46 protein-coding genes (1 of these 46 cut by a window edge) are annotated in these 49,585 nt (G+C 71.7%); 13 read left to right on the top strand and 33 right to left on the bottom strand.

Annotation, left to right across the window (positions count from 1 at the left end; all coding sequences use genetic code 11):
• Together ABT354_RS09390 and ABT354_RS09385 are read left to right on the top strand one after the other, a co-directional pair.
• A partial coding sequence (locus ABT354_RS09390) for a DUF397 domain-containing protein (protein ID WP_351491105.1) occupies positions 1-209 on the top strand: 209 nt, incomplete at its 5' end.
• 11 nt (positions 210-220) lie between these two features.
• Complete coding sequence (locus ABT354_RS09385) at positions 221-706, top strand: hypothetical protein (RefSeq protein WP_351491102.1); 486 nt, start codon at positions 221-223, stop codon at positions 704-706.
• On the opposite strand, the gene ABT354_RS09380 is transcribed toward ABT354_RS09385, so the two are convergent.
• From ABT354_RS09380 to ABT354_RS09355, 6 genes are all read right to left on the bottom strand, one after another.
• On the bottom strand, positions 703-1,050 hold the full coding sequence (locus ABT354_RS09380) for a nuclear transport factor 2 family protein (protein WP_351491100.1): 348 nt from the start codon (positions 1,048-1,050) through the stop codon (positions 703-705). The genes ABT354_RS09385 and ABT354_RS09380 overlap by 4 nt on opposite strands.
• Positions 1,051-1,124: 74 nt before the next feature.
• Positions 1,125-1,700 (bottom strand): HAAS signaling domain-containing protein, encoded by a 576-nt coding sequence (locus ABT354_RS09375; RefSeq protein ID WP_351491098.1) that lies wholly within the window; start codon positions 1,698-1,700, stop codon positions 1,125-1,127.
• Entirely contained in the window at positions 1,697-2,074 is a 378-nt protein-coding gene (locus ABT354_RS09370; protein WP_351491095.1) for a PadR family transcriptional regulator, read from the bottom strand. Before ABT354_RS09370 ends, ABT354_RS09375 begins: the two co-directional genes overlap by 4 nt.
• A gap of 99 nt (positions 2,075-2,173) precedes the next feature.
• A complete protein-coding gene (locus ABT354_RS09365; RefSeq protein WP_351491092.1) occupies positions 2,174-2,359 on the bottom strand; it encodes a DUF397 domain-containing protein in 186 nt (61 codons plus the stop codon).
• A 5-nt stretch (positions 2,360-2,364) separates the two neighbouring features.
• A complete protein-coding gene (locus ABT354_RS09360; RefSeq protein ID WP_351491090.1) occupies positions 2,365-2,583 on the bottom strand; it encodes a DUF397 domain-containing protein in 219 nt (72 codons plus the stop codon).
• Positions 2,580-3,404: a Scr1 family TA system antitoxin-like transcriptional regulator gene (locus ABT354_RS09355; protein WP_351491088.1), complete on the bottom strand. Its 825-nt coding sequence runs from the start codon at positions 3,402-3,404 to the stop codon at positions 2,580-2,582. Before ABT354_RS09355 ends, ABT354_RS09360 begins: the two co-directional genes overlap by 4 nt.
• Before the next feature lie 269 nt (positions 3,405-3,673).
• Between ABT354_RS09355 and ABT354_RS09350 the strand changes: the two genes are divergently transcribed.
• On the top strand, positions 3,674-4,132 hold the full coding sequence (locus ABT354_RS09350) for an SRPBCC family protein (protein WP_351491086.1): 459 nt from the start codon (positions 3,674-3,676) through the stop codon (positions 4,130-4,132).
• The gene (locus ABT354_RS09345) at positions 4,129-4,491 is read left to right on the top strand and encodes an ArsR/SmtB family transcription factor (protein WP_351491084.1); all 363 of its coding nucleotides are present in this window, start codon (positions 4,129-4,131) and stop codon (positions 4,489-4,491) included. Before ABT354_RS09350 ends, ABT354_RS09345 begins: the two co-directional genes overlap by 4 nt.
• Positions 4,492-4,603: 112 nt before the next feature.
• Here ABT354_RS09345 and pruA read toward each other — a convergent pair whose 3' ends face one another.
• Complete coding sequence (pruA, locus tag ABT354_RS09340; RefSeq protein ID WP_351491082.1) at positions 4,604-6,235, bottom strand: L-glutamate gamma-semialdehyde dehydrogenase; 1,632 nt, start codon at positions 6,233-6,235, stop codon at positions 4,604-4,606.
• A 21-nt stretch (positions 6,236-6,256) separates the two neighbouring features.
• Entirely contained in the window at positions 6,257-7,183 is a 927-nt protein-coding gene (locus ABT354_RS09335; RefSeq protein WP_351491079.1) for a proline dehydrogenase family protein, read from the bottom strand.
• Between the two features lie 181 nt (positions 7,184-7,364).
• On the opposite strand from ABT354_RS09335, the gene ABT354_RS09330 reads away from it, so the two are divergent.
• The 3 genes from ABT354_RS09330 to ABT354_RS09320 all read left to right on the top strand — a co-directional run bounded on the left by ABT354_RS09330 (position 7,365) and on the right by ABT354_RS09320 (position 9,786).
• Entirely contained in the window at positions 7,365-8,621 is a 1,257-nt protein-coding gene (locus ABT354_RS09330; RefSeq protein WP_351491077.1) for a PucR family transcriptional regulator, read from the top strand.
• Between the two features lie 272 nt (positions 8,622-8,893).
• On the top strand, positions 8,894-9,289 hold the full coding sequence (locus ABT354_RS09325) for a hypothetical protein (protein WP_351491075.1): 396 nt from the start codon (positions 8,894-8,896) through the stop codon (positions 9,287-9,289).
• 95 nt (positions 9,290-9,384) lie between these two features.
• Positions 9,385-9,786 carry a peptidase inhibitor family I36 protein gene (locus ABT354_RS09320; protein ID WP_351491073.1) on the top strand — a complete coding sequence of 134 codons (402 nt, stop codon included), beginning with the start codon at positions 9,385-9,387 and terminating at the stop codon, positions 9,784-9,786.
• Between the two features lie 98 nt (positions 9,787-9,884).
• Here the strand turns inward: ABT354_RS09320 and ABT354_RS09315 are convergent, their stop codons facing one another.
• A complete protein-coding gene (locus tag ABT354_RS09315; RefSeq protein WP_351491071.1) occupies positions 9,885-10,292 on the bottom strand; it encodes an SHOCT domain-containing protein in 408 nt (135 codons plus the stop codon).
• A 108-nt stretch (positions 10,293-10,400) separates the two neighbouring features.
• A complete protein-coding gene (locus ABT354_RS09310) occupies positions 10,401-10,928 on the bottom strand; it encodes a hypothetical protein (RefSeq protein WP_351491069.1) in 528 nt (175 codons plus the stop codon).
• A 106-nt stretch (positions 10,929-11,034) separates the two neighbouring features.
• Between ABT354_RS09310 and ABT354_RS09305 the strand changes: the two genes are divergently transcribed.
• Entirely contained in the window at positions 11,035-11,931 is an 897-nt protein-coding gene (locus ABT354_RS09305; RefSeq protein ID WP_351491066.1) for a hypothetical protein, read from the top strand.
• Between the two features lie 102 nt (positions 11,932-12,033).
• Here ABT354_RS09305 and serA read toward each other — a convergent pair whose 3' ends face one another.
• The 6 genes from serA to ABT354_RS09275 all read right to left on the bottom strand — a co-directional run bounded on the left by serA (position 12,034) and on the right by ABT354_RS09275 (position 22,515).
• Positions 12,034-13,629, bottom strand: coding sequence for a phosphoglycerate dehydrogenase (gene serA / locus ABT354_RS09300; protein WP_502983373.1), 1,596 nt, complete (start codon positions 13,627-13,629; stop codon positions 12,034-12,036).
• A gap of 383 nt (positions 13,630-14,012) precedes the next feature.
• Positions 14,013-15,014: a ketol-acid reductoisomerase gene (ilvC, locus tag ABT354_RS09295; RefSeq protein WP_351491061.1), complete on the bottom strand. Its 1,002-nt coding sequence runs from the start codon at positions 15,012-15,014 to the stop codon at positions 14,013-14,015.
• A gap of 126 nt (positions 15,015-15,140) precedes the next feature.
• Positions 15,141-15,668 (bottom strand): acetolactate synthase small subunit, encoded by a 528-nt coding sequence (gene ilvN, locus ABT354_RS09290; RefSeq protein ID WP_351491058.1) that lies wholly within the window; start codon positions 15,666-15,668, stop codon positions 15,141-15,143.
• 35 nt (positions 15,669-15,703) lie between these two features.
• Positions 15,704-17,566: an acetolactate synthase large subunit gene (locus ABT354_RS09285; RefSeq protein ID WP_351491056.1), complete on the bottom strand. Its 1,863-nt coding sequence runs from the start codon at positions 17,564-17,566 to the stop codon at positions 15,704-15,706.
• A 512-nt stretch (positions 17,567-18,078) separates the two neighbouring features.
• Positions 18,079-20,871 (bottom strand): putative bifunctional diguanylate cyclase/phosphodiesterase, encoded by a 2,793-nt coding sequence (locus ABT354_RS09280; RefSeq protein ID WP_351491167.1) that lies wholly within the window; start codon positions 20,869-20,871, stop codon positions 18,079-18,081.
• 693 nt (positions 20,872-21,564) lie between these two features.
• Positions 21,565-22,515 (bottom strand): 2-hydroxyacid dehydrogenase, encoded by a 951-nt coding sequence (locus ABT354_RS09275; protein WP_351491054.1) that lies wholly within the window; start codon positions 22,513-22,515, stop codon positions 21,565-21,567.
• A gap of 281 nt (positions 22,516-22,796) precedes the next feature.
• Between ABT354_RS09275 and ABT354_RS09270 the strand changes: the two genes are divergently transcribed.
• The 3 genes from ABT354_RS09270 (at position 22,797) to ABT354_RS09260 (ending at position 25,488) form a co-directional block, all read left to right on the top strand.
• Positions 22,797-23,840, top strand: coding sequence for an aldo/keto reductase (locus ABT354_RS09270; protein WP_351491052.1), 1,044 nt, complete (start codon positions 22,797-22,799; stop codon positions 23,838-23,840).
• 168 nt (positions 23,841-24,008) lie between these two features.
• Positions 24,009-25,208, top strand: a complete 1,200-nt coding sequence (locus tag ABT354_RS09265) for a PQQ-dependent sugar dehydrogenase (protein WP_351491050.1) — start codon at positions 24,009-24,011, stop codon at positions 25,206-25,208.
• A 16-nt stretch (positions 25,209-25,224) separates the two neighbouring features.
• Entirely contained in the window at positions 25,225-25,488 is a 264-nt protein-coding gene (locus ABT354_RS09260) for a DUF6191 domain-containing protein (protein ID WP_351491048.1), read from the top strand.
• Between the two features lie 50 nt (positions 25,489-25,538).
• Here the strand turns inward: ABT354_RS09260 and ABT354_RS09255 are convergent, their stop codons facing one another.
• The 14 genes from ABT354_RS09255 to ABT354_RS09190 form a co-directional block, all read right to left on the bottom strand.
• Positions 25,539-28,637, bottom strand: a complete 3,099-nt coding sequence (locus ABT354_RS09255) for a helix-turn-helix transcriptional regulator (protein ID WP_351491046.1) — start codon at positions 28,635-28,637, stop codon at positions 25,539-25,541.
• 59 nt (positions 28,638-28,696) lie between these two features.
• A complete protein-coding gene (locus ABT354_RS09250) occupies positions 28,697-28,870 on the bottom strand; it encodes a hypothetical protein (RefSeq protein ID WP_351491044.1) in 174 nt (57 codons plus the stop codon).
• Between the two features lie 367 nt (positions 28,871-29,237).
• Positions 29,238-29,897 carry a phage holin family protein gene (locus tag ABT354_RS09245; RefSeq protein WP_351491042.1) on the bottom strand — a complete coding sequence of 220 codons (660 nt, stop codon included), beginning with the start codon at positions 29,895-29,897 and terminating at the stop codon, positions 29,238-29,240.
• Positions 29,898-29,972: 75 nt separating this feature from the next.
• The gene (locus ABT354_RS09240) at positions 29,973-30,545 is read right to left on the bottom strand and encodes a GNAT family N-acetyltransferase (protein ID WP_351491040.1); all 573 of its coding nucleotides are present in this window, start codon (positions 30,543-30,545) and stop codon (positions 29,973-29,975) included.
• Between the two features lie 107 nt (positions 30,546-30,652).
• Positions 30,653-32,929 carry an MMPL family transporter gene (locus tag ABT354_RS09235; protein ID WP_351491038.1) on the bottom strand — a complete coding sequence of 759 codons (2,277 nt, stop codon included), beginning with the start codon at positions 32,927-32,929 and terminating at the stop codon, positions 30,653-30,655.
• A 251-nt stretch (positions 32,930-33,180) separates the two neighbouring features.
• On the bottom strand, positions 33,181-34,692 hold the full coding sequence (gatB, locus tag ABT354_RS09230) for an Asp-tRNA(Asn)/Glu-tRNA(Gln) amidotransferase subunit GatB (RefSeq protein ID WP_351491035.1): 1,512 nt from the start codon (positions 34,690-34,692) through the stop codon (positions 33,181-33,183).
• Between the two features lie 16 nt (positions 34,693-34,708).
• On the bottom strand, positions 34,709-34,948 hold the full coding sequence (locus ABT354_RS09225) for a hypothetical protein (protein WP_351491033.1): 240 nt from the start codon (positions 34,946-34,948) through the stop codon (positions 34,709-34,711).
• Positions 34,945-36,438, bottom strand: coding sequence for an Asp-tRNA(Asn)/Glu-tRNA(Gln) amidotransferase subunit GatA (gene gatA / locus ABT354_RS09220; RefSeq protein ID WP_351491031.1), 1,494 nt, complete (start codon positions 36,436-36,438; stop codon positions 34,945-34,947). The genes ABT354_RS09225 and gatA overlap by 4 nt, the downstream gene beginning before the upstream one ends.
• Before the next feature lie 5 nt (positions 36,439-36,443).
• The gene (gene gatC, locus ABT354_RS09215; RefSeq protein WP_003955854.1) at positions 36,444-36,740 is read right to left on the bottom strand and encodes an Asp-tRNA(Asn)/Glu-tRNA(Gln) amidotransferase subunit GatC; all 297 of its coding nucleotides are present in this window, start codon (positions 36,738-36,740) and stop codon (positions 36,444-36,446) included.
• 167 nt (positions 36,741-36,907) lie between these two features.
• Complete coding sequence (locus ABT354_RS09210) at positions 36,908-39,250, bottom strand: putative bifunctional diguanylate cyclase/phosphodiesterase (protein ID WP_351491028.1); 2,343 nt, start codon at positions 39,248-39,250, stop codon at positions 36,908-36,910.
• 360 nt (positions 39,251-39,610) lie between these two features.
• The gene (gene ligA, locus ABT354_RS09205; protein WP_351491165.1) at positions 39,611-41,794 is read right to left on the bottom strand and encodes an NAD-dependent DNA ligase LigA; all 2,184 of its coding nucleotides are present in this window, start codon (positions 41,792-41,794) and stop codon (positions 39,611-39,613) included.
• Positions 41,795-41,875: 81 nt separating this feature from the next.
• Complete coding sequence (locus ABT354_RS09200; protein ID WP_351491026.1) at positions 41,876-42,874, bottom strand: methionine synthase; 999 nt, start codon at positions 42,872-42,874, stop codon at positions 41,876-41,878.
• A 144-nt stretch (positions 42,875-43,018) separates the two neighbouring features.
• On the bottom strand, positions 43,019-43,717 hold the full coding sequence (locus ABT354_RS09195; protein WP_351491024.1) for an SDR family oxidoreductase: 699 nt from the start codon (positions 43,715-43,717) through the stop codon (positions 43,019-43,021).
• A 97-nt stretch (positions 43,718-43,814) separates the two neighbouring features.
• Entirely contained in the window at positions 43,815-44,354 is a 540-nt protein-coding gene (locus ABT354_RS09190) for an LOG family protein (RefSeq protein WP_351491021.1), read from the bottom strand.
• Between the two features lie 118 nt (positions 44,355-44,472).
• Between ABT354_RS09190 and ABT354_RS09185 the strand changes: the two genes are divergently transcribed.
• On the top strand, positions 44,473-45,273 hold the full coding sequence (locus ABT354_RS09185) for an alpha/beta fold hydrolase (RefSeq protein WP_351491019.1): 801 nt from the start codon (positions 44,473-44,475) through the stop codon (positions 45,271-45,273).
• A gap of 65 nt (positions 45,274-45,338) precedes the next feature.
• On the opposite strand, the gene mnmA is transcribed toward ABT354_RS09185, so the two are convergent.
• Complete coding sequence (gene mnmA / locus ABT354_RS09180) at positions 45,339-46,484, bottom strand: tRNA 2-thiouridine(34) synthase MnmA (protein ID WP_351491016.1); 1,146 nt, start codon at positions 46,482-46,484, stop codon at positions 45,339-45,341.
• A 59-nt stretch (positions 46,485-46,543) separates the two neighbouring features.
• On the opposite strand from mnmA, the gene ABT354_RS09175 reads away from it, so the two are divergent.
• Entirely contained in the window at positions 46,544-47,293 is a 750-nt protein-coding gene (locus tag ABT354_RS09175; protein ID WP_351491013.1) for an N-acetylmuramoyl-L-alanine amidase, read from the top strand.
• Between the two features lie 37 nt (positions 47,294-47,330).
• Here the strand turns inward: ABT354_RS09175 and ABT354_RS09170 are convergent, their stop codons facing one another.
• Together ABT354_RS09170 and ABT354_RS09165 are read right to left on the bottom strand one after the other, a co-directional pair.
• Entirely contained in the window at positions 47,331-48,494 is a 1,164-nt protein-coding gene (locus tag ABT354_RS09170) for a cysteine desulfurase family protein (RefSeq protein ID WP_351491010.1), read from the bottom strand.
• A gap of 99 nt (positions 48,495-48,593) precedes the next feature.
• Positions 48,594-49,585, bottom strand: the 3' portion of a protein-coding gene (locus ABT354_RS09165; RefSeq protein ID WP_351491007.1) for a helix-turn-helix transcriptional regulator. 40 nt of this gene lie beyond the right edge of the window; 992 of the gene's 1,032 nt are visible here — the last part of the coding sequence; its start codon lies off the right edge, out of view — the gene reads right to left on this strand; it ends in the stop codon at positions 48,594-48,596.

Genomic DNA, 49,585 nt, shown 5'->3' with positions numbered 1-49,585 from the left:
CACTCCCGCTCAAGGGAACGGCCTTCTCCCGGGCCTGCGGCGGCAACACCCACCCCGACGGGGAGGCATGCGTGACCCTCGCGAGGATCGGGCCGGATGCCTGGGCCCTGGGGGACAGCAAGCGCCCGGTCGCGGAGCCTTTGCGCTTCACCACGGCGGAGCTGGACGCGGCGGGTATCGACCCGGCCCGCTTCGGCCTCTCCGCCTGACCTGAGGCACCGTGCACCACCACGGCTACGCCTGGGTCGGCGAGAAGAAGACCTTCGACCGGGAGAGCATCCGCAGACCTCCCGGCCGGGAGCCGACCGCGAGCAGCGAGCGGGATGTCCTCGACCGCTACCGGGAAGCCGTGGCCGAGTTCCCCGTGTCCGGTGTGCCGCCGATCCAGACGGCGCACTGGCTCATGAAGCCACCGTCGGCCATCTGCGGGACCTGGGCGGAGCCCAAGGAGGCCGGCGTGTGGCTGGGCCTCCGGCTGGCGGAGGTCGCACCCCGCTTCGCCTCGGTCGAGGAACGGGACGCGGCCAGGCTCGGTCTGCTGTCGGAGGCGGCGGTGGAGCGGCTGATGTGGGGCGGCGATGTCTCGCTCGGTCACTATCTGCGCGGCACGCTCTTCCACTCGATCGCCCTGGTGACCTGCTCCCCGAACCGGGCGGAGCCCGGTCTTCCCTGCCCCGCCGCCAACGGGGTCACCCGGGGCCGTTAGGCCCAGATGTACTCCTCGGAGATCGCGCCGTCGTGCCACTTCGCGACGGTGACCATCCGGCCGCCGCCCTCGAACTCGCCGATGACGCAGGTCCAGTCGCCCGAGCCGAAGGCGATGGGGTGCGAGGTGATCTGCGGGGGTGTGCCGCCGGCCGAGGCGACGAAGTCCTTCATGGCGTCGATGTGCGCCTGGACTCCCTGGGTCGGCGGCTGGCCCTTCCAGTCCACCAGGACGTCGTCCGTGTGGTGGTGGGCGAACACCCCGTCCCAGTCGGCCCTGTTCCAGCCGTCGAAATCGAGATCGTCCATGCCCTTGAGATTGCGCCTGACCTGGTCCTCCGCCATCGGTCCCGCTCCGTTCTCCGCCCCACTCGTGCGAGCCTACGGGCGGCTCATGCCTCACGCACCCGGAGCGGTGGTCAGGCGCGGCGGGTGCGCCAGAGCCAGGCGGTCGTGGCGGCCAGCACGGCGAGGGTCACCAGGTTGGCCACATGGGCCAGGCCGCCCCCGGGGGCCTCGATCGCGACCCAGACGCTGATCGCGACGGTCGGCAGAACGGCCGCGACCAGTACACCGGTGAGCTTCTGAACGCCGGCCCAGTGCACCGAGGTGCAGAGCAGTACCGCGCCGATCACCCGGAACACCGTGCTGAAGAACTGCGCCACGGCGACCTGCGGAAGGATCGTCGCGACGAGAAACGGAACGGTGAGCATCAGCAGCGGGACAAGGGGGTGCACCTTGCCGCGCCGTACGGGAGCCTCGGCCTCGGGAGCCCCGGTCCCCGCCTCGGCCAGCGCCGTCGCCGCGATCGTCCGGGGGTCCCCCAGCTCCGCCAGCACCGTCCCGATCGGGGCCTCGGGGCGCTCCGCCCGCGTCACCTCGATGTGCTCGGCGAGGTCGGCGAGGAGTTCCTGGCGGCGGTCGGCGGGGAGTGCGGAGGCCTCGCGCTCGACGGCGGCGAGGTAGTCGCGTACGGGGTCGGCAGAGGTTTTCATGCGGGGTCTCCGGTGGCGAGGTGGTGCGGGGTGGTCAGGAAGGTGTCGACCGCGTCGCGGAAGCCGGGCCAGACGCGGCTGAACTCATCGAGCGCGGCACGGCCGCTGTCGGTGAGCGCGTAGTAGCGGCGGGGCGGCCCGGATGCGGACTCCTGCCAGGTGGTGGTGACCAGGTCGTCCCGGCGCAGCCGGGAGAGCAGCGGGTAGACCGTGCCCTGGCTGGTGGCCAGGGCGCCGGACTCCTCCAGGGCGTGGAGCAGTTCCACGCCGTAGCGGGGGCGGTCGCGCATCAGGGCGAGTACGCAGTACTCCAGCACCCCTTTGCGCAGCTGGGCGGCTGCCCGCGCCTGCTTGGTCGAATCACCTGGTTCCATGCGATGCAAGATACCTGGTCGGACAAGTGGAACGGAAGGGGGGGGCCGGACATGCGACGGCCCCCCTCCGGTACGGGAGGGGGGCCGTCGGGTGGGCGATCAGACGCGCTGGCCCTTCGCGTACGAGACGAAGTCGACCCACTGGGAGGTCGGGAAGGACAGCGCGGGGCCGTGGGGCGTCTTGCTGTCCCGCACTGGCACCCGGCCGGACGCCATGGCGGTCGAAGGCGCCCACTCCAGGCAGTCCGCACCACCGTTGCCGCTGTACGAAGACTTGACCCACACGCCCGTCAGACCTCGTGACCCTCGGCGAAGGATACGAAGTGAGACCACTGTTGAACCGGGAAGGACAACACAGGGCCCTGGGGGATCTTGCTGTCCCGCACCGGCACCCGGCTGGAGGCGGTAGCGACCGAAGGCGCCCACTCCAGGCATTGGGCGCCGCCGTTGGCGCTGTACGAGGACTTGACCCACTCCCAACCGGCAGCCGAAGCCAGGGGGTTGCTCATGTCGGTAGCTCCTCCATCAAGGACCGGATATGAGCCGCCGTCTTCGTCGGCGACCACGCGCGGGCAGTAAGCCGATGGTATGCCCGCGCGCGATGGAGTACTAGCCGCGATTCCTCGATCAGCGTCCCCGTGGTAATTGACTCCTCGTAGGCGACCTCCGTTCCACACTCCATGGTCAGCAGCATCAGGGAGCCGCCAAGGAGCGCATGGCCACCACTTTCGGACGGCAGAATCTGCACGATCCCCCTGGGGTTGTCAGCCGCGTCGGCGAGCCGGGCCAGCTGCTCCCGCCATTGCGCCGGGGTGCCGAACCTGTATTTCAGCGCCGCCTCGTCCAGGATGAAGGCGTACTCGGGAGCATCCTTGGCGCGTAAACGGGCCTGCCGTGCCATGCGAGCCGCCACGAGTTCACCCACGGCCTCGGGAGTGACGTTCGGGTCGCACTCGGCGATGTGCGCCCGGGTGTACGCCTCGGTCTGAAGCAACCCCGGCACCAGCGGGCCGGTGTAGCCCCGAATCACCGTGGCCCGCGCCTCGAACTCCATCAGCCGACGGAACCGATCCGGATGGATCTCCAACGCGCACAGCTCGTACAGGTCCAGGAAGTAGTCGTCCACCTGAAACAGTCGGTCCAGCACTTCCGGCAGCTCCGGCGGAGGCATCGCCTCCCCCAGCTCGACCCGGGCCAGCTGGCTCCGGCTCATCCGGACCTCTTTGCCCAGCGCCTCCAGGGACAGCCCCTCCCCCTCGCGGTAGCGCCTCAGCCTCGTACCGAACTTATGTCGCGCGCTCCTGCCCGTAACGATCTTCTTCCGCGCCATCCTCGACCTCTCTTCCCGAAACGCAACCCGGGACAACAATCCCTGGTGCCCCGTCGAGCGGATGCCGACTCTATGAGTGAAGACCCGCCCCGCACACCGGAATTGAGAAAATTCCCCCCACCGAAGGAATGGCCGAACGAAAAGAGCACCTCAATCGAACATCGACCGTACCGCAACCACACGGTTGCGGATTCAGTCATGGGGTGCAACCCTGAAGTTGCACGTCACAGCCGTCTACATACACACGCACACACCGGAAGGTGACCGTCATGACCACCAAGGACCGCATCGAAAAGGAAATCCTCATCGCCGCCCCGCCCGAGCGGGTATGGGCGGTGATCACGGAGCCCGAGCATGTCGGGAACTGGTTCGGGCAGGGCGAGCCCGCGCCCGTGGATCTGCGGCCCGGGGGGACGATGTTCCTGGACCATGGGGAATACGGGCAGTTTCCGACGACCATCGTGGAAGTGGACCCGCCGCGCAGATTCTCGTACCGCTGGGCCTCCGCGTACCCGGGTGAGCAGGCGACGGCGGAGAACGCGACGCTCGTGGAGTTCACGCTGACCCCGGAGGGCGAGGGGACCCGGCTGCGGGTCACGGAGTCCGGGTTCGCGGCGATCAGGATTCCCGAGGAGCGGCGGGAGACCGCCTCGTACGAGAGTCATGACGGCGGATGGGCCGGGCAGGTCGAGAACATCCGGGACTACACGGAGAAGCTGCCGGGATGACGAGCGGCGAGGAAGAGATCTCCCGGGTGCTCTCCGCACTGGCCGACCCCACCCGGCGGCGCATACTCGACGCGCTGGTGGGCAGGGGCGCCGCCACGCCCACCGCGCTCGCGGAGGTGGTGCCGGTGACCCGGCAGGCGATCGTCAAGCATCTCGGGGTGCTGACCCGGGCCGGTCTGGTGACCGTACGGCGGGAGGGGCGGGAGGCCAGGTACACCGTGGTGCCGGGGCCGATGGACGCCACCGCCGCGTGGATGGAGCGTACGGCGGCGGTCTGGGGGTCCCGGCTCGCGGCGATCAGGCGAATCGCGGAAGCCGCCGAGGGGCAGGCAACCGATCTTGGCCGGACGTCATCATGAGAAGTGGAACCGCCCCCGTCCCCGGCGTGGGGGCCGGAAACGGGGGCGGGTTCTGTGAGGGCTGCGATCGGCCCCGGTCAGGGCTGATCGCAGCCCAAGCGCACGGCTGTGATCAGCCCTGGTGCGGGTAGGTGTAGTCGGTCGGCGGGACCAGCGTCTCCTTGATCGCGCGGGTCAGCGTCCAGCGCATCAGGTTCTGCGGGGCACCGGCCTTGTCGTTGGTGCCGGAGGCACGGCCGCCGCCGAAGGGCTGCTGGCCGACGACCGCACCGGTCGACTTGTCGTTGATGTAGAAGTTGCCCGCGGCGTACCGCAGCTTCTCCATCGTGTACGCGGCGGCGGCACGGTCGTTGGAGATGACCGCACCCGTCAGCGCGTAGTCGGAGACCGACTCCATCTGGTCGAGCATGGCGTCGTACTGGTCGTCCTCGTACACGTGGACCGCGAGGATCGGACCGAAGTACTCGGCCTTGAAGACCTCGTTCTCCGGGTCGGTGCACTCGATGACGGTCGGGCGGACGAAGTAGCCCACCGAGTCGTCGTAGGTGCCACCGGCGATGATCGTGCAGCTCGGGTCAGCGGCGGCACGGTCGATCGCGGCCTTGTTCTTCGCGAAGGAACGGTCGTCGATCACGGCGCCGATGAAGTTCGACAGGTCCGTGACGTCACCCATGGTGATGCCGTCGACCTCGGCAGCGAACTCCTCCTTGAAGCCGGAGTTCCAGATCGAGGCCGGGACGTACGCGCGGGAGGACGCCGAGCACTTCTGGCCCTGGAACTCGAAGGAGCCACGGGTCAGCGCGGTCTTCAGGACGGCGCGGTCGGCGCTGGGGTGCGCGACCACGAAGTCCTTGCCGCCGGTCTCGCCGACGATGCGCGGGTACGAGCGGTACTTCTCGATGTTGTTGCCGACCGTCTTCCACAGGTGCTGGAAGGTGCGGGTCGAGCCGGTGAAGTGGATACCGGCCAGGTCGCGGTGGTTCAGGGCCACCTCGGAGACGGCGATGCCGTCACCGGTCACCAGGTTGATGACACCCTTCGGCAGGCCGGCCTCCTCCAGGAGCTGCATCAGCAGCACGGCGGAGTGGGTCTGCGTCGGGGACGGCTTCCACACGACCACATTGCCCATGAGGGCCGGGGCGGTCGGCAGGTTGCCGGCGATGGCGGTGAAGTTGAAGGGCGTGATCGCGTAGACGAAGCCCTCCAGCGGGCGGTGGTCCATGCGGTTCCACACGCCGGGGGCGTTGGCCGGGGGCTGCTCGGCGATGATGTCGCGGGCGTAGGCGACATTGAAGCGCCAGAAGTCGATCAGCTCACAGGGAGTGTCGATCTCGGCCTGCTGCGCGGTCTTCGACTGGCCCAGCATGGTGGAGGCGGCCAGCGTCTCGCGCCAGGGGCCGGAGAGCAGCTCGGCGGCGCGCAGGATGATCGCGGCGCGGTCGTCGAAGGACATCGCGCGCCACGCCGGGGCGGCGGCCAGGGCGGCGTCGATGGCGTCCTGGGCGTCCTGCTCGGTGGCGCCCGCGAAGGTGCCGATGACGGCCTTGTGGTTGTGCGGCTGGACGACGTCGAAACGCTCGCCACCGCCCATCCGCTTCTCGCCGCCGATGGTCATGGGCAGGTCGATGGGGTTCTCGGCCAGCTCCTTGAGCTTCGCCTCCAGACGGGCGCGCTCGGGGCTGCCGGGGGCGTATCCGTGAACCGGCTCGTTGACCGGCGCGGGGACCTGGGTCACAGCGTCCATGGGTCTGGTAACTCCTTAGACCTAGTTCTTGGTGATCATCGAGCGGACGAAGAAGAGCAGGTTGGCCGGCTTCTCCGCGAGACGGCGCATGAAGTAGCCGTACCAATCGGTGCCGTACGCCGTGTAGACCCGCATGCGGTGTCCCTCGGCGGCCAGCCGTACGTGCTCCTCGCTGCGGATGCCGTACAGCATCTGGAACTCGTACTCGTCCAGCTTGCGCCCGGCACGGCGGGCCAGCTCCTGCGTGATGGCGATCAGGCGCGGGTCGTGGGACCCGATCATCGGGTAGCCCGAGCCCTCCATCAGGATCTTCAGGATACGAACGTACGCGCGGTCGATCTCCGCCTTGTTCTGGTACGCGACCTCGGCGGGCTCCTTGTAGGCGCCCTTGACGATCCGGACCCGGCTGCCGTTGGCGGCGAGCCGGCGGGCGTCGTCCTCGGTGCGGAAGAGGTACGACTGGATGACGCATCCGGTCTGCGGGTAGTCCTTCCGCAGCTCCTCGTGGATGGCGAACATCGAGTCGAGGGTGGTGTGGTCCTCGGCGTCCAGGGTAACCGTGGTGCCGATGCCGGCGGCGGCCTCGACGACCGGGCGGACATTGGCGAGGGCCAGCTCGTGGCCGTTCTCCAGCGCCTGGCCGAACATCGACAGCTTCACGGACATCTCGGCGCGCTCGCCGAGACCCAGCTCCTTCAGGCGGCCGATCAGCTCAAGGTAGGCGTCACGGGCCGCGTAGGACTGCTCGACGGTGGTGATGTCCTCGCCCACCACGTCCAGCGTGATCTCCAGGCCCTTGGCCGCGAGGTCCTGGACGATCGGGACGACCTGGTCGACGGTCTCACCGGGGATGAACCGGTCCACCACGGGCTTGGTCACCGGCGCTGCCGAGACGATTGTGCGCATCTTGTCGCTGCGCGACGCGGCGAGGATCACGGGACCCAGCACTGGGCACCTCCACGGAAAGAAACGAGACGGGTGCCATGACGCGGGGCGGAATGCCCGGTCACGGCACGGAGAACCACCGTGAAACTTAGGGAACGCCTACGATCCTCAGCCATCGACAGCTGTCACGCATTCGTGGCCCGGATCTCAGACACTTGTCTGAAGGGCATGCCAGAATGTCCGGATGAAGGGCGATTACCAGGACCTGGTCGACGAGATCTCGGCGCTGCTGGCGGCCCCGGCGACGCTGGAGAACCGCGATTTCGGGCTGATCGCCTTCGGGGCCCACGACAGTGACGACGACAGTGCGATGGACCCCGTACGGACCCGGTCGATCCTGACCAGGACCTCGTCACCGGCGGTACGGGCATGGTTCGAGGGCTTCGGGATCACCCGGGCGACCGGGCCGGTGCGGATCCCGGCGGCGCCGGACGCGGGGGTGGTCCGGGCCCGGATCTGTCTGCCCGTACGACACCGGGGGATCGTCCTCGGCTATGTCTGGCTGCTGGACTCCACGCCGGGGCCGACCGAGGCGCAGCTCACGGCGGCGATGGAGGTGGCGGCGCGGATCGGGTCGCTGCTGGCCGACGAGGAGCGGGCCGGGGCGGATCTCTCCCGGGAGCTGCGGGCGGCGCTGCTGGCGGAGCGCGGCTGGCAGTACGACATGGCGGTGGCGGCGCTGGGGACGGCGCTCAGCGGGGATGAGCGGGGGCCGACGGGCCCGCACACCGTGGTGTGTCTGTGGCCCTGGCCGGGCATGGAGGCGCCGTCGGCCCGGTCGCTGCCGGGGGTGGCGGCGCTGTGCACCCTGACGGCGCCCTGGTCGGCGGGGTCGCCGGTGGAGGAGTCACCCGTTCGGCGCAGCGCGGAGGGGGGCCCGGAGACGGGGGCGCGGCTGGTGGCCCACCCCGGGGACGCGGGGGGTGCGCTGGCGGTGCTGGTGCGGCTGCGGGCCGCCGACAGCCAGGCGCCCGCCGTGACGGTGGCGGAGCGGCTCCTTCCGGGGGCCGGGGCGGGTGCCACGGCGGGGATCGCGGACGCGCGGGCGGGGCTGGCGGGGCTGAACGCGGCCTGGCGCGAGGCGTCGGCGGCGGCCCGCGCGGCACGCGCCAGGGCCCGTGCGGGGGGCGGCGCCGGGGTGACGGTGGCGCGGTGGGCGGAGATCGGACCGTACCGGATGCTGACCGCGCTCTCACCGGAGTGTGTACGGGACCCTGCGGTACGGGCGCTGCTGGACCCGGCCCACCGGGAGCTGGCCCGGACGGCGGAGGTCTATCTGGACTGCGCGGGGCAGGCGGGGCGGACGGCGTCGGCGCTGGGGATCCACCGGCAGACGCTGTACTACCGGCTGTCGCGGGTGGAGCAGCTGACGGGGCTTGACCTGGGCGAGGGCGAGGACCGGCTGCTGCTGCACATGGCACTGAAGGGCGCGGGGCTCTGACCCCTTCTCCCTCTGCCGCACCGGGCCGGGCAGCGTCGGGCTGAGCCGGGCTGGGCCGGGTGCCCGTCACATCGCCAAGTCCCGTACAGGACGCACCCCTTGTCTCCGGCGGCCCAGCGGGAGAAACTCGTTGCAGCTCCTTTCAGCAAAACCTTGCAGCATCGCGTCATCACGCATGCCCGCCCCTGGCTCGATGTGGTCCAGGTGGTCCAGGGCCGGGCCCATTCCCCGTCAGGGGCCCGCAAGGAACCCCGCCAGGAAAGGAAGACTTCATGTCGATACCGTCGATACCGTCGTTACCGAGGAAGGCCGTGCAGCGGTTCGCGGCGGCCGGTGTCGTGGGGGCACTGGCCGCGACGGTGGGTCTCGTGGCGACCGCCACGCCTGCGACCGCCACCCCGGGTGCCCGGATGGCCGGCGTCTTCATCTACGCCAACCCCAACTACTCGATCCCGGTCTACCCCAGCGGTGCGCCGACCTGGGTCTCCGCGCTGGGCGGACCGGCGCACGACACCACGTCCTCGATCAGCAACAGCACGGATCTCAGGATGTGCTTCTACGAGCACACCAACTTCAGGGGGCTGGAGTTCAGGATCGGCCCCGGCGAGTGGTGGGCCACGATCCCCTCCTGGATCGACAACAAGATCTCGTCCTACCGGCCCTGCTGACGATGAGCCGCCCACCCGGGAGCGCGGCACCACTGCCCGCTCATTCCAGTGCCGAAACGCCAAGAACCGGACAGCAAGCGGAAAGAAAGGCACCCATGCGTTCCAGCGTCGACGGCAGGTCCTCCGTCCTTTCGCACGCCAAGCGGCGGCTGGCGCTTCTCGGCGCTGCGGCCACCCTCATAGCCTCGGCCGGCGTGGTCGCGAACGCGACCCCCGCAGAGGCCGCCGGCTGTATGGAGAACGGGCGCAGCCTGTGTCTGAGGAAGGACGCGAACTACGGGGGATACTCCCTCCCCTTCCATATGCCCAACGTCTTCTCGAACCTGGGCCAGTACCAGGACCAGGTCTCCTCGATCATCAACGACTCGCACTACTCCATCTGTTTCTACGAGCACCCGAACTACGGCGGTCTTGAGTTCCGGATCGGCCCCTGGGAGTGGTGGGCCAGCCTGCCCGGGTGGATCAACGACAGGATCAGCTCCTTCCGGCCGTGCTGAGCGGCTGAGGAACCGAGCCGGTCCCCATGACCTCGCCGTGGCCATGGGGACCGGTGGCGTACCACCGCGCGTACTCCTCGCCGGGGGAGGATCCCCCGCTAGTGGAGGATCTTCTCCTTGGCCCGCTGGAACTCGGCCTCGGTGATGTCGCCCTTCGCCTTCAGCTCGGAGAGTTTGGCCAGCTCGGTGGCGCTGCCGCCCTTGCCCGCCGTCTCACGGATGTAGTTGTCCATCGCGGTCTGCCGCTCCTGTGCGTGGCGGATCTCGCGGGTGCCCATCTTCCTGCCGCGGACGATCACGTACACCAGGACGCCGAGGAAGGGGACGACCAGGACGAAGATCAGCCAGGCCGCCTTCGCCCAGCCGGTCAGATCGTCGTCCCGGAAGACATCGGTGATGACGCGGAACAGCAACAGGAACCACATCACCCACAGGAAGATCCACATCACGGTCCAGAAGGCACCGAGCAGCGGATAGTCGTACGCCAGGATCTGCTGGCCCTCCATCGCAGTCCTCCCTGCATGTGCGGGCCGCGGGCGCGGCCGCGTCCTCTCCAGCATGGCCCCGGGGAGGGTTCCGCGCTCGTCCTGCGCGAGGAGGGCCGCAGCGGCCCCCTACTTGAGGGCGATCTTGAGGAGCACGACGAGCAGGCCGAGCAGCAGATTGGCCGCCCCGGCCACCAGTACCAGCCGCCTTGAGGCACCCACCCGGAGTGCGGCGAGCGACGCCCAGCCGACCTGGCCGGCGATGGCGACGGAGAGCGCCAGCCACAGGGTTCCCTCCGGGCCGAGCCCGAGCAGTGGGCTGACGGCCACGGCGACGGCCGGCGGAACGGCCGCCTTGACGATCGGCCACTCCGCGCGGAGGTCCTGCCAGATCTTCGCGCCGCTGAGCGCGGGGTCCGCGATCCGCTCCCCGAAGAGGCGGGCGAAGACATGCGCGGCCCAGAACACCACTCCGGTGCCGAGCAGCAGCAGGACCAGGTCCATTCGGGTGTACGAGTCCACCGTCCCGACACCGGCGACCACCGACGCGGCGAGCAGCGACCCGTACACGGCGCCCGTGTAGTCGACCCTTTTCACCGCTGTCACCGCGGCCGGTCGCGGTCCCGGCGGGCCCTCTGCGGAAGCACGGCCTGTCATGCTCTCCAGTCTCGTCCCGCCCCTCCCGCCCCGCGCGGCCAAGGAGTGTCCGGCCGAGGCCCGCCGTCCATGGCTGGATCCCGCTCACGTGATCTATCGTGCGGCGATGGACGCAACTTCCCGCTCGCCGCTGGTACTTCATGGCCGTCATGGCACCACCGCCCGGCTGGAGGAGGATGCCCTGGTGATCCGCACCCGGCGGGAGGCCCGGCGGATCCCGGTGGAGGCGATCGAGCGCGCGGAGGCGCGCGGGCGGGGCGGGCGCACCTTCGCCGTGGTGCTGACCGGCGCGGACACCGTCGCGGAGGGCGGGACGGTCCGCTGTACGAGCGCTCCGGCGGTCGCGGCCTTCGTGGCGCGGGTACGGGAGGAGATACCCGTACGGGACGCCGCTGAGGCCCATCGGGACGGGGCGGCGCTGGTGAGCGTGGAGCCGGTGGGGAAGCGGCGGCCCCGGCCCCGGGCGACGGGTCGGCAGCTGGCCTGGACGGCGACGGTCATCGTCTATCTGCTGGTCCTGGCCTGGCTGATCGCGGCCGTGAGGGGCGGGGAAGCGGGCCAGAATGTACTCAGGCCGATCTCCGCTCTCATCTACTGGGCGGTCTGGCCCCTGCTGACCTGGATCGGCTGGCTCGTGGCCAAGGGCCTGCTCGTGGAGACGGTCGGCCCGACGTGGGGCCTGCGCACCCATGGGATCACGGTCACGGGGCGGCTGGTGCAGGACGCCCAATCCCTGGGCTGGTTCTACGAGTTCACCGATCAGACGGGGAAGCGGCGCACCTGCCCCGCTCCGGAGCAGAAGCCCAGCGAGGTGGAGATCGTCTACGACGCGCGCAACCCGTCCCGGGCCATGACACGACCGGCCATGAAGGAGGACAGGGTCTTCGGGCTGGTCCTCGGCCTGATCCTGCTGCCGCCCTCGCTGGGCGCCGGGGTCGTGCTCCTGGTCCTCGGGGTGATCGAGATCGTGGAGCTGTACGGCTGGGTCGGGCTGATCCCCTGACCCCCTCCCCTGCCGGGAAACACCGCCGGGGAACGCCGAGGGGCCCGGCGCCTGCCCTGTGCGCCGGGCCCCTCGTACGAGAGAAAAGAAAGAGGACGGAACTCAGACCAGATTGACCGAGCGGGCCGAGGTCGCGCCGATCTCCTCGGAGATCTCCACGAGCACCGGCGCCGGGACGGTGTCGTCCACGGTGAGGACGACCAGCGCCTCGCCGCCCTCCTCATGGCGGGAGACCTGCATACCGGCGATGTTCAGACCCGCCTGGCCCAGGATGCGGCCGACCGTGCCGACGACGCCGGGGCGGTCGTCGTACCGGAGGACGATCATGTGGTCGGCGAGGGCGAGATCGACATCGTGGTCGCCGATCGCGACCAGCTTCTGGAGGTTCTTGGGGCCGGCCAGGGTGCCGGAGACCGCGACCTCCTCGCCGCTGGAGAGGGTGCCGCGCACGGTGACCACATTGCGGTAGTCGGGCGACTCGGAGCTGGTGGTGAGGCGGACCTCGACACCGCGCTCCTGGGCGAAGAGCGGGGCGTTGACATAGGAGACCGTCTCGTCCACCACGTCCTCGAACACGCCCTTGAGCGCGGAGAGTTCCAGCACCTTCACATCGTGCTGGGTGATCTCGCCGTACACCTCGACATCGAGACGGACGGCGACCTCGCCCGCGAGCGCGGTGAAGATCCGGCCGAGGCGCTCGGCCAGCGGCAGTCCGGGCTTGACGTCCTCGGCGATGACACCGCCCTGGACATTGACCGCGTCCGGGACCAGCTCACCGGCGAGGGCGAGACGGACCGAGCGGGCGACCGAGATACCGGCCTTCTCCTGGGCCTCGTCGGTGGAGGCGCCCAGGTGCGGGGTGCAGACGACCTGGTCGAACTGGAAGAGCGGGGAGTCGGTACAGGGCTCGGTGGCGTACACATCGAGACCGGCGCCGGCCACCCGGCCCTCCTTGAGGGCGGAGTAGAGGGCGTCCTCGTCCACGATGCCACCACGGGCGGCGTTGACGATCCGGACCGTGGGCTTGACCTTGTGCAGCGCCTCGTCCCCGATGAGCCCCAGGGTCTCGGGGGTCTTGGGGAGGTGCACGGTGATGAAGTCGGAGGCGGCCAGCAGCTCGTCCAGGGTGACCAGCTTGACGCCCATCTGGGCGGCCCGCGCGGACTGCACATAGGGGTCGTACGCGACGACCTTCATCCCGAAGGCGGACATGCGCTGGGCGACCAGGACGCCGATCCGGCCGAGGCCGACGACGCCGAGGGTCTTCTCGCTCAGCTCCACACCGGTGTACTTGGAGCGCTTCCACTCGCCGTTCTTCAGGGCGGTGTTGGCCTGGGGGATGTTGCGCGCGGTGGCGACCAGCAGACCGCAGGCCAGCTCGGCGGCGGTGACGATGTTGGAGGTCGGGGCGTTCACGACCATCACGCCGGCCTTGGTGGCGGCGGAGACATCGACATTGTCGAGGCCGACCCCGGCGCGGGCGACGACCCGCAGCTTGCGGGCGGCGGCGATGGCCTCGGCGTCCACCTTGGTGGCGGAGCGCACCAGGATGGCGTCCACATCGGCGATGGCCGGGAGCAGCTCGGCGCGGTCGGCTCCATTGCAGTGCCGGATCTCGAAGTCCGGCCCGAGCGCGTCCACCGTGGCGGGTGACAGCTCTTCCGCGATGAGTACCACTGGCTTCTGGCTGGGGTTCAAGCTCACGTGAGTCCTCACATGTCCATGGGGGCCCCACCCTGGCTCCCGAAGCCTCGGTGGGGAGGACGGCCGTCCCGACGGCCGCAGGCGGTGGAGGGGCAAGCCGCGTGGAAGACGCACGACACTGTGGGCCTGACGCGTTGTGTTGTTGAGCAGTGTAGTGGTGGTCCGGTCCTTCTCCCGCGCCGTTACGGAAGGATCACCCTTCCGGGGCTGGACGAAGTGGCGAAGGCCCCCGGACCTGCGCGCGGAGCGGTTTCCCGTACCGACGCCGGACAGTTTCCCGTACCGACGCGGGGGCGGTTTCCCGTACCCCCGTCGGCGCGGTTTCCCGTACCAACGGCGAAGGGCCGGGACAGCGGCGTCCCGGCCCTTGTTCCGACTTACTGGTCGTCGTTGTCGACCCAGCTCATCAGCTTGCGCAGCTCCTTGCCGGTGGTCTCCAGCAGGTGGTTCTCGTCCTGCGTCTTGTACTCGTTGTACTTCTTCAGACCACCGTGGTACTCGTCCATCCAGGTCCGGGCGAAGGTGCCGTCCTGGATCTCGGTGAGGACCTTCTTCATCTCGGCCTTGGTCTGGTCGTTGATGATCCGCGGGCCGGTGACGTAGTCGCCCCACTCGGCGGTCTCGGAGACCGACCAGCGCATCTTCTCCAGGCCGCCCTCGTACATCAGGTCCACGATCAGCTTCAGCTCGTGGAGGCACTCGAAGTACGCGATCTCCGGCTGGTAGCCCGCCTCGACCAGGGTCTCGAAGCCGGCCTTGACCAGGGCGGCGGTGCCGCCGCAGAGCACGGCCTGCTCGCCGAAGAGGTCGGTCTCGGTCTCCTCGGTGAAGGTGGTCTTGATGACGCCGGCGCGGGTGCCGCCGATGCCCTTGGCGTACGAGAGCGCCAGCTCGAAGGCCTTGCCGGTGGCGTCCTGCTCGACGGCGGCGATGCAGGGAACGCCGCGGCCCTCCTCGTACTGACGGCGGACCAGGTGGCCCGGGCCCTTGGGGGCGACCATGGCGACGTCGACGCCTGCGGGCGGCTTGATGAAGCCGAAGCGGATGTTCAGGCCGTGGCCGAAGAAGAGGGCGTCGCCGTCCTTGAGGTGGGGGGCGATGGACTCCTCGTAGACCTGGGCCTGGATCGGGTCCGGGACCAGGATCATGATGACGTCGGCCTCGGCCGAGGCCTCGGCGGGGGTGACGACGCGCAGGCCCTGCTCCTCGGCCTTGGCCTTGGACTTGGAGCCCTCGTGCAGACCGACGCGGACATCGACGCCCGAGTCGCGCAGCGAGAGCGCGTGGGCGTGGCCCTGACTGCCGTACCCGATCACCGCGACCTTGCGGTTCTGGATGATGGACAGATCGGCGTCGGCGTCGTAGAACAGCTCGGCCACTGGGTTGTCTCCTTGATTCACAGGTGTGCGTCCCACCGTACGGCGGGGCTGGATGGGGAAGTACTGGGGGTCGGGCGCTTCGGATCGGGCGCCGGGGGTCAGGCGCCAGGGGTCAGGCGCTTCGGATCAGGCGCTTCGGTCGAGGGCGCGCAGCGACCGGTCGGTGATGGAGCGGGCGCCCCGTCCTATGGCGATCGTGCCGGACTGGACCAGCTCCTTGATGCCGAACTGCTCCAGCATCTTCAGCATGGCCTCCAGCTTGTCGCTGGATCCGGTGGCCTCGATGGTGACGGCGTCGGGTGAGACGTCGACCGTCTTGGCGCGGAAGAGCTGGACGATCTCCACGATCTGGGAGCGGGTCTCGTTGTCGGCGCGGACCTTCACCAGGACGAGTTCGCGCTGGATCGCGGCGCTGGGTTCCAGTTCGACGATCTTGAGCACGTTGACGAGCTTGTTGAGCTGCTTGGTCACCTGCTCCAGCGGCAGATCCGCGACATTCACCACGATGGTGATGCGGGAGATGTCGGGGTGTTCGGTGACGCCGACCGCGAGCGAGTCGATGTTGAAGCCCCGGCGGGAGAAGAGCGCGGCGATCCTGGCCAGGATACCGGGCGTGTTCTCGACCAGAACGGAGAGCGTGTGCTTGGTGGGCATGGTGGTGGTACCTCTTTCTGCGGCTCTCGCGGTTCTCAGTCGTCTTCGCCGTCGCCGAAGTCGGGGCGGACCCCGCGGGCGGCCATGACCTCGTCGTTGGAGGTCCCGGCGGCGACCATCGGCCAGACCATGGCGTCCTCGTGGACGATGAAGTCGACCACGACGGGGCGGTCGTTGATGGCGTTGGCCTCGGCGATGACCTTGTCGAGGTCGTCCGGGGACTCACAGCGCAGGGCGACGCAGCCCATGGCCTCCGCCAGCTTGACGAAGTCGGGGACGCGGGTGCCGGCGCTGGGCTCCTTGCCGGTGGCCCCGGGACCGGAGTGCAGGACGGTGTTGGAGTAGCGCTGGTTGTAGAAGAGGGTCTGCCACTGCCGGACCATGCCCAGGGCGCCGTTGTTGATGACGGCGACCTTGATGGGGATGTTGTTCAGGGAGCAGGTGGTCAGTTCCTGATTGGTCATCTGGAAACAGCCGTCGCCGTCGATCGCCCAGACGGTGCGGTCGGGGGCGCCCGCCTTGGCTCCCATGGCGGCGGGGACCGCGTACCCCATGGTCCCGGCGCCGCCGGAGTTCAGCCAGGTGGCGGGCTGCTCGTACTCGATGAAGTGGGCGGCCCACATCTGGTGCTGGCCGACGCCCGCCGCGTAGATGGTGTCCTCGGGGGCGAGCTGTCCGATGCGCTGGATGACCTGCTGCGGCGAGAGGGAGCCGTTCTCGGGCTGGTCGTAGCCGAGGGGGTAGGTCTCGCGCCAGCGGTTGAGGTCGGTCCACCAGAGGCCGTAGTCGCCGATGTGGCCCTCGGTGTGCTCGGCCTGGACCGCCTGGACCAGGTCGGCGATGACCTCGCGGGCGTCCCCGACGATCGGGACGTCGGCGGCGCGGTTCTTGCCGATCTCGGCGGGGTCGATGTCCGCGTGGACGATCTTGGCGTACGGGGCGAAGCTGTCCAGCTTGCCGGTGACCCGGTCGTCGAAGCGGGCACCGAGGGCGACGATCAGGTCGGCCTTCTGGAGCGCGGTGACGGCGGTGACCGAGCCGTGCATACCGGGCATGCCGACATGGAGCGGGTGGCTGTCGGGGAAGGAGCCCAGGGCCATCAGGGTGGTGGTGACGGGGGCGCCGGTCAGCTCGGCGAGCACCTTCAGCTCGGCGGTGGCATGGGCTTTCATGACGCCGCCGCCGACATAGAGGACCGGGCGCTTGGCCTGGACGATCAGCTTGGCGGCCTCGCGGATCTGCTTGGCGTGCGGCTTGGTGACCGGGCGGTAGCCGGGCAGGTCCAGGGTGGGCGGCCAGCTGAAGGTGGTCCGGGCCTGGAGGGCGTCCTTGGCGATGTCGACCAGGACCGGTCCGGGGCGGCCGGTGGAGGCGATGTGGAACGCCTCGGCGATGGTCCGCGGGATGTCCTCCGCCTTGGTGACCAGGAAGTTGTGCTTGGTGATCGGCATGGTGATGCCGACGATGTCCGCCTCCTGGAAGGCGTCCGTGCCGATCGCCTTGGAGGCGACCTGGCCGGTGATGGCGACGATCGGGACCGAGTCCATATGGGCGTCGGCGATCGGGGTGACCAGATTGGTGGCGCCCGGCCCTGAGGTGGCCATGCAGACCCCGACCTTGCCGGTGGCCTGGGCGTAGCCGGTGGCCGCGTGGCCCGCGCCCTGCTCGTGCCGGACCAGGATGTGGCGCACCCGGGTGGAGTCCATCATCGGGTCGTACGCGGGGAGGATCGCGCCGCCGGGGATACCGAAGACGGTGTCGGCCCCCACTTCCTCAAGAGAACGGATGAGGGACTGCGCGCCCGTGACGTGCTCGACTGCGGGAACGGTCGGGTGTCCGCCGGTACGGGCCCGCGGCTGCGGATGGTGGGCCCCGGTGGCCTGCTCGGTCATCGGCATTCTCTTCTCGAAACTGAGGGCTGAAGCTGAGGGTGACACTGTGACGCTTGGTTCCAGCGGGTCGGCGGTCCGGCTCGCTGCGGGCTCTGCTGGTTCTCTGCTGTTTCTCTGCTCGGTCTCTGCTCGATCCTGGGGGCTACCGGGGTTTCCGGGGAGTCCCTGGGACCTTTCTTACGGGGTATCACTCGGTGCTGTGGTGAGTTCTACCGGTTCCGATGGTGGTGCGGCGGTGGTCAGGCGGGGGTGGTGCCTGGTGCCCACCCGATGACGATGCCGGGGGTTATCCGGTGGTTTCGCCGTTTTTCTCCTGCTTGGGCGGGGGTGTCGGTGCAACAAAAAACCCCTCGTGCCGTGAGGCAAGCGAGGGGAGCGCGTCGGAGGTGGACAGCGGGGGCCTGGGTCAGGTCCCCGCTCAGCCGACGCGCTTGCCAAGTACGAGAATTCGGGTGCGCATGGCTCCGACCCTCCCCCTGACGTGCTGTATGTGTCAAGTGGATGGGACGGCGATCTCACTATTTGGTCCACTGGGGGTGCTCGACCCGCCAGCGGTGCGGTACGGGAAGGGCCAGGCCACCGGGGACGGTGAAGTCGTCCCGGACCAGGGCGCGGCGCAGCCGGTACTCGTCCAGCAGCCCCGCGAAGGCCATGCCCTGGCCATGGGTACAGCCCATCGCGCGCAGGGCGATGATCTGCTCGGGTACGTCCACCCCGTCGGCCACCGACTGGAGACCGAGATCACAGGCGATCCTCAGCAGCCCGCTGGTGATCTTGTGCAGCCGGGCGGACTCGACGATCCCCTCCACCAGCTCCCGGTCGAGTTTGAGTATGTCGACGGGGAGCCGGCGCAGCGCGGTGAAGGCGGCATGACCGCTGCCGAGACCGTCGAGGGCGATCCGCACCCCGAGTCTCCGCAGCCCCGCCAGCCGCTGTTCCAGCTCCTCGAAGGGGATCAGCGGGTCATAGTCGGACAGCTCCACGATCAACGCGCCGGAGGGCAGCCCGTACCGCGTGAGCAGGGCCTCCACCGTGGCGAGCGGCATGGACCGGTCCAGCAGTCGACGCGCGGAGACCCGTACCGTCACCGGGACCCGGTGGCCGAGACGGTCCCGCTCGGCGGCCTGCTCCACCGCCTCCTCCAGCAGCCAGTGACCCAGCTCGGCGGTGCGCTCGGTGTCCCCCGAGACCCGCAGGAACTCGGCCGGGGTGAAGAGGATGCCCTGGGCGGAGCGCCAGCGGGCCTGGGCGGTGATGGCCTCGATCCGCCCGGTGGTCAGGCTCACCACCGGCTGGTGCAGCAGCGCGAACTCCCCCTCGTGGAGGGCGCTGCGCAGCCGGGCGGCCAGCTCCGTGCGGCGCACCACCTCGGCCTGCATCTGGGGCGCGTACAGCTCGACCCGGTCCTTGCCGCCGGCCTTGGCCCGGTACATGGCGAGGTCGGCGTTGCGCATGAGGTCGGCGGGGTTGATGCCCTTCTCGGCGAAGGCGACCCCGATGGAGGCGGCGACCCGGACGTCGTTGCCGTCGATGCGGTACGGCTGCGAGAGGGTCAGCCGCAGCCGCTCGGCGATCTCCACCACCTGGCTCTCCCGGGCGGCCTTGTCGTGGACGCCGTCGCCGAGGATCAGGGCGGCGAACTCGTCCCCGCCGAGCCGGGCGGCGGTGTCCCCGGCGCGTACCGAGTCGCCCAGCCGGTGTGCGGCCTGGATCAGCAGCTCGTCACCGGCCTGGTGGCCGAGGCGGTCGTTGACGCCCTTGAAGCCGTCGAGGTCGATGAAGAGCACGGCGGTGCCCGGGTCACCGGCCCGGCGCCCGGCGAGCGCCTGGCGGACCCGCTCGGTGAAGAGGGCCCGGTTGGGCAGATCGGTGAGCGGGTCGTGCTCGGCGCTGTGCTGGAGCTGGGCCTGGAGTCTGACCCGCTCGGTGACATCGCGGCTGTTGAAGATCAGTCCGCCCTGGTGGCGGTTGACGGTGGACTCGACATTGAGCCAGTCCCCCCGGCCGGAGCGGAAGCGGCACTCGATCCGGGTGGTCGACTCGTCGCCGGGGTCGGCGGCGAGGAATCGGCGCACCTCGTGCAGGACCCGGCCGAGGTCGTCGGGGTGGATCAGGGCGGAGAGCGGGGTGCCGACCATGTCCTCGGCGTCCCGGCCGTAGACCCCGCTGGCGGCGGGGCTCACATAGCGCAGGGTGCCGCCCGGGGCGGCGATCATGATCACATCGCTGGACCCCTGGACCAGGGAGCGGAAGTGGTTCTCCTTCTGGGCCAGCTCCTGGGTGAGGGCGATGTTGTCGAGGAGCATGATCCCCTGGCGGACGACGAGGGCGAGCACCACGCCGCAGCCGGTGAGGACGACGACCCGGTCGACGGTGCGCCCCTGGACGACGTTGTAGAGGATCCCGAGGGTGCAGACGGCGGCGGCGAGGTACGGGGTGAGGGCGGCCAGGGAGCCCGCGACGGGGCGGCTGGGCAGCCGGGGGGCGCGGGGGCCGCGCGGGGGCCTGGGAGGCTCCAGCGGGCGGCGGGCGCCCCAGGGCGCGTAGGCCAGCAGCAGCGAGCCGGCGAACCAGCCGGCGTCGAGCAGCTGGCCCGAGCGGTAGCTCTCGCGCAGCAGCGGCGAGGTGAACAGCGCGTCGCAGAGGACGGTGAGCGCGAGGGCGCCGATGGCGGTGTTCACGGCGGAACGATTCGCGGCGGAACGGCGGAAGTGGAGCGCCAGGACCATGCTGACCAGCACGATGTCCAGGAGCGGATAGGCCAGCGAGAGGGCGGCGGGGGCGACGCTCTCGCCCTGGACCCGGGTGGTGTGGGCGAGGGCGAGGCTCCAGGAGAGCGTCAGCAGGGAGCCGCCGATCAGCCAGGCGTCGAGGGCCAGACAGACCCAGCCGGCCCGGGTGACCGGGCGTTTGGCGAGGACGAGCAGGCCGATGATGGCGGGCGGGGCGAAGCAGAGGAAGAAGAGATCGGCGAGGGAGGGGCCGGGGACCTTGCGGTCGAGGACCACCTCGTACCAGCCCCAGACGAAGTTCCCGGCGCTGGCCATCATGGACGAGAGGGCGAAGAGCAGCCAGGCGGGGCGGTGCCGGGGCGGGCTGCTGCGGGCGTAGAGGAGGCAGGAGACGGAGGCGACGAGGGCGCCTGCGCTGAGGCCGAAGTCGCCCATGATCACGGCGAGTTCGCGGGAGCCCCAGCCGACGGCGGCGCCGACGGCGTAGCCCGCGCAGATCAGGGCGAGGGCGAGCTGGGCGAGGAGCCCCGTGGGGCCGGGGACGGATCCACGGGCCAGCAGGGCCCCGGGCGCGCTCACCGCCCCGCTCCCCACGGGCGCGGGGGCTCGGCGGTGGCGCGGGGCAGCTCCCGGGTGATCCGGTCGCCGGGGATCGGGCCGGGCGGGCCGGCGGTGGCGGGCCGGGCCGGTGCCGCCGTCCGGGCCGGTGTCGAGCACCGGGCCGTCGTGGTCCGCGCTGTCGTGGTCCGGGCCGGTGCCGTCGTCGGTGTCGGTGCCGGTGCCGGTGTGGGTACCGGTACCGGTGTCGGCGTGGGTGCCGTCGTCGGTGTCGGCGTGGTTTCTGTGGTGGCCCCCGTGGTCGTGGTCCATGGCCGCGTCGTGGTCGGGATGGTCGCGATCCGTGTCCGTGCCGCGGTCCGGGCGGCGGCCGGGCCGGGGTCCGACGGTCGCCGCCTCCATCCCCACCAGGTCGGATCTTTGGTCCATTGGCCGTGCATCGCCCGTCGCCCCCCTCGAAGTCTGATTGGCAGTCAGGTCGCGCTCCGCACCGCACCCGTGCTCCGGCGCGGCCCCCAGGTCCGGACGATACACCAGGACCGTCACTCAGGGACATAGCCGCTCTACGCTGCGTGACTGTCAGATACCACGCCGAAACGCCCAGCGATCGGATGACTTCGCAGAGTTTCCGGATGTGACGACATGACGGCGGAGTGGCGCCGTCATGTCGGCGGTACGTCCGGGGTGCGTCCAGGGGTCGGGGAAGGGCCGGTGCTAGGCGGTGGTGAGGACGACATGGGCGAGCGGCCCGCCGTCCGCGAAGCGCCGGAGCTGATCCCTCAGCAGTCGGTGGGCACGCGGCATGAACGCCGAAGTGGAGCCGCCGACATGGGGACTGATCAGCACTCCAGGGGCGTGCCACAGCGGGTGACCGGAAGGCAGCGGCTCGGGATCGGTCACATCGAGCGCGGCGGTGATCCGGCCGGTCTCCAGCTCGGCGAGGAGTGCGTCGGTGTCCACCACGGCCCCCCGGGCGACATTCACCAGCAGCGCCCCGTCCTTCATCCGGGCCAGGAAATCGGAGCTGACCAGGGAGCGCGTCGAGTCGGTCAACGGGGTCGAAAGGATCACCACATCGGCTTCCGGGAGCAGAGAGGGCATTTCGCTCAGTGCGTGCACCTCCCCGTGCGCCGTGGCACGGGCGGAGCGCGCGACGCGCACAACCCGCGCACACTCGAACGGAATCAGGCGTTCCTCGATGGCCGCGCCGATCGCCCCGTACCCCACGATGAGCACCGACTTGTCGGCGAGGGCGGGGTAGAAGCCGGCCCGCCACTCCTCGGCGTCCTGGCCGCGGACGAACCCGGGGATCCCGCGCAGGGCGGCGAGGGTCAGCGTGAGGGCCAGCTCGGCGGTGGACGCCTCGTGGACCCCCCGGGCGTTGCAGAGGCGTACGCCGGAGTGGAGCGTTCCGAGCGCCGGTACGACATGGTCGGTGCCTGCGGAGAGTGTCTGAATCACCCGGAGGGAGGTCATCCCGGGCAAGGGGCGTACCGCGACCGCCGGCCCTCTGAGGTACGGGACACCGTAGAAGGCACAGTCCGCCGGGTCCGCCGGGAACTCCTGGGCGCCGTCCCAGAAGAGATAGCGGAAGCCGGACTCCTCGGGGGTGGGCAGCCCCTCGATGCTGTCGGGCGGGAGCGGAAGCCATATGTCGGTCGTCATGACCACGAGGCTAGTGCTGTGACCGGAAACGTTCACCGGCCCGCGACGCCCACAGCACTAGGGCCTCTCGTTTGGATCTTCCCGACCACCTTGTCGGGCGCCTTGACGGGCGCCTTGACGGGCGCCTTGACGTGACCGGGCGGGATGGGGCGGATCGGGCGGAAGTGCCGTCGCGGCGGGGCCGGGGCCGGGGCGCCTGTCGTGACGGGGGGCGGGGCGTGCGGAAAGGGGTGCTCCGCATTGGTTAGTTTGGTGGACGGCCAACGGAGGGGTACGGGCAGGTGGAGCGCAGGACACTCGGTGCGTCGGCTCTGGAAGTGGGCGCGATCGGGCTCGGCTGTATGCCGATGAGCTGGGCGTACACCTCCTCCCAGCAACGCGGGGAACAATCGGTGCGCACCGTGCACGCGGCGCTGGACGCCGGGGTCACCCTGCTGGACACCGCGGATATGTACGGTCCCTTCACCAATGAGCTGTTGATCGGCCGGGTGTTGCGGGAACGGCGGCGGGACGCCTTTGTGTCGACCAAGGTCGGGCTGCTCGTGGGGGACGGGCATGTGGTGGCCAATGGGCGCCCCGGCTATGTGCGCCGGGCGTGCGACGCCTCGCTCAGACGGTTGCAGACCGATGTGATCGACCTCTATCAGCTGCATCGCGCCGATCCCGAGGTGCCGGTGGAGGAGACCTGGGGCGCCATGGCGGAGCTGGTCGGCGCGGGGAAGGTGCGGGCGCTCGGGGTGTGTGCGATGGGCGCGCGTGCGGTGGGAGCGCGCGGGGCGGGCGCCCGGGGGTCCCGGCGCGAGCGGGAGCGGGGCCGTCCGGGTGATCTGTACGACGGAACGATCCGCCAACTGGACCGGCTCCAGCAGGTGTTCCCGGTGGGCGCGGTCCAGGCGGAGCTGTCGGTCTGGTCGGCCCAGGCGCTGGAACGGCTGCTGCCGTGGTGCGAGGCGCGCGGTGTGGGTTTTCTGGCGGGGATGCCGCTGGGGAGCGGCTTTCTGAGCGGGACGCTGAAGCCGGGGCAGGGGTTCGAGCCGGATGACATCCGGGCGCGGCACCCCCGTTTCACGGCGGAGATGATGGCGGCGAACCAGCCGCTGGTGGCGGGGTTGCGGCGGATCGCGGCCCGGCACGGGGCGGGGTGGACCCCGGCACAGGTGGCGCTGGCGTGGGTGCTGGGGCGCGGCCGGAATGTGGTCGCGGTGCCGGGGGCCAAACGGGTGGAGTGGGCGGTGGAGAACGCGGCGGCGGCACGGCTGGGGCTGTCGCCGCGTGATGTGTGGGAGATCGAGGGGCTGCCGGCGGCACGGGGCTCCTGGGACTGAGGCCACGGGCTTCCGGGGTTGCGTCCCGGGTACGGCCGATCGGGGGCGGCGGTGGATCCCGGGGAACGGGAACCTCACGGGATCGGGAACCTCAGGGAGGCGGGGGGCGTAACAAGGTCGGGGCCCCCGCCGGGGCCTGCGGACCTGGCACGGAAGGGGATCGGCGCGATGCAGCGACCTGGTGCGGTGGCGGTGGTGACGGCCGTGGTGGCCCTGGTGGCCACCGGATGCTCCTCGGACGGCGGCGGGGAGGCACCGCCCTGGCCCGGGATGGAGTCCTCGTCCCCGGCGCGCGGAGCCTCACCCTCCGGATCCGGTTCCGGTACGGGGTCGGCGGCGGCGAAGGATCCGGCGACGCCCGCCCCGCCGCCCGCGAAGGGGTCGGTGACGGTGGAGTCGACCCTCACCGAGGATCTGGAGTCGCCCTGGGGCGTGACCGCGCTGCCGGAGGGGGATCTGCTGGTCGCCTCGCGCGACCGGGGCACGATCGTCCGGGTCTCCGCCAAGGACGGGAAGAAGACCGAGGTCGGCGAGGTGCCCGGGGTGTCGCCGGGGGGCGAGGGCGGACTGCTGGGGCTGGCGCTCTCCCCCCGCTTCGCCTCGGACCGGCAGGTGTACGCGTATCTCACCACCCAGTCGGACAACCGGGTCGTGCGGATGCGGTACGACGAGCGCAAGTCCGCCGGGCGGCGGCTGAGCGCCCCCGACACGGTGCTGCGGGGCATCCCCAAGGGAGTGATCCACAACGGCGGGCGGATCGCCTTCGGCCCGGACAAGATGCTCTACATCGGCACCGGCGAGATCGGGGAGACCGGGCTCGCCCAGGACCCGAAGTCGCTGGGCGGCAAGATCCTCCGGATGACCCCGGAGGGGGAGCCGGCCCCGGACAACCCGGAGCCGGGGTCGCTGGTCTACTCGCTGGGCCACCGCAATGTGCAGGGGCTGGCCTGGGACGCCCAAGGGCGGCTCTGGGCGGCGGAGTTCGGACAGAACACCTGGGACGAGCTGAATCTCGTCCGGCCGGGGAAGAACTACGGCTGGCCGGAGGTGGAGGGCAAGGGCGACGACCCCCGCTATGTGAACCCGGTGGCCCAGTGGCGGACGAGCGAGGCGTCGCCCAGCGGGATCGCCTGGGCCGAGGGCTCGATCTGGATGGCCGGGCTGCGGGGCGAGCGGCTCTGGCGAATTCCCCTCGACGGGGCGGAACTCTCGGCGGAGCCCCAGCCGTTCCTCCAGAAGAAGCACGGACGGCTGCGGACGGTGGTGGCGGCGGGCGACTCCTCGCTCTGGCTGGTGACGAGCGAGACGGACACCCGGGGCACCCCGAAGGCGGGCGACGACAGGATCCTGCGGCTGCGGGTGACCTAGCGAGTTCGGGGGACCCATGTTCGGCGGAATCGAGGAGATCTTCACCCCGGGGAGCCGCCATCTGGCGGACGAGCGCAATCGACTGGAGCTGACCAGGGAGGACGCGGGGAGCGCCGACCCCTGCCGAGGCCCCATCGACCTGACCTCGGGGGTGGTGCTGCTGCGGCGGGACACCCTGCCCCTGCCGCCGGGCGACGGCCCCGAGGGCGAGCCCGGCAACGACACCGCCGACACCCCCGACAGCACTGCCGACAGCACCGAGGCGATACCGGCGCCCTGAACAGGGGCCGGTGGGTCAGTGGTCGGCGGCGGCGGGCGGCCGACGGAGGGTCAGGCGGCTGGGACGGGGTCGTTCCCCGGAGCGAGAGGCGGGAAGAGACGGAGCCGGTGGGCCAGGGCGGCGGCCTCGCCCCGGCCGGAGACTCCGAGTTTGGCGAGGATATTGGAGACATGGACGCTCGCCGTCTTCGGGGAGATGTAGAGCGCCTCGGCTATCTGGCGGTTGCTGCGGCCCGCCGCGACCAGGCGCAGCACATCCTCCTCGCGCGGGGTCAGCCCGAGTGCCGCGCCGGGCTGTGCGGAGACCGAGGGGGTACGGTCGGCCGCGCCCTGGCCACGGGCGGTACGGGCCGGGCGGTCGGTGAGGGCGAGCCGGGCGCTCTGGGCGATCAGCGCGATGTCCTCGGTGAGCGGCCGGTCGCCCACCGCGCGGGCGGTGGTGTCGGCGTGGCGCAGCAGCTCGGTGGCGTGCTCCCGGTCCGAGGGGAGCAGGCTGTGGGCCCAGCGGGTGCGGACCATGGCGCGCTCGCGGGGGAAGGAGTCCTCCGGGAAGAGGGCGTCGGTCTCCGCCCAGTCGGTGGGGGTGTCCGCACCGGTGGCGCGGCGCAGCTCGGCGGAGACCCAGTGCTGATGGGCGCGCCACACCGGCACGGTCGCGGCGAGCGGGCGGACGGTGGTGCGGATGAACTCCAGGGCGTCCTCGCGGCCGGGGGCGGCGGCGGGCAGGCCCCGGGTGTCGGCCTCCAGGGTCGCGGCGGCGCGGACCAGCGGCCAGGCATGGCGATGGGCCGAGGGCGGCAGTCCGCTGCCCACGGCACGGGCGAACTCGGCGCGGGCGTCGGCCACCCGGCCCTCGGCAGCGGCGAGTCCATGGGCGACACAGGCGATGGGGAGAAAGGACTGGGGCATGGGGTCATAGGTGCCGAAGTGGGTGCGGGCGGTCTCCAGATGGCGGGCGGCGGCGGCCGTGTCGCCCCGGGCGAGGAAGACCAGGGCGAGCTGGACGGCGGCGAACCCCCGGGGCTTGGGGCTGAGGGCCTTGCGCAGGGCGCTCCCGGCGGCGGTGACGGCCTCGTCCCAGCGGCCGAGGGAGTAGAGGGACTCGGCGAGGTTGCCGAGGATCCAGGCCTCGGAGTCCACCAGGCCGTAGTGGTGCATCTGTCCGATGCCCTCGGTCATCAGGGTGACGGCCTCCTCGGAGCGGCCGAGGCCTTCGAGTACGGCGGGGAGGTTCACATGAACACGGCCGATGAGGGTCGGCAGGCCGAGGTGGACGACGCGTTCCCGGACGGCGTGCATCTCGGCGAGCCCGGTGGCGACATCGCCGGCATCGGTGGTGAGGACCCCGCGGATGAAGCGGGCCTTCAGCTCGATCTCCTCCTGGCCCACCATGCGGGCGTAGGAGACGGCGCGTTCGGCGGTCTCCAGGCTGTCGGGGCCGGGGGTGTGCAGCCGCTGCCAGCCGACCACCTCGGCCAGGACCTCGGCGTGCACGGCGGACGGCGGGAGGCCGCGTACCAGATTCTGGGCCTCGGCGAGTTCGGCCCAGCCGTCGCCCCGGCCGAGGGCGGAGACCAGCCGGGAGCGCTCGACCGCGAACCATGCCTCGCGGAGCTGGTCGCCTTCTTCCGCGGCCATCCGCTGGCCCCGCTTGGTGATCTTCAGGGCCCGCTCCCGGGCGCTGCTGAGCCGGCCCGCGACGGTGGCCTCGGCCATCAGGTCGAGGAAGCGCAGCGGGGTGTCGGGGTCACAGCCGCAGGCGGGGTAGATCTCGGCGTAGTCCAGGGGGCGCAGCCCGTCCCGGACGGTGTCGGGGGCGGTGTCCCACAGCTCCATCGCCCGCTCCAGGAGCCGGAGCTGTTCGGCGTAGGCATGGCGGAGCCGGGCCTCCACGGAGGCGCGCAGGACGGCGGGGAGGGCCTTGGCGGGGTCCTGGGCGTGGTACCAGTAGCTGGCGAGCCGGGTGGCCCGTTCGTCGGCGCGGACCAGCCGGGGTTCGGCCTCCAGGGCCTCGGCGCAGCGGCGGTTGATCCGGGCGCGTTCGCCGGGGAGGAGGTCGTCGGCGACGGCCTCGCGGGCGAGGGAGTGGCGGAAGCGATAGCCGTCGCCGTCGGCGGTGGCGAGGAGGATGTTGGCGCCGACGGCGGCGCGCAGGGCCTCGATGAGGTCGTCCTCGGGGAGCCGGGCGACGGTGAGCAGCAGGGGGTACTCGACGGTGGAGCCGCCCTCGGCGACGATCCGCGCCACCCGCTGGGCGTTCTCGGGGAGGGCCTCCACCCGGACGAGGAGGATGTCGCGGAGGGAGTCGGGGACGGAGCAGGGGCTGCCCTCGGCGATGCTGCGGGCCAGTTCCTCGACGAAGAAGGCGTTGCCGTCGGAGCGTTCGAAGACCCTGCGGACCAGGGCGGGTTCGGGTTCGCCCGCGAGGATTCCGGCGAGCTGGTGGTGGACCTCGTCCTGGGTGAAGCGGGTCAGTTCGATGCGCTGGACGGTGCGCATCCGGTCGAGTTCGGCGAGGAAGGGGCGGAGCGGGTGGCGGCGGTGGACGTCGTCGGAGCGGTAGGTGGCGACGAGGACGATCCGGCCGCGGTGCAGGGTGCGGTAGAGATAGGCGAGGAGATGGCGGGTGGAGGCGTCCGCCCAGTGGAGGTCCTCCAGGACGAGGACGACGGTGCGGTCGGTGGCGATCCGCTCCAGCAGCCGGGCGGTGAGTTCGAAGAGCCGGGCGATGTCCTCCTCGCCACGTCCGCCGGTGTCCCGGTGGGGGGCGCGTTCGCCGAGTTCGGGCAGGAGCCGGGCGAGTTCGTCCTCCTGGCCCGCTGCGGCGGCGGTCAGTTCGCCGGGGAGCAGGCGGTCGAGGGCGCGCAGCGCGCCCGAGAAGGGGGCGAAGGGGAGTCCGTCCGCGCCGATCTCGACACAGCCGCCGACGGCGACGACGGCGCCCCGGCGGGTGGCCTCGGCGAGCATCTCCTCGATCAGCCGGGTCTTGCCGACCCCGGCCTCGCCCCCGACGAGGAGTGCCTGGGGCTCGCCCCGGCCCTCGGGGCGGGGGGTGTCCACACGGTCGAGCGCGCCGGTGAGCAGGGACAGCTCACCGGCGCGGCCGACGAATACAGGGCTGACGGACCGGGTCTCCACGGTGCCGAGCATCGCACAGCGGTCCGGCGGGGAGCTTTGGGGGCTCCTAGGCTCCATGGCCATCGGGGGGCTCAGGCCGCCGGGGCGTAGCGGTCATGGGGCCGGACCACCGGCCCCTCCGCGTCCTGGGTGCTCCTCCGGCGGGTACCGCGGGCGGCGCGGACCAGGCGGGCCAGCCGGTGGGTGTCGGCCCGCTGGATCAGTTCGGCCTGGCGGACGGGGACGAGGAGGCGGTGCTCGAACACGGGGTGCTCCTGGGTGTCGGAGGGGGCGGCTGGTTGCCGTGGTTCCACTCTCGTGTCCCAGGGGGGTGGCGCACATGGGGAGGGTTACGGATCTTCCCTGCCCGGGGGGCCTTAGATCCGCCGGGCGGGGGTGCGGCGGGGCGGGGCGCCCGTCTGAGGCCCTGCCGCCGGTCTCTGAGGCCCCCTCCCCGGAGGGCCCGGGGCGTAAGGGCCGATGCCCGGGGGCCCGGGGGGGTGCGGGGCCGACGCCCGGGGGCCCGGGGGGTGCGGGGCCGGCGTCCGGGGGTCCGCGGGCCCTAAGGCCCCTCCCCGGGGCCGGGTGGCCGGGGTCCTACGCCCTGGCGTGCGGCCCCGTGTCGGGAGCGGGTCAGGAGCCCGCCTCGGGGATGGCGAGGAAGAGGTCGAAGTACATCCCGGCGGCGAGGAAGAGGCCGATGGCGCCGAGGACGGCGCCGCCGACGGCCAGGGCGCGTACCCAGGCGGGGCGTTCGGGCCGGGTGAGCACCGCGATGCCGACGATCAGGGCGATCAGGGCGAAGATGCCGTTGACGAGGGCGGTGGTGTGCCAGGCGTCGCCGTAGATCGCGGAGATCTGGGCGGCGGGGGTGCTGCCCTGGGCGGTCTCGATCTGGCCGATGAGGGTCTGGCGCTCGGCGGTGATCCGGCCGACCCAGCTGCCGCTGAGGCCGACGACGGCGAGTCCGGCGGAGACGACACCGGCGGCGGCGGAGAGCAGCCCGGAGGAGCCGCTCTCCGCCGACTCCAGGACGTCGTCGTTCTCTTCGTCGCCCTCGGCGTCGTGCTCGTCGTCGCTCGCGTCGGTGCCGTCGGCGTCGGTGCCGGCCGTGGCGTCGGCCTTGTCGGTACCTGCGGTGGCGTCGGTGCCGGTGTTCTCGGTGCTCTCCGTGCTCTTGCTGTTCTCGGTGCTCTTGCTGTTCTCGGTGTTCTCCGAGGCGGTGGCGGTCGGCTCCCCGTCGCGGGGGCCGTCCGCCGGGCCGTCGGTCCTGTCGGTCTTCGTGAGGTCCATGGCGCGCACGCTAGGCGGCCCGTCTGAGAGGGACCTGAGAGCGGGCCGGGCCGGGGTGGCCCCTGGCCTCCCCGGTCAGGAGGAGGCGGCCCGCAGCTCCCGCCACTCGGGGGCGAGGATCGACCAGACCTCCAGGTCATGGCGTTCCCCCCGGTAGAGGTTGGCCTGCCGCAGCACCCCGTCGCGCCGCATCCCCAGCCGCTGGGCCGTACGGATGCTCGGCTCGTTGCGCGCGCCCGCGACCCACTCCACGCGCTGGATACCGCGCTCCTCGACCGCCCAGTCGATGATGACCCCGGCCGCACGGGTGACCAGGCCCCGGCCGATGGCGTCCCGCTCCAGCCAGCAGCCGACCTCGCAGGTGCCCTGGGCGGCGTCGAAGAGCCGGAAGAGCACTCCGCCGACCAGGGTCCCGTCCGCCCAGATGCCGAAGATCCGGCCGCTGTCGGCGGCCTGCTTCTCGGCGTACGCGGTCAGATAGGCGCGGGCCTCCTCGACGGTGCGGTTGACGTCGGGCAGCCCGATGTGGCGGCCGATGAACTCCCGGCCCCGTTCCATATGGGCGAAGAACTCCTCCGCCTGCCAGGGCTCCAGCGGGCGCAGCTCGGCCCGCTCGCCGTCGCCGGTGCCCAGGGGTATCGCGAACATGGTGCTTCTCTCCGTCTGCGTGCCGGCGCGGCCCGCGTATCGCCGTCGTGTGCGTACCGCCGTCGTGTGCGTACCGCCGCCGCTGGGTGCGTACCGCGCCGTGGGTCCTACGGCGCGGCGCTGATCCGGTCGCCGCTGTCATGGACCGGAACGTGCTGTTCCACGATCCTCGCATGCCCCTGGGCGGAGGGCGGCTCCACGGTGATCCTGGGCAGGATCCGGTCCAGGCGCCGGGGCAGCCACCAGTTGGCGCCGCCGAGGAGATGCATCAGGGCGGGGACCAGCAGGGTCCGCAGGACAAAGGCGTCCAGGGCGACGGCGGCGGCCAGCGCGATGCCGAACATGGCGATGATCCGGTCACCGGTGAGGACAAAGGCGAGGAAGACCGAGATCATGATGACGGCGGCGGAGTTGATCACCCGGCCGGTCTCGGCGAGTCCCACCCGTACCGCCCGTCGGTTGTCGCCGGTGGCCAGCCACTCCTCGTACATCCGGCCGACCAGGAAGACCTGGTAGTCCATGGAGAGTCCGAAGAGGACCGAGACCATGATCACGGGCAGGAAGGGTTCGATGGGGCCGGCGGCGCCCAGGCCGAGGAGTTCGCTGCCCCAGCCCCACTGGAAGATCGCGACGACGACCCCGAAGGAGGCGGCGACCGCGGCGATGTTCATCGCGGCGGCCTTCAGGGGTATCGCGAAGGAGCGGAAGGCCAGCAGGAGCAGCAGGGAGCCGAGGCCGATCACCACCCCGACGAACGGCGGCAGCTTGCCGACGATGAGGGCGGCGAAGTCGTCGTAGCCCGCGGTCACCCCGCCGACGTACACCCGCAGTCCCGTGCCGTCACCGGCGGCGGGCAGGACTTCGGCGCGCAGCCGGTCCACCAGGGCGCTGGTCTCCTTCGACTGGGGCGAGGTGGTGGGGACGACGGTGAGCAGGGCGGTGTCGCCCGCGCGGTTGTGGAGGACGGGGCCCGCGGCGGCCACACCGGGGGTGTCGGCGAGCCGGTCGGGCAGCCGTTCCATGGCGCGGCGTTCGGCGGGGCCGTCGATCCGGGCGACCAGGGTGAGGGGGCCGTTGATCCCCGGCCCGAAGCCGCCCCCGGCGCCCCCGGCACCTTCGCCGCCCCCGCCGCCCTTGCCGTCGCCGTCGCCGTACGCGAGCAGGTCATAGGCGGCCCGGGTGGTGGAGCCCGCCGGGTGGTTGCCCTGGTCGGAGGTGCCCAGATGGAGGGAGAGGGCGGGCAGCGCCAGGACGGCCATCAGCACGGCGGCGACCGCGCCCAGGAGCCGGGGGCGGCGCTCCACCACGGCGGACCAGCGGGCGGCGAGGCTGCCGGTGGGCTCCGCCCGGGGCCCGTGGTCGCGCAGCTCACGGCGTTCCCGCCCGCTGAGCGCGCGGAGGCCGATGAAGGAGAGCAGCGCGGGCAGCAGGGTGACCGAGGCGGCCACGGTGAGCACCACGGTGGCGGAGGCGGCGATGGCGACCCCGTCGAGGAAGTCCAGCCGCAGGACCAGCATGCCGAGGAGGGCGATACAGACGGTGGCCCCGGCGAAGACGACCGCGCGGCCGGTGGTGGCGACGGCCTCCCGGGCGGCCTCGGCGACCGGCAGCCCGGCCCGTAGCCCCCGGCGGTGGCGGGTGACGATGAAGAGGGCGTAGTCGATGCCCACACCGAGGCCGATGAGGAGGCCGAGCATCGGGGCGAAGTCGGCGACGGTCATCACCTGCCCGAGGAGCACGGTGGCCGCGTAGGCGGTGCCGACCGAGATCAGGGCGGTGACGATCGGCAGCAGGCTGGCGGCGAGCGAGCCGAAGGCGAGGAAGAGCACCACGGCGGCGACGGCGACGCCGACCATCTCGGCGAGGTGTCCGCCGGGGGTCTGCATCCGGCCGGCGGCGGGGCCGCCGACCTCGACCCGGACCGCCTCGGTGGCGGCGGCGCGGGCGGTGTCGACCACGGCGTCGATCCGCTCGGCGGCGAGGTCGTCGGCGCGCCGGTCATAGGTGACGGTGGCGTAGGCGGTCCGGCCGTCGGGGCTGATCCTGTCCCCGCCACCGGGGCCGTACGGGCCGCTGACGGCGGCCACGGAGGGCAGTTCGGCGACGCGGTCCAGCATCCGTTCCATGCCGGCCCGGACCTCGGGGGCGCGGACGCCGCCGCGTTCGGTGTGCCAGACGACGGTGTCGCTGTCGCCGCCCCGGCCGGGGAAGCCCTTCTCCAGAAGGGCGGCGGCACGGCCGGACTCGGTACCGGGGACGTCGTAGTCGTTGGAGTAGGCGGTGCCCGCGACGGTCGCGGCGAGGGCGGTGCCCGCGCAGACCGTCAGCCACAACAGGACGGTGGCGAGTCGGTGGGTGATGCACCATCGGGCGAGGGCTGCCAACGGACCTGCTCCCTGGGTACTTTGTCGATCTTTACTCGGGAACGGCCCGGTACGAGCAGAACGGCCCGGTAAGAACTGAATGTACGAGCTGCTGAAGAGCACTCTGTCAGTGAATGGAGATCGTTGGCTCGCCGGGCGGTATTTCGTGGGACGGATCACAGCGACCCGGCGCGCCGGAACGGCACCTGGCCCCCGCCCCGGTGGGGGTGGGGGCCAGGTGTCCCATGAGAGGAAGAAGGTGCGGGAAGGCGTCAGCCCTCCGACACTCCCAGCCGCTCCAGGATCAGTTCCTTGACGCGTGCGGCGTCGGCCTGGCCCCGGGTGGCCTTCATGACCGCGCCGACCAGCGCGCCCACGGCCGCCACCTTGCCGCCGCGGATCTTGTCCGCGATGGCCGCGTTCTGGGCGATGGCCTCGTCCACGGCGGTGCCGAGGGCACCCTCGTCCGAGACGACCTTCAGTCCGCGCTTCTCGACCACCGCGTCCGGGTCGCCCTCACCCGCGAGCACGCCCTCGATGACCTGGCGGGCCAGCTTGTCGTTGAGGTCGCCGGAGGAGACCAGCGCGGCGACCCGGGCGACCTGCCCGGGGGTGATGGGCAGCTCGTCCAGCGCACGGCCGGACTCATTGGCGTTACGGGCCAGCTCGCCCATCCACCACTTGCGGGCCTGGTCGGCGGGGGCGCCCTCGGCGGTCGTGGCGACGATCAGGTCGACCGCGCCCGCGTTGAGGATGGACTGCATGTCCAGGGCGGTGATGCCCCACTCCTCCAGCAGCCGGTTGCGGCGCACCCGGGGCAGCTCGGGCAGACCCGACCGCAGCTCCTCGACCCACGCCCGGGCGGGGGCCACCGGCACCAGGTCCGGCTCGGGGAAGTAGCGGTAGTCCTCCGCGTTGTCCTTGATCCGGCCGGAGGTGGTGGAGCCGTCGTCCTCGTGGAAGTGACGGGTCTCCTGGACGATCGTCCCGCCGGACTCCAGGACGGCGGCGTGCCGCTGGACCTCGAACCGGGCGGCCCGCTCGACCGAACGCAGCGAGTTCACGTTCTTGGTCTCGCTGCGGGTGCCGAACGTCGTGGTGCCCTTGGGCATCAGCGAGAGGTTCACATCGCAGCGCATCTGGCCCTTGTCCATCCGCGCCTCGGAGACCCCGAGGGCACGGATCAGCTCGCGCAGCTCGGCGACGTACGCCTTGGCGACCTCGGGGGCCCGCTCGCCCGCACCGGTGATCGGCTTGGTGACGATCTCGATCAGCGGGATACCGGCGCGGTTGTAGTCGAGCAGGGAGTGGGACGCGCCGTGGATACGGCCGGTGGCGCCGCCGACATGGGTCGACTTGCCGGTGTCCTCCTCCATATGGGCGCGCTCGATCTCCACACGGAAGATCTCGCCGTCCTCCAGCTGGACGTCCAGATAGCCGTTGAAGGCGATCGGCTCGTCGTACTGCGAGGTCTGGAAGTTCTTCGGCATGTCCGGATAGAAGTAGTTCTTCCGGGCGAAGCGGCACCACTCGGCGATCTCGCAGTTCAGCGCGAGACCGATCTTGATGGCCGACTCGATCCCGATCGCGTTGACGACGGGAAGGGAGCCGGGCAGACCCAGACAGGTGGGACAGGTCTGCGTATTGGGCTCGGCGCCCAGCTCGGTGGAGCAGCCGCAGAACATCTTGGTCCGGGTACCGAGTTCGACATGGACCTCCAGGCCCATGACGGGGTCGTAGCCGGCGAGAGCCGCCTCGTACGACACCAGTTCAGTGACGGTCACGGTGAAACTTTCCCTCTCAGCCCAGCAGGACGTCGTCGTCGCCGAGGCGCTTCAGCTCGCGCACCAGCAGGGCGATGCCCGTGACGATGGCGGCACCGGTGATGGCGGCGTCGATCAGCCGGAGCGTGTCGTGCTCGCTGCGGGCCGCCTTGATCTGCTTGGCGACGCCGAAGACGCCGAACGCGGAGGTGCCGATCGACAGATAGGTACCGGCCCTGGACTTCTTGAAGCTCTTGGCCTTGGTCAGCGCGCTCATAGCGAAGGTGCCTCCTCAAGCAACGGGTGCCCCCACCTTTCCACGAAGGCGGCCTCGACGGCGGCGCCGACCTTGTAGAGCCGGTCGTCCTTCATCGCGGGGGCGATGATCTGAAGCCCGACCGGGAGGTTGTCCTCCGGGGCCAGACCGCACGGCAGGGACATCGCCGCGTTCCCGGCCAGGTTGGTCGGGATCGTGCACAGATCGGCGAGGTACATCGCCATCGGGTCGTCGGCGCGCTCCCCGATCGGGAAGGCGGTCGTCGGGGTCGTCGGCGAGACGATCACGTCGACCTGCTCGAAGGCGGCGTCGAATTCCCGCTTGATCAGGGTGCGGACCTTCTGGGCGCTGCCGTAGTACGCGTCGTAGTAGCCGGAGCTGAGGGCATAGGTGCCGAGGATGATCCGGCGCTTGACCTCGTCGCCGAAGCCCGCCTCACGGGTGAGGGCGGTGACCTCCTCGGCGGAGTGGCTGCCGTCGTCCCCGACCCGCAGGCCGTAGCGCATGGCGTCGAACCGGGCGAGGTTCGAGGAGCACTCGGAGGGCGCGATCAGGTAGTACGCGGAGAGCCCCAGGTCGAAGGAGGGGCAGTCCAGCTCCACGATCTCCGCGCCCAGCTCCTTGAGGAGGGCGACGGCCTCGTCGAACCGCTGCATGACCCCGGCCTGGTAGTGCTCGCCGCGGAACTGCTGGACCACACCGACCCGCATGCCCGCGACGCTGCCGTTGCGGGCGGCCTCGACCACCGGCGGGACCGGGGCGTCGATGGAGGTGGAGTCCAGCGGGTCATGGCCGGCGATGACCTCGTGCAGCAGGGCCGCGTCCAGGACCGTACGGGCACAGGGGCCGCCCTGGTCCAGCGAGGAGGAGAAGGCGACCATGCCGTAGCGGGAGACCCCGCCGTAGGTGGGCTTGACGCCGACGGTGCCGGTGACGGCGGCGGGCTGGCGGATGGAGCCGCCGGTGTCCGTGCCGATGGCGAGCGGGGCCTGGTACGCGGCGAGGGCCGCGCTGGAGCCGCCGCCGGAGCCGCCGGGGATCCGGGTCAGGTCCCAGGGGTTGCCGGTCGGGCCGTAGGCGCTGTTCTCGGTGGAGGACCCCATGGCGAACTCGTCCATGTTGGTCTTGCCGAGGATGACGACATCGGCCTCCTTCAGCTTGCGCGTCAGGGTGGCGTCGTACGGCGGGATCCAGCCTTCGAGGATCTTCGACCCCACGGTGGTGGGGACGCCCTCGGTGGTGAAGATGTCCTTCAGGGCGAGCGGGACACCCGCGAGGGGGCCCAGCTTCTCGCCCGCGGCGCGCTTGGCGTCGACGGCGCGGGCCTGCGCGAGGGCGCCCTCGCGGTCGACGTGGAGGAAGGCATGGACCTTCTCGTCCACGGCGTCGATCCGGGCGAGATGGGCCTCGGTGACCTCAACGGCGGTCAGCTCGCCGGAAGCGATCTTCGCGGCGATCTCCGCCGCGGTGAGCTTGATGATGTCCGTCATGGTGATCAGTCCTCCCCCAGGATCTGCGGCACCTTGAAACGCTGCTGCTCCTGGGCCGGGGCGCCGGAGAGCGCCTGCTCGGGGGTGAGCGACGGACGGACCTCGTCCGCGCGCATGACATTGGTCAGCGGCAGCGGGTGGGAGGTCGGGGGCACGTCTTGGTCGGCGACCTCGGCGACGCGGGCGACCGCGCCGATGATGTCGTCGAGCTGACCGGCGAAATGGTCGAGTTCATCGCCGGAGAGTTCCAGGCGTGCCAGCCGGGCGAGGTGGGCGACCTCCTCGCGCGTGATGCCAGGCATGCAGCGATCCTCAGGGTGAGTGTGTGTGTTTTGGCCCCAATCCTATGGGGCACGGCCCGCCGATCACGACAGGGTTGAGTCCGGGCACCCGCCGGGGCCCCTCCGGGCACCGCGCCACCCGGGCCCGGAGGGGCCCCGGCGGGCCCGCCCAGGGGGCCTACGGACGGTTACGGGAGCACATGGCTGGAGTGCTCGCCGGCCTCGGCCGGCGCGGGGGCCGCCGGTGGCGCCGGGGCGGCCGCCGGCTGCGGGGCGAGCGCCGGGGCCGCGGGCGGCAGCTGCTGAGCCCTCCCCGGGGCCGTGGGCGGCAGCTGCTGGGCCCGCGCCGGAGCGGCGGGCGGCAGCTGCCCACGGGTGGGCGCCCCGGGCGGCAGCTGCGCCCGGGTGGGGGCCGCGGGCGGCAGCGGGGCGGGCGTGGGGGCCGTGGTCTGCCCGGGGCGCGGGGGCCGGTGCCAGCCGTGCTCGCCCCGGGCCCGCAGCCAGGCGGTGGTCTCCTGCGGCGGCATCGCGGCGGCGACCAGCCACCCCTGGACGGCGTCGCACCCCAGATCGCGCAGGCGCTCCCAGGTCTCGTCGTCCTCCACCCCCTCGGCGACGACCAGCAGCCCCAGCGAGTGGGCGAGGTCGACGGTGCAGCGGACGATCTCCGCGTCCTCGGTGTCGACCGCCAGCCGGGCCACGAAGGAGCGGTCGATCTTCAGCTCGCTCACCGGCAGCCGGCGCAGATGGACCAGGGACGAGTACCCCGTACCGAAGTCGTCCAGGGACATCCGGACCCCGTGGTCGGTGAGCCCGGCCAGGGTGTCGGCGGCGCGCTGCGGGTCCTCCAGCAGGACATGCTCCGTTATCTCCAGCTGGAGCGCGCCCGCCGGGACACCATGACGGGCCAGCCGGGCGGCGACGGATCCGGCGAACCCGGGGGTGTGGACATCGCGCGGGGAGACATTGACGGCGACCGGCACCTTGAGCCCCTGCGCCCGCCAGATGGCGACCTGGGCGAGGGCGGTGTCGAGGACGTACTCGGTGAGATGCGGCATCAGCCCGGAGGACTCGGCGATGGCGATGAACTCGTCCGGCGGGACCCGGCCGCGATCCGGGTGCACCCAGCGCACCAGCGCCTCCAGACCGGCCACATGGCCGTCGAAGCGCACCTTGGGCTGGTAGTGCAGCTCCACCTCGCGCGCGTCCAGCGCCCGGCGCAGATCGCCGAGGAGCCCCAGCCGGTCGGGGGTGTTGCTGTCCCGCTTGGATTCGTACACCTCGACGCCGGTACGGTCCCGCTTCGCCTGGTACATCGCCACATCGGCGCGGCGCAGCAGCCCCTCCGCGTCGAGCGCGTGCTCGGGGAAGACGGCGACCCCGGCGCTGGCCTCCAGGACCAGGGTGAGCCCGTCGAGGTCGAGCGGGGACGACAGCTCCCCGGCGAGCTGGCGGGCGATCCGCTGGGCGCTGGTGATGGAGTCGGCGGCGGGCAGCAGCACGGCGAACTCGTCGCCGCCGAGCCGGGCCGCCTCCGCGCCCCGGGGCAGGGCGTGCCGCAGCCGGTGGGCTATCTGCAACAGCAGCCGGTCACCCGCGAGATGGCCGAGGGTGTCATTGACGGAACGGAAGCGGTCGAGGTCGATGAGGACCAGCGCGGCGCGGGTGCCATGGCTCTCGGCCTCCTCCAGCGCGGTCCAGGTCCGCTCCAGCAGCCACTGCCGGTTGGGCAGCCCGGTCAGCGGGTCGCGCAGCTGCTCCTCGGCGCGGGCGCGGGCGATCCACAGGGTGGAGTCGAGGGCGATCAGGGGGATGGCGAAGAGCGGCAGCAGCAGCGGCAGGGCCACGGCCACCACACAGACCAGGGGGGCGATGCCCAGGAGCGCGACCGCGACAAGGCCCTGCCGCAGCAGGGCCGTACGGGCGATGGTGGGCAGTCCGCCGCCCTGCGGGGCGAGCGCATACCACAGCAGCAGCCGGGTGACCCCGAGATAGGCACCGGCGGCGAGCAGCACTTCGGGCGCGGCCCCGATGCCCCAGTCGAGTGGCTCCCAGGGCCGCTCCACGGTCGGCTCCACCCCGAAGGCGGTGAGGACGAGGGCGGCGGTGCCGAGGCCGAGGATGTCGGCGGCGCCGTGGAGGAGGCCATGGCGCCGCCGCTCCTTGCGGACCGTGCCGACCAGGGTGACGACGGCCAGCGAGACCAGGAGGGCGGGCACCCAGCCGTAGAGGAGCAGGACGGCCAGGGTGAGGGCGGCCCCGGAGCCGGTCCCGCCCCACCAGCGGTCGCGGCCGAGCGCGACCAGATGGCCCACGATGATCCCGGTGAGGACGGCGAAGGCCCAGCCCTCGGCGGAGCCGGGGAAGAGGGCGCGCTCGTCGCGAAGGGCTCCGGTGATCCCGGTGACGGCGACGAGCACGGCCCCGGCGACCACGGCGAGGGGCAGCCCCGGTGTCATGCCCGCCAGACCGGCCAGGGCCGCGAACCCACGCGGCCGTACGACCGGGGCGGCGCTCTCGGTCGGTTCCATTCCCGTCCCTCTCACAGCCGGCGGTGCCGATGCCTGGCGATGGTTCATTTTCGTCATGCCACCACGACTGAATTCCCACCAAGCAGCCGTGCACGACAGGCGCACATCTCAACAGTAGGCCGCGTTGGGCTCCGACGGGCAGCGCTCTACAGCTCTTGCCCGAATGCGACCCGACCACCCTTATCCATCTGCTATGCGCTGAACGGGTGACCTGTACCGGTCGTTCCGGATCCTCCAAAAGCGTCTTGTTCTTGCCGTCCGTCCCGCCGGACAGCTCCCCCGGCACGCCCTCTCCGACCCTCTCCGACCCTGGTGTACGCCCCCTGTGTGCCTCTCTGTCCGGCCTCCGCCCCCGGTGCGCTACTCCACTTGCGGCACAGCAGCCTCACGCGCCGCATCAGGACCTTGTTCAAGGAGAATTCCGAACCCGTTCTCATCCAGAACGGGCACCTTCACCTGCATGGCTTTGTCGTACTTGGAACCGGGGTTGTCACCGACGACCACGAAGCCGGTTTTCTTGGAAACAGAACCGGTCACTTTCGCGCCGAGGCTCTGAAGGGCCTCTTTTGCGCCATCCCTGGTGTAGTTCTCCAGCGTTCCGGTCACGACGACGGTGATGCCCTCCAGCGGACGGGGGCCCTGCTCCTCGTCGGCGCCCTCCTCCGCCATGCGCACCCCGGCCGCCTCCCACTTGCGCAGGATCTCCTGGTGCCACTCCTCCGCGAACCACTGCTTGAGGGAGGCCGCGATGATCGCGCCGACGCCGTCGGTGGCCGCCAGCTCCTCCTCACTGGCCTCCTGGATCCGCTGGACGGAACGGAACTCCCGGGCCAGCGCCTCGGCGGCGACCGGACCCACATGCCGGATGGAGAGCCCGGTGAGGATCCGGGAGAGCGGCCGGTCCTTGGCCGCCTCGATGTTCCTCAGCATCGCCACCGCGTTCTTGCGGGGCTCGCCCTCCTGGTTGGCGAAGACGGTGGCGATCTTCTCCTCGCCGGTCTTCGGATCGCGCTTGGGCAGCTTGCTGTCCGGGTCCAGGACATAGGCGGTGATCGGCAGCAGCTGCTCGATGGTGAGCGAGAAGAGATCCCCCTCGTCGCTGAGCGGCGGCTCGGCCGGGGCCAGCGGCCGGGTGAGCGCGGCGGCGGCGACATAGCCGAAGTGCTCGATGTCCAGCGACTTGCGGCCCGCCAGATAGAACAGCCGCTCCCTCAGCTGGGCCGGGCAGGAACGGGCGTTGGGACAGCGCAGATCGACATCGCCCTCCTTCATCGGCCGCAGCTCGGTCCCGCACTCCGGGCACTCGGCGGGCATCACGAACTCCCGCTCCGTGCCGTCCCGCAGCTCGGCCACCGGGCCCAGGATCTCCGGGATGACATCACCGGCCTTGCGCAGCACCACGGTGTCGCCGATGAGCACCCCCTTCGCCTTCACCACGTCCTGGTTGTGCAGGGTGGCGAACTCGACCTCGGAGCCCGCCACCTGGACCGGCTCCACCTGGGCGTACGGGGTGACCCTGCCCGTGCGGCCGACCCCGACGAGGATGTCGAGGAGCTTGGTGTTGACCTCCTCGGGGGGGTATTTCCAGGCGATGGCCCAGCGCGGGGCGCGCGCGGTGGAGCCGAGCCTGCCCTGGAGCGGGATCTCGTCCACCTTGACGACCACACCGTCGATCTCGTGCTCCATGGAGTGGCGGTTCTCGCCGTAGTGGGCGATGAAACGGCGCACCCCCTCCAGCGAGTCGACCACCTCGTAGTGGCGGGAGGTCGGCAGCCCCCACGCGCGCAGCAGCTCATAGGCGTGCGACTGGCAGTCGATGTCGAAGCCCTCACGGGCGCCGATGCCATGGACCACCATGTGCAGCGGCAGGGTCGCGGTGACCTTGGGGTCCTTCTGCCGCACCGAACCGGAGGCCGAGTTGCGCGGATTGGCGTAGGGCTGCTCCCCCGCCGCCACCCGTCTCTCGTTGAGCTGCTGGAACTGGTCCATCGGGAAGTAGACCTCGCCCCGGATCTCCACCAGCTCCGGGATCCGGTCGCCGCCGAGCCGCTCGGGCACCTCGGCGATGGTGCGGATATTGGGGGTGACGTCCTCGCCCTCCCGGCCGTCGCCCCGGGTCGCTGCGCGGGTCAGCCGCCCCTTCTCATAGGTGAGGTTCACCGCGAGGCCGTCGACCTTCAGCTCGCAGAGGAAGTGGAACTCCCCGCCGCCGACATCCCGCTCGACCCGCTCCGCCCAGGCGGTCAGCTCCTCCTCGTCGAAGGCGTTGTCCAGGGAGAGCATCCGCTGCCGGTGCACCACCTTCGCCAGGTCCGTCTCGTACTGCCCGGCGACCTTCTGGGTCGGTGAGTCGGGTGTACGCAGCCCGGGGTGCAGCTCCTCCAGCTCCTCCAGGGAGCGCAGCAGCCGGTCGAACTCGCTGTCGCTGATGACCGGCTGGTCCTTGACGTAGTACCGGAAGCGGTGCTCCTCGATCTGCTCGGCCAGCTCCGCGTGGCGCTCCCTGGCCCATGCGGGCAGGGCCCCGGCGTCCTGTCCGGACAGCTCCGTCAGCTCCGTCAGATCCGTCAGATCCGTCAGCTCTTCGCCAGCCACCGTCTTCGTCCTCCCGATTCCCGGCACCCCTTACTCAGGGTTGTCTGCGAGCGATCTCGCCGCACGGGCGCAGTGGGCGAGGGCTTCCCGGGCGTACGCCGGTGAAGCGCCCGCCAGACCACAGGTCGGGGTGACCACCACGGACTCCGCCAGAGTCCCCGGATTCAGCCCCAGCCTGCGCCACAGCGTCCGTACACCCATGACGCTACCTGCCGGGTCTGACAATGCCGTGTCCGTGGACGGCACCACTCCGGCGAAGAGCGCCGTACCGCCCTCGACGGCCTCGCCGATCGCATCGTCGTCACGCTCGGTGAGGAGGCTGTAGTCGAAGGAGATGGCGGCGGCGCCGGCCCGGCGGAGCAGCGCGAAGGGGACATCCGGGGCGCAGGAGTGGACGATCGCGGTCTCGGTGCCGATCACCTCCCGCAGGGTCGCCTCCACCACCTGGCGGTCGACGGCCCGGTGGGTGCGGTAGCCGCTGGCGGTACGGATCTGCCCGCGCAGCACGGCGGTGAGGGAGGGCTCGTCCAGCTGGAGGACGATCCGGGCGAGGGGGGCCCGGCGGCGCACCTCGGCGAGATGGGCGCGCAGGCCCTCGGCGAGGGAGCCGGCGAGATCGCGGCGGGCCCCGGGGTCGCCGAGGACGGACTCGCCGCTCCGCAGCTCCAGGGCGGCGGCGAGCGTCCAGGGGCCCACCGCCTGGACCTTGAGCGGGCCCGGGTATCCCTGGGTGAATTCCTCCAGGGCGTCCAGGTCCTCGCCCAGCCAGGAGCGGGCGCGGCGGGTGTCCCGGCCGGGCCGGTCGCTGATCCGCCAGCCGCTGGGCTCGACATGGGCGTACATCTCGACCAGCAGGCCGAGACTCCGTCCGATCATGTCGGCGCCGGGGCCCCGGCCGGGCAGTTCGGGCAGATGGGGGAAGCCCTCGAAGGACCCGGTGACGGTCCTCGCGCTCTCGCGCGCGTCACCGCCGGGCATGGAGCCGACGCCGGTGGCCGGGCCCCAGACAAACGCTCTCTTCTCGCTCACCCGGGAAGGGTACGCGCCATGCCCGGGGCGGGCCCGCGAAGGGCCGACGGCGGTACGGGGCGGTATGCGGCGGTACGGGGGGCTCCGCCGGGACCGTACCGCCGTCCGCGCCCGGGTGGGTCAGCGGGGGCCGGGGCCGACCGGTCAGCGGGGGCCGGGGCCCGGACGGACCGTGATGTTCTCCAGGACGGCGTCGCGCGGCAGATCCACGGCGGTGATGACCGCCGTCGCCACCGAGTCGGGGTCGATCCAGCGGGACGGGTCGTACTCCCGGCCCTCCTGGGAGTGCACCTTGACCTGCATGGGGCTGGCCGTGCGCCCCGGGTACACCGTGGTCACCCGGACGCCCTGGTCGCGCTCCTCGTCGCGCAGCGCGTCCGCGAGCGCCTTCAGTCCGTGCTTGGAGGCGGCGTACGCGCCCCACTCGGCGTGGGCCTGGAGTCCGGCGCCCGAGTTGACGAAGACCACATCGCCTCGGGCGACGCGCAGCTGGGGCAGGAGCAGCCGGGTCAGCTCGGCGGGGGCGACCAGATTGGTGTCGAGCTGCTGGCGCCAGGTCTTCGGGCGGAGTTCACTGACCGGGCCGAGGTCCACGATGCCCGCGATGTGCAGCAGTGAGTCGACCCGTTCCGGCAGCTCCTGGTGGGAGAGGGCCCAGGAGATGCGGTCGGGTTCGGCCAGATCGGCGACGAGGGTCCGGGCGCCGGGGTGGGCCGCCGCCAGCTCCTTGGCGCGGGCGGCGTTCCGGGCGACGAGGACGAGGTCGTCGCCCCGGGCGTGCAGCCTGCGGGCGACGGCCGCGCCGATGCCGGAGCCCGCTCCGGTGATCACATGTGTTGCCATGGCCCCATGATCCCACCCGGCGGGACCGCTCCCGGGGCCGGAAGCGGAACCGGCGGCGGAACCGGCGGCCGGACCGGGCCCGGGCGGCGGGAGCGGCTCAGGCGATACCGGCCGACTCCTCCAGATACGCCAGCGCCCCCACCCCGTCCTCCGCGAAGAAGACCAGGTCGGCGAGGGGCAGCGGCAGAAAGCCCTCCGCCTCCATCCGCCGGAACTGCTCCTTCAGACCGTCGTAGAACCCGTCGGTGTTCAGCAGCACCACCGGCTTGGTGTGCCGGCCGTGCTTCTTCAGCTCCAGGATCTCGGTGGCCTCGTCCAGCGTCCCCGTACCCCCGACCATGATCACGACCGCGTCGGCGCGCTCCAGGAGCAGCGCCTTGCGCTCCGCGAGGTCCCGGGCGATCAGCATCTCGTCGGCGTTCTCCCGGGCGGAGGCGGCGAGGAACTCGACGGAGACCCCGACCAGCCGTCCGCCGTGCTCCTGGACCCCATCGGCGACCACTTTCATCAGTCCGCTCTCCGAGCCGCCCCAGACGAGCGTATGACCGCCCTTTCCGAGGAGTTCGGCGAATTCCCGGGCGGGGCGGGTGTAACGCTCGTCGAGGTCCCGGGCGGAGAGAAAGACACAGATGTTCATGGGACCACCGTACGGTTTCCGGGATTCATCAGTGAACTGTCCTTTTTTCAACCGAAGTTGTGGAAGAAATATCCGTCCGGTGCGATGAGTCCCGCGCCCGGCGACGGTCGGCACCGGTATGGAGAACATGAGCCGCACGCTCGCCAAGGCACGTTCCGGGGACGGCACCCCCATCGCGTACGAACAGTGGGGGGACGGGCCCCCGCTCGTCCTGGTGGGCGGGCCGCTGAGCACCTCGGCGACGGACGCGCCGCTCGCCGGGCTGCTCTCGGCCCGCTTCCATGTGATCACCTACGACCGCCGGGGCCGTGCGGCCAGTGGCGACCGCGGTGGCCCTTCCGTGGAACGGGAGATCGAGGACCTGGCCGCCGTGATCGGGGAGGTCGGCGGCAGCGCCTGTGTGCACGGCATGTCCTCCGGCGGCGCGCTGGCGCTGCGGGCGGTGGCGGCGGGGGTGCCCATCACCCAGCTGTCGCTGTACGAGCCCCCGTTCGACCCGTCCGTACGGTCCCTGATCCGGCGCCCGCCGGAACGGGTGGCACGGATCCTCGAACTCCTCACGGAGGGACGGCGGGGCGACGCCCTCGCCCTCTTCCTCGACGACGCCGGGACCCCCGTCGAGACGGTGGCGCGGATGCGCGGAACGGCCCTCTGGGAGGTGCTGGAGTCGGTCGCGCACACCCTCCCGTACGACCACGCGGTCATGGGGAGCGGTGCCGTGCCCACGGGGCTGCTGCGGCGGATCGGCATCCGGGTGATGGTGGTCGACGGCGGCGCCAGCCCGCCCTGGATCCGGGAGGCGGCCCGGCTGGTGGCCCATGCCCTGCCCCGGGGCCGGCACCGGACCCTGACGGGCCAGACCCACGAGGTCGCCCCGCATCTCCTGGCGCCGCTGCTGGAGGACTTCCTGGGCGACTGACCCGGCCCGCCGGAGCCCGGTGCCCCTCGCTGGGGGCGCCGGGCTCCGGCGGGCCGTCGGTGGTGTCAGGCCAGCGAACCGGCCGGGGATGCCGCGTCCGCCGTGGGGCGGCGGGTGGCGGCGATGGTCGCCGAACCCACCACCCGGGTGCCGTCGTAGAGCACGATCGCCTGGCCGGGCGCGACCCCGCGCACCGGCTCGGTGAACTCGACCCGCAGCTCGTCGCCGACCGGCTCGGCGGTGACCTCGGTCTCCCCGCCGTGGGCCCGCAGCTGCGCGGTGTACGTACCCGCCCCGGAGGGGGCCGTCCCGCACCAGCGCGGCCTGATCGCGGTCAGCGCGACGACATCCAGCGCCTCGACGGGACCCACGGTGACGGTGTTGTCGACCGGGGAGATGTCCAGGACATAGCGCGGCTTGCCGTCGGGGGCCGGGTGGCCGATCCGCAGCCCCTTGCGCTGGCCGATGGTGAAGCCGAAGGCGCCGTCATGGGTGCCGAGCCGCCGGCCCGACTCATCCAGGATGTCGCCCTCCGCGGTGCCCAGCCGGGAGGCGAGGAAGCCCTGGGTGTCACCGTCCGCGATGAAGCAGATGTCATGGCTGTCGGGCTTCTTCGCCACGGCGAGACCGCGCCGCTCGGCCTCCGCGCGGATCTCCTCCTTGGTGGTGAGGGTGTCACCCAGCGGGAAGAGGGCATGGGCGAGCTGGCGCTCGTCCAGCACACCGAGGACATAGGACTGGTCCTTGGCCATGTCGCTGGCGCGGTGCAGCTCGCGCCCGCCGTCCTCGCGGAGCACCACGGTGGCGTAGTGCCCGGTGCAGACCGCGTCGAAGCCGAGGGCGAGGGCCTTGTCCAGCAGGGCCGCGAATTTGATCTTCTCGTTGCAGCGCAGACAGGGGTTGGGGGTGCGGCCCGCCTCGTACTCGGCGATGAAGTCCTCGACCACGTCCTCACGGAAGCGTTCGGCGAGGTCCCACACATAGAAGGGGATGCCGATCACATCGGCGGCACGGCGGGCGTCACGCGAGTCCTCGATGGTGCAGCAGCCGCGCGCTCCCGTACGGAACGACTGGGGATTCGCGGAGAGCGCCAGGTGGACTCCGGTCACATCGTGTCCCGCCTCGACGGCGCGGGCGGCGGCGACGGCGGAGTCCACACCGCCGGACATGGCGGCGAGCACGCGCAGGGGGCGAGGGGAAGTCTGAGTCATAGCCCTACCAGGGTACGGGCCGGGGAACCGTGGGGTCGCGCGTCCACGTTGTAGAGCTCATGGGAAGCGATACGGGCCGCGGTGGCGGTACGAGCGGCGGCGCGGGCGCCGGTGGCGGCAGGCGCCGGGCCGGCGGGGCGCGGCGCGGGGGTGCGGGCGGGCCCCGGGTGAGCCGGCGGGGGCTGCTCTTCGGCGGTGCGGCGGCCGTGGTGGGCGGGGGCGCGCTCCTCGCCCAGGACCAGCTGCGCAGCCTGTGGTGGCAGGTGCCGGGGGTGACCAAGCCGCGCAAGGAGGGTGAGCTGGACCACAGGGGCGCCGAGTGGACGGCGGCCTCCCGGGCGAACTGGCGGCTGGCCGACCGGCCCGACGACTTCCGGATCGACCGCGTGATCATCCATGTGGTGCAGGGCAGCTATCCGACGGCGCTGCGGGTCTTCAAGAACCCGGGGCACGGGGCGGCCACCCACTATGTGGTCCGCAAGGACGGCCATGTGGCGCAGATGATCCGGGAGCTGGATGTGGCCTTCCACGCGGGCGACCGGGGGTTCAACGAACGCAGCATCGGGATAGAGCACGAGGGCTTCGTGGACCGGCCGCAGGACTTCACGGAGGCGATGTACCGGGGCTCGGCCCGGCTCACCGCCGGTATCTGTGTGCGGTACGGGCTGCCGGTGGACCGTGAGCACATCATCGGGCATGTGGAGGTGCCGGGGACGGACCACACGGACCCGGGGCCGCACTGGGACTGGGACCGCTATCTGCGGCTGGTGAAGGAGGCGATGCCCGGGGCCCGCCGCGCCCAGGGCTGAGGGCCGGGGCCGGGGTCAGCCGCGCCCCGGGCCCGGGTCAGGTGAGCCCGGCGGCGCGGGCGCGGGCCACGGCGGGCCCGATCGCCCCGGCGACCGCGGCCACATCGGCCGCAGTGGAGGTGTGCCCCAGGCTGAAGCGGAGCGTGCCCCGGGCGAGGTCCGGATCGGTGCCGGTGGCCAGCAGTACATGGCTGGGCTGGGCGACCCCGGCGGTGCAGGCGGAGCCGGTGGAGCACTCGATGCCCTGGGCGTCCAGCAGCAGGAGGAGCGAGTCGCCCTCGCAGCCGGGGAAGGTGAAGTGGGCGTTGGCGGGGAGCCGGTCCACGGGATCGCCGCCGAGCAGCGCGTCGGGGACGGCGGCCAGCACCGCCCGGACCAGCTCGTCACGGAGGGCGCCCACCGTACGGGCGAACTCCTCGCGGCGCCCGGCGGCCAGCTCGGCGGCGACGGCGAAGGCGGCCACGGCGGGCGCGTCGAGGGTGCCGGAGCGGACATGGCGCTCCTGCCCGCCGCCATGGAGGACGGGGACGGGGGTGTGCTCGCGCCCCAGCAGCAGCGCCCCGATGCCGTACGGGCCGCCGATCTTGTGCGCGGAGACGGTCATCGCGGCGAGCCCGGAGTCCAGGAAGGACACCTCGGTCTGGCCGACGGCCTGGACCGCGTCGGAGTGGAACGGCACCCCGTACTCGGCGGCCACCTCGGCGAGGGCCCGGACCGGCATGATGGTGCCGATCTCGTTGTTGGCCCACATCACGGTGGCGAGGGCGATGTCGTCGGGGTCGCGCTCGATGGCCTCGCGCAGGGCCTCGGGGTGCACCCTGCCGTACCGGTCCACCGGCAGATACTCGACGGTGGCGCCCTCGTGCTCGCCGAGCCAGTCCACGGCGTCGAGGACGGCGTGGTGCTCGACGGGGCTGGCGAGGATCCGGGTACGGGCGGGGTCGGCGTCGCGCCGCTGCCAGTAGAGGCCCTTGACGGCGAGGTTGTCGGCCTCGGTGCCGCCGGAGGTGAGGACGACCTCGCTGGGGCGGGCGCCGAGTGCTTCGGCCAGGGTCTCGCGGGCCTCCTCGACGGTGCGGCGGGCCCGGCGCCCGGCTGCGTGCAGTGCCGATGCGTTGCCGGTGACGGTGAGCTGCGCGGTCATCGCCGCGATGGCCTCCGGCAGCATCGGAGTGGTCGCGGCGTGGTCGAGGTAAGCCATGGTGGCCCCGATTCTACGAGGCGGCCCCGGGACGCGGACGCGGCGCGGGGTCGTACAGGGGCGCACCCCTGCCCGGCCGGGAGGGAAGCCCCGGGCGGGTCAGGGTGCGGCGGGGGTGTAGAGGGCGACGACGGAGGTGGCCGCGTCGGTGAGCAGAGCGCGGGCGCTCTCCGGCGCGACGATCTCCACCGCGTCGCCGAGGGCCAGCAGGGCATGGACGTCACGGGGTTCGCAGAAGCCCAGCTCCACCCGGGCCCACCGGCCGGCCGGAGCAGCGGCAGGCTCCGGGGCCGGCTCCGGGGCCAGGGCAGGGGCCAGGGTCGGGTCCAGGATCGGTTCCGGGGTCGGGTCCCCGATGACATGACCCCCGTACAGCGCCAGGAACAGCTCCAGACGCTCCTCCCGCACCCGCGCGGTGACCCGGCACCGGGGCCGATGTTCGATCCGGCAGCGCAGCGAGTCCCAGACCTCGGCCAGCTCCAGACCGGGCCGCCGCCGTACCGGCTCGTCCAGCACGGTGGCGGAGCGCACCCGGTCGGCGCGGAAGAGCCGGGGCTCGCCCGCCTTGTCCGCGACGAGGTACCAGACGCCCGCCTTGACCACCAGGCCGTAGGGGTCGACGGTGTACTCCCGGACCTCGGCGCCCCCGCCGCGCCGGTAGCGCAGCCACAGCCGCCGGTCGGCGAGGACGGCCCCGCTGAGGGCATCGAAGTCGGCGACCGGCCGCGCCGTCGCCATCCAGCGTTCCGGGTCGACCAGGATCCGTCTGCTGATCAGCTCGGCGGCGGGCCGGTGGGGTTCCGGCAGCGCGGCCATCACCTTGCGCAGGGCGGAGCCGAGCGCCCGGTCCAGGCCGAGCGCGCTGTGCGCGCCCTGCGCGGCGAGGACGAAGAGGGCGCGCGACTCGTCCTCGGTGAGCCCCGTGACATCGGTGCGATAGCCGGGCAGCAGGGCTATCCCGCCGTGCCGGCCGCGCTCCGCGTAGACCGGGACGCCGGTCGCCGAGAGGGCCTCGACATCGCGGTAGATGGTGCGGACGGAGACTTCCAGCCGTTCGGCGAGTTCGGTGGCGGGTATCCGGCCTCGGGTCT

The organism is Streptomyces sp. NPDC000594 (assembly GCF_040299965.1).
Taxonomy (GTDB): Bacteria; Actinomycetota; Actinomycetes; order Streptomycetales; family Streptomycetaceae; genus Streptomyces.
Note: the sequence above shows the minus strand (reverse complement) of the source record. Positions and strands in the feature narration are given on the sequence as shown.

Excerpts from the sequence above, each read along its gene's own strand:
- ABT354_RS09380 (WP_351491100.1), bottom strand. The coding sequence starts at position 1,050 with ATGGCGGAGGACCAGGTCAGGCGCAATCTCAAGGGCATGGACGATCTC.
- ABT354_RS09375 (WP_351491098.1), bottom strand. The coding sequence starts at position 1,700 with ATGAAAACCTCTGCCGACCCCGTACGCGACTACCTCGCCGCCGTCGAG.
- ABT354_RS09370 (WP_351491095.1), bottom strand. The coding sequence starts at position 2,074 with ATGGAACCAGGTGATTCGACCAAGCAGGCGCGGGCAGCCGCCCAGCTG.
- ABT354_RS09360 (WP_351491090.1), bottom strand. The coding sequence starts at position 2,583 with ATGAGCAACCCCCTGGCTTCGGCTGCCGGTTGGGAGTGGGTCAAGTCC.
- ABT354_RS09355 (WP_351491088.1), bottom strand. The coding sequence starts at position 3,404 with ATGGCGCGGAAGAAGATCGTTACGGGCAGGAGCGCGCGACATAAGTTC.
- ABT354_RS09350 (WP_351491086.1), top strand. The coding sequence starts at position 3,674 with ATGACCACCAAGGACCGCATCGAAAAGGAAATCCTCATCGCCGCCCCG.
- ABT354_RS09345 (WP_351491084.1), top strand. The coding sequence starts at position 4,129 with ATGACGAGCGGCGAGGAAGAGATCTCCCGGGTGCTCTCCGCACTGGCC.
- pruA (WP_351491082.1), bottom strand. The coding sequence starts at position 6,235 with ATGGACGCTGTGACCCAGGTCCCCGCGCCGGTCAACGAGCCGGTTCAC.
- ABT354_RS09330 (WP_351491077.1), top strand. The coding sequence starts at position 7,365 with ATGAAGGGCGATTACCAGGACCTGGTCGACGAGATCTCGGCGCTGCTG.
- ABT354_RS09325 (WP_351491075.1), top strand. The coding sequence starts at position 8,894 with ATGTCGATACCGTCGATACCGTCGTTACCGAGGAAGGCCGTGCAGCGG.
- ABT354_RS09320 (WP_351491073.1), top strand. The coding sequence starts at position 9,385 with ATGCGTTCCAGCGTCGACGGCAGGTCCTCCGTCCTTTCGCACGCCAAG.
- ABT354_RS09315 (WP_351491071.1), bottom strand. The coding sequence starts at position 10,292 with ATGGAGGGCCAGCAGATCCTGGCGTACGACTATCCGCTGCTCGGTGCC.
- ABT354_RS09310 (WP_351491069.1), bottom strand. The coding sequence starts at position 10,928 with ATGACAGGCCGTGCTTCCGCAGAGGGCCCGCCGGGACCGCGACCGGCC.
- ABT354_RS09305 (WP_351491066.1), top strand. The coding sequence starts at position 11,035 with ATGGACGCAACTTCCCGCTCGCCGCTGGTACTTCATGGCCGTCATGGC.
- ilvN (WP_351491058.1), bottom strand. The coding sequence starts at position 15,668 with ATGCCCACCAAGCACACGCTCTCCGTTCTGGTCGAGAACACGCCCGGT.
- ABT354_RS09285 (WP_351491056.1), bottom strand. The coding sequence starts at position 17,566 with ATGCCGATGACCGAGCAGGCCACCGGGGCCCACCATCCGCAGCCGCGG.
- ABT354_RS09275 (WP_351491054.1), bottom strand. The coding sequence starts at position 22,515 with ATGACGACCGACATATGGCTTCCGCTCCCGCCCGACAGCATCGAGGGG.
- ABT354_RS09265 (WP_351491050.1), top strand. The coding sequence starts at position 24,009 with ATGCAGCGACCTGGTGCGGTGGCGGTGGTGACGGCCGTGGTGGCCCTG.
- ABT354_RS09260 (WP_351491048.1), top strand. The coding sequence starts at position 25,225 with ATGTTCGGCGGAATCGAGGAGATCTTCACCCCGGGGAGCCGCCATCTG.
- ABT354_RS09255 (WP_351491046.1), bottom strand. The coding sequence starts at position 28,637 with ATGCTCGGCACCGTGGAGACCCGGTCCGTCAGCCCTGTATTCGTCGGC.
- ABT354_RS09245 (WP_351491042.1), bottom strand. The coding sequence starts at position 29,897 with ATGGACCTCACGAAGACCGACAGGACCGACGGCCCGGCGGACGGCCCC.
- ABT354_RS09240 (WP_351491040.1), bottom strand. The coding sequence starts at position 30,545 with ATGTTCGCGATACCCCTGGGCACCGGCGACGGCGAGCGGGCCGAGCTG.
- ABT354_RS09225 (WP_351491033.1), bottom strand. The coding sequence starts at position 34,948 with ATGAGCGCGCTGACCAAGGCCAAGAGCTTCAAGAAGTCCAGGGCCGGT.
- gatA (WP_351491031.1), bottom strand. The coding sequence starts at position 36,438 with ATGACGGACATCATCAAGCTCACCGCGGCGGAGATCGCCGCGAAGATC.
- gatC (WP_003955854.1), bottom strand. The coding sequence starts at position 36,740 with ATGCCTGGCATCACGCGCGAGGAGGTCGCCCACCTCGCCCGGCTGGCA.
- ABT354_RS09210 (WP_351491028.1), bottom strand. The coding sequence starts at position 39,250 with ATGGAACCGACCGAGAGCGCCGCCCCGGTCGTACGGCCGCGTGGGTTC.
- ABT354_RS09195 (WP_351491024.1), bottom strand. The coding sequence starts at position 43,717 with ATGGCAACACATGTGATCACCGGAGCGGGCTCCGGCATCGGCGCGGCC.
- ABT354_RS09190 (WP_351491021.1), bottom strand. The coding sequence starts at position 44,354 with ATGAACATCTGTGTCTTTCTCTCCGCCCGGGACCTCGACGAGCGTTAC.
- ABT354_RS09185 (WP_351491019.1), top strand. The coding sequence starts at position 44,473 with ATGGAGAACATGAGCCGCACGCTCGCCAAGGCACGTTCCGGGGACGGC.
- mnmA (WP_351491016.1), bottom strand. The coding sequence starts at position 46,484 with ATGACTCAGACTTCCCCTCGCCCCCTGCGCGTGCTCGCCGCCATGTCC.
- ABT354_RS09175 (WP_351491013.1), top strand. The coding sequence starts at position 46,544 with ATGGGAAGCGATACGGGCCGCGGTGGCGGTACGAGCGGCGGCGCGGGC.
- ABT354_RS09170 (WP_351491010.1), bottom strand. The coding sequence starts at position 48,494 with ATGGCTTACCTCGACCACGCCGCGACCACTCCGATGCTGCCGGAGGCC.